At 72.4% G+C, this 57,671-nt stretch carries 49 protein-coding genes and 2 pseudogenes; 25 read left to right on the top strand and 26 right to left on the bottom strand.

From position 1 onward, the window contains the following. Positions 1–200 (bottom strand): hypothetical protein (locus O145_RS07020; RefSeq protein ID WP_043561672.1); only part of this gene is annotated, 200 nt, incomplete at its 3' end. Positions 201–420: 220 nt separating this feature from the next. Between O145_RS07020 and O145_RS07025 the strand changes: the two are divergent. From O145_RS07025 to O145_RS07035, 3 genes and pseudogenes are all read left to right on the top strand, one after another. Further along, positions 421–930 (top strand): annotated as a pseudogene (locus tag O145_RS07025) (nitroreductase family protein); the annotation flags it as partial. A gap of 311 nt (positions 931–1,241) precedes the next feature. Next, on the top strand, positions 1,242–2,624 hold the full coding sequence (locus O145_RS07030) for an exonuclease SbcCD subunit D (RefSeq protein WP_043561674.1): 1,383 nt from the start codon (positions 1,242–1,244) through the stop codon (positions 2,622–2,624). Beyond that, on the top strand, positions 2,624–5,830 hold the full coding sequence (locus O145_RS07035; protein WP_043561677.1) for an AAA family ATPase: 3,207 nt from the start codon (positions 2,624–2,626) through the stop codon (positions 5,828–5,830). The genes O145_RS07030 and O145_RS07035 overlap by 1 nt, the downstream gene beginning before the upstream one ends. 413 nt (positions 5,831–6,243) lie before the next feature. Here O145_RS07035 and O145_RS07040 read toward each other — a convergent pair whose 3' ends face one another. From O145_RS07040 to O145_RS07050, 3 genes are read right to left on the bottom strand one after another with little or no spacing between them, the layout of a single operon-like run. Next, positions 6,244–6,711: a DUF6912 family protein gene (locus tag O145_RS07040; protein ID WP_043561680.1), complete on the bottom strand. Its 468-nt coding sequence runs from the start codon at positions 6,709–6,711 to the stop codon at positions 6,244–6,246. Positions 6,712–6,751: 40 nt separating this feature from the next. After that, complete coding sequence (locus O145_RS07045) at positions 6,752–8,365, bottom strand: CpaE/TadZ family protein (protein WP_043561683.1); 1,614 nt, start codon at positions 8,363–8,365, stop codon at positions 6,752–6,754. Between the two features lies 1 nt (position 8,366). Continuing rightward, positions 8,367–9,032, bottom strand: a complete 666-nt coding sequence (locus O145_RS07050; RefSeq protein ID WP_156966639.1) for a CpaB family protein — start codon at positions 9,030–9,032, stop codon at positions 8,367–8,369. A gap of 111 nt (positions 9,033–9,143) precedes the next feature. Between O145_RS07050 and O145_RS07055 the strand changes: the two genes are divergently transcribed. Beyond that, on the top strand, positions 9,144–9,365 hold the full coding sequence (locus O145_RS07055; protein ID WP_043561689.1) for a helix-turn-helix domain-containing protein: 222 nt from the start codon (positions 9,144–9,146) through the stop codon (positions 9,363–9,365). A gap of 59 nt (positions 9,366–9,424) precedes the next feature. Here the strand turns inward: O145_RS07055 and O145_RS07060 are convergent, their stop codons facing one another. After that, positions 9,425–9,976 (bottom strand): hypothetical protein, encoded by a 552-nt coding sequence (locus tag O145_RS07060; RefSeq protein WP_043561695.1) that lies wholly within the window; start codon positions 9,974–9,976, stop codon positions 9,425–9,427. A 259-nt stretch (positions 9,977–10,235) separates the two neighbouring features. Here O145_RS07060 and O145_RS07065 point away from each other — a divergent pair, with 259 nt between their 5' ends. Together O145_RS07065 and O145_RS19000 are read left to right on the top strand one after the other, a co-directional pair. Then, positions 10,236–11,027, top strand: a complete 792-nt coding sequence (locus tag O145_RS07065) for a LysM peptidoglycan-binding domain-containing protein (RefSeq protein ID WP_043561699.1) — start codon at positions 10,236–10,238, stop codon at positions 11,025–11,027. Then, complete coding sequence (locus O145_RS19000; protein WP_229118413.1) at positions 11,024–11,686, top strand: Rv3235 family protein; 663 nt, start codon at positions 11,024–11,026, stop codon at positions 11,684–11,686. The genes O145_RS07065 and O145_RS19000 overlap by 4 nt, the downstream gene beginning before the upstream one ends. 53 nt (positions 11,687–11,739) lie before the next feature. On the opposite strand, the gene secA is transcribed toward O145_RS19000, so the two are convergent. Then, a complete protein-coding gene (gene secA, locus O145_RS07075) occupies positions 11,740–14,637 on the bottom strand; it encodes a preprotein translocase subunit SecA (RefSeq protein WP_043561702.1) in 2,898 nt (965 codons plus the stop codon). Between the two features lie 184 nt (positions 14,638–14,821). Between secA and O145_RS07080 the strand changes: the two genes are divergently transcribed. Both O145_RS07080 and hpf read left to right on the top strand, forming a co-directional pair. Further along, positions 14,822–15,685, top strand: coding sequence for a ComF family protein (locus O145_RS07080; RefSeq protein ID WP_052374799.1), 864 nt, complete (start codon positions 14,822–14,824; stop codon positions 15,683–15,685). Positions 15,686–15,904: 219 nt separating this feature from the next. Further along, the gene (gene hpf / locus O145_RS07085; protein ID WP_043561705.1) at positions 15,905–16,552 is read left to right on the top strand and encodes a ribosome hibernation-promoting factor, HPF/YfiA family; all 648 of its coding nucleotides are present in this window, start codon (positions 15,905–15,907) and stop codon (positions 16,550–16,552) included. Positions 16,553–16,675: 123 nt separating this feature from the next. Here the strand turns inward: hpf and O145_RS07090 are convergent, their stop codons facing one another. The 3 genes from O145_RS07090 to mtrA form a co-directional block, all read right to left on the bottom strand. Beyond that, a complete protein-coding gene (locus O145_RS07090; RefSeq protein ID WP_229118414.1) occupies positions 16,676–18,370 on the bottom strand; it encodes an LpqB family beta-propeller domain-containing protein in 1,695 nt (564 codons plus the stop codon). Between the two features lie 38 nt (positions 18,371–18,408). After that, positions 18,409–20,256 carry an MtrAB system histidine kinase MtrB gene (gene mtrB, locus O145_RS07095; protein ID WP_043561708.1) on the bottom strand — a complete coding sequence of 616 codons (1,848 nt, stop codon included), beginning with the start codon at positions 20,254–20,256 and terminating at the stop codon, positions 18,409–18,411. A gap of 100 nt (positions 20,257–20,356) precedes the next feature. Next, the gene (gene mtrA, locus O145_RS07100) at positions 20,357–21,040 is read right to left on the bottom strand and encodes an MtrAB system response regulator MtrA (protein ID WP_043561711.1); all 684 of its coding nucleotides are present in this window, start codon (positions 21,038–21,040) and stop codon (positions 20,357–20,359) included. Between the two features lie 244 nt (positions 21,041–21,284). On the opposite strand from mtrA, the gene O145_RS19560 reads away from it, so the two are divergent. From O145_RS19560 to O145_RS07125, 5 genes are read left to right on the top strand one after another with little or no spacing between them, the layout of a single operon-like run. Further along, positions 21,285–22,529, top strand: coding sequence for a glycerophosphoryl diester phosphodiesterase membrane domain-containing protein (locus tag O145_RS19560; RefSeq protein ID WP_043561714.1), 1,245 nt, complete (start codon positions 21,285–21,287; stop codon positions 22,527–22,529). A gap of 22 nt (positions 22,530–22,551) precedes the next feature. Further along, positions 22,552–23,289: a DUF4129 domain-containing protein gene (locus tag O145_RS07110; protein WP_229118415.1), complete on the top strand. Its 738-nt coding sequence runs from the start codon at positions 22,552–22,554 to the stop codon at positions 23,287–23,289. Next, positions 23,286–24,509, top strand: coding sequence for a DUF4350 domain-containing protein (locus tag O145_RS07115; protein WP_043561715.1), 1,224 nt, complete (start codon positions 23,286–23,288; stop codon positions 24,507–24,509). The genes O145_RS07110 and O145_RS07115 overlap by 4 nt, the downstream gene beginning before the upstream one ends. Then, a complete protein-coding gene (locus tag O145_RS07120; RefSeq protein ID WP_156966640.1) occupies positions 24,506–25,495 on the top strand; it encodes an AAA family ATPase in 990 nt (329 codons plus the stop codon). Before O145_RS07115 ends, O145_RS07120 begins: the two co-directional genes overlap by 4 nt. 56 nt (positions 25,496–25,551) lie before the next feature. Further along, positions 25,552–26,844 (top strand): DUF58 domain-containing protein, encoded by a 1,293-nt coding sequence (locus tag O145_RS07125; protein ID WP_043561718.1) that lies wholly within the window; start codon positions 25,552–25,554, stop codon positions 26,842–26,844. Positions 26,845–26,930: 86 nt separating this feature from the next. Here O145_RS07125 and O145_RS07130 read toward each other — a convergent pair whose 3' ends face one another. Further along, complete coding sequence (locus O145_RS07130; RefSeq protein ID WP_043561720.1) at positions 26,931–27,926, bottom strand: stage II sporulation protein M; 996 nt, start codon at positions 27,924–27,926, stop codon at positions 26,931–26,933. Positions 27,927–27,940: 14 nt separating this feature from the next. Here O145_RS07130 and O145_RS07135 point away from each other — a divergent pair, with 14 nt between their 5' ends. Next, positions 27,941–28,753, top strand: coding sequence for an RDD family protein (locus O145_RS07135; protein ID WP_043561722.1), 813 nt, complete (start codon positions 27,941–27,943; stop codon positions 28,751–28,753). A gap of 70 nt (positions 28,754–28,823) precedes the next feature. Here O145_RS07135 and O145_RS07140 read toward each other — a convergent pair whose 3' ends face one another. The 6 genes from O145_RS07140 to O145_RS07165 all read right to left on the bottom strand — a co-directional run bounded on the left by O145_RS07140 (position 28,824) and on the right by O145_RS07165 (position 35,899). Then, complete coding sequence (locus O145_RS07140; RefSeq protein WP_324252492.1) at positions 28,824–29,123, bottom strand: Trm112 family protein; 300 nt, start codon at positions 29,121–29,123, stop codon at positions 28,824–28,826. Between the two features lie 3 nt (positions 29,124–29,126). Then, a complete protein-coding gene (locus O145_RS07145) occupies positions 29,127–29,570 on the bottom strand; it encodes a DUF3499 domain-containing protein (protein WP_043561724.1) in 444 nt (147 codons plus the stop codon). A 71-nt stretch (positions 29,571–29,641) separates the two neighbouring features. Further along, positions 29,642–30,085 (bottom strand): metallopeptidase family protein, encoded by a 444-nt coding sequence (locus O145_RS07150; RefSeq protein ID WP_449701835.1) that lies wholly within the window; start codon positions 30,083–30,085, stop codon positions 29,642–29,644. An 80-nt stretch (positions 30,086–30,165) separates the two neighbouring features. After that, on the bottom strand, positions 30,166–31,728 hold the full coding sequence (locus O145_RS07155) for a DUF5719 family protein (protein ID WP_156966641.1): 1,563 nt from the start codon (positions 31,726–31,728) through the stop codon (positions 30,166–30,168). Next, positions 31,725–35,648, bottom strand: coding sequence for a glycosyltransferase (locus tag O145_RS07160; protein WP_043561728.1), 3,924 nt, complete (start codon positions 35,646–35,648; stop codon positions 31,725–31,727). The genes O145_RS07155 and O145_RS07160 overlap by 4 nt, the downstream gene beginning before the upstream one ends. Then, entirely contained in the window at positions 35,645–35,899 is a 255-nt protein-coding gene (locus O145_RS07165; RefSeq protein WP_229118420.1) for a WhiB family transcriptional regulator, read from the bottom strand. Before O145_RS07165 ends, O145_RS07160 begins: the two co-directional genes overlap by 4 nt. Before the next feature lie 447 nt (positions 35,900–36,346). Between O145_RS07165 and O145_RS07170 the strand changes: the two genes are divergently transcribed. Beyond that, positions 36,347–37,102, top strand: a complete 756-nt coding sequence (locus O145_RS07170) for a TIGR03089 family protein (RefSeq protein WP_043561731.1) — start codon at positions 36,347–36,349, stop codon at positions 37,100–37,102. An 85-nt stretch (positions 37,103–37,187) separates the two neighbouring features. Here the strand turns inward: O145_RS07170 and manA are convergent, their stop codons facing one another. Then, positions 37,188–38,381 (bottom strand): mannose-6-phosphate isomerase, class I, encoded by a 1,194-nt coding sequence (gene manA, locus O145_RS07175; protein WP_043561834.1) that lies wholly within the window; start codon positions 38,379–38,381, stop codon positions 37,188–37,190. A gap of 135 nt (positions 38,382–38,516) precedes the next feature. Here manA and rfbA point away from each other — a divergent pair, with 135 nt between their 5' ends. From rfbA to O145_RS17170, 3 genes are all read left to right on the top strand, one after another. Continuing rightward, the gene (gene rfbA, locus O145_RS07180) at positions 38,517–39,410 is read left to right on the top strand and encodes a glucose-1-phosphate thymidylyltransferase RfbA (protein WP_043561734.1); all 894 of its coding nucleotides are present in this window, start codon (positions 38,517–38,519) and stop codon (positions 39,408–39,410) included. A 200-nt stretch (positions 39,411–39,610) separates the two neighbouring features. Then, positions 39,611–40,360 carry a sensor histidine kinase gene (locus O145_RS07185; RefSeq protein ID WP_156966642.1) on the top strand — a complete coding sequence of 250 codons (750 nt, stop codon included), beginning with the start codon at positions 39,611–39,613 and terminating at the stop codon, positions 40,358–40,360. 10 nt (positions 40,361–40,370) lie between these two features. Further along, positions 40,371–41,063, top strand: coding sequence for a response regulator (locus O145_RS17170; protein ID WP_084682445.1), 693 nt, complete (start codon positions 40,371–40,373; stop codon positions 41,061–41,063). Positions 41,064–41,079: 16 nt separating this feature from the next. Here O145_RS17170 and O145_RS19870 read toward each other — a convergent pair whose 3' ends face one another. From O145_RS19870 to O145_RS19015, 7 genes are all read right to left on the bottom strand, one after another. Beyond that, entirely contained in the window at positions 41,080–41,796 is a 717-nt protein-coding gene (locus O145_RS19870) for a lasso peptide biosynthesis B2 protein (RefSeq protein WP_411265949.1), read from the bottom strand. 1 nt (position 41,797) lies between these two features. Beyond that, positions 41,798–43,480 carry an asparagine synthase-related protein gene (locus tag O145_RS17180; RefSeq protein WP_156966644.1) on the bottom strand — a complete coding sequence of 561 codons (1,683 nt, stop codon included), beginning with the start codon at positions 43,478–43,480 and terminating at the stop codon, positions 41,798–41,800. 192 nt (positions 43,481–43,672) lie between these two features. Continuing rightward, positions 43,673–43,810, bottom strand: a complete 138-nt coding sequence (locus tag O145_RS19875) for a lasso RiPP family leader peptide-containing protein (RefSeq protein ID WP_411265950.1) — start codon at positions 43,808–43,810, stop codon at positions 43,673–43,675. A gap of 95 nt (positions 43,811–43,905) precedes the next feature. After that, positions 43,906–44,589 (bottom strand): ABC transporter permease, encoded by a 684-nt coding sequence (locus tag O145_RS07195; RefSeq protein ID WP_043561738.1) that lies wholly within the window; start codon positions 44,587–44,589, stop codon positions 43,906–43,908. Further along, on the bottom strand, positions 44,586–45,365 hold the full coding sequence (locus O145_RS17185) for an ABC transporter permease (RefSeq protein WP_084682447.1): 780 nt from the start codon (positions 45,363–45,365) through the stop codon (positions 44,586–44,588). Before O145_RS17185 ends, O145_RS07195 begins: the two co-directional genes overlap by 4 nt. Next, complete coding sequence (locus tag O145_RS07200) at positions 45,362–46,105, bottom strand: ABC transporter ATP-binding protein (RefSeq protein WP_324252493.1); 744 nt, start codon at positions 46,103–46,105, stop codon at positions 45,362–45,364. Before O145_RS07200 ends, O145_RS17185 begins: the two co-directional genes overlap by 4 nt. A 180-nt stretch (positions 46,106–46,285) precedes the next feature. Next, complete coding sequence (locus O145_RS19015; RefSeq protein ID WP_229118417.1) at positions 46,286–46,708, bottom strand: type I phosphomannose isomerase catalytic subunit; 423 nt, start codon at positions 46,706–46,708, stop codon at positions 46,286–46,288. A 347-nt stretch (positions 46,709–47,055) separates the two neighbouring features. On the opposite strand from O145_RS19015, the pseudogene O145_RS18055 reads away from it, so the two are divergent. The 5 genes and pseudogenes from O145_RS18055 to O145_RS07225 all read left to right on the top strand — a co-directional run. Next, positions 47,056–47,175, top strand: a pseudogene (locus O145_RS18055) (glucose-1-phosphate thymidylyltransferase); the annotation flags it as partial. 156 nt (positions 47,176–47,331) lie between these two features. Next, positions 47,332–49,143 (top strand): phosphotransferase, encoded by a 1,812-nt coding sequence (locus O145_RS07210; RefSeq protein ID WP_043561742.1) that lies wholly within the window; start codon positions 47,332–47,334, stop codon positions 49,141–49,143. Between the two features lie 10 nt (positions 49,144–49,153). Then, the gene (locus O145_RS07215) at positions 49,154–50,170 is read left to right on the top strand and encodes a DMT family transporter (protein WP_052374801.1); all 1,017 of its coding nucleotides are present in this window, start codon (positions 49,154–49,156) and stop codon (positions 50,168–50,170) included. A 140-nt stretch (positions 50,171–50,310) separates the two neighbouring features. Further along, positions 50,311–51,183 (top strand): LicD family protein, encoded by an 873-nt coding sequence (locus tag O145_RS07220; RefSeq protein ID WP_043561744.1) that lies wholly within the window; start codon positions 50,311–50,313, stop codon positions 51,181–51,183. 112 nt (positions 51,184–51,295) lie between these two features. Further along, a complete protein-coding gene (locus O145_RS07225; RefSeq protein ID WP_043561745.1) occupies positions 51,296–52,543 on the top strand; it encodes a lipopolysaccharide biosynthesis protein in 1,248 nt (415 codons plus the stop codon). A 67-nt stretch (positions 52,544–52,610) separates the two neighbouring features. Here O145_RS07225 and O145_RS07230 read toward each other — a convergent pair whose 3' ends face one another. Both O145_RS07230 and O145_RS07235 read right to left on the bottom strand, forming a co-directional pair. Beyond that, positions 52,611–54,035, bottom strand: coding sequence for a sugar nucleotide-binding protein (locus O145_RS07230; protein ID WP_043561747.1), 1,425 nt, complete (start codon positions 54,033–54,035; stop codon positions 52,611–52,613). A 25-nt stretch (positions 54,036–54,060) separates the two neighbouring features. Beyond that, complete coding sequence (locus tag O145_RS07235; protein WP_043561749.1) at positions 54,061–54,939, bottom strand: glycosyltransferase family 2 protein; 879 nt, start codon at positions 54,937–54,939, stop codon at positions 54,061–54,063. 159 nt (positions 54,940–55,098) lie between these two features. Here O145_RS07235 and O145_RS07240 point away from each other — a divergent pair, with 159 nt between their 5' ends. Together O145_RS07240 and O145_RS07245 are read left to right on the top strand one after the other, a co-directional pair. Then, positions 55,099–56,445, top strand: a complete 1,347-nt coding sequence (locus O145_RS07240) for a hypothetical protein (RefSeq protein ID WP_052374803.1) — start codon at positions 55,099–55,101, stop codon at positions 56,443–56,445. A gap of 72 nt (positions 56,446–56,517) precedes the next feature. Then, on the top strand, positions 56,518–57,594 hold the full coding sequence (locus O145_RS07245; protein WP_084682448.1) for a glycosyltransferase family 2 protein: 1,077 nt from the start codon (positions 56,518–56,520) through the stop codon (positions 57,592–57,594). Positions 57,595–57,671 lie beyond the last annotated feature (77 nt).

The following is a 57,671-nucleotide window of genomic DNA, read 5'->3' on the forward strand; positions in this document are numbered from 1 at the left end:
GCCAGAGCCGCCTCCCGCGCCGCCGCCTGCTCCTCCGGCAGGTCCACCACCGGCGACGCCGAGACCTCAGAAGCCTCAGAGCCGGCCGACGCCGACACGCCCCCATCCCCCCGCCCGCAGGCCGACAGCACGCACGACACGCCCACCAGCGCCACCACCAGCACCCCACCACGACGAAGCGAGAACGACACAGTCACCATCACTCACCACCATCAGCACCGACAGCACAGACAGAACAGACAGAACGAGCCACAACCAGCCCCGCACACCGGTCACCATCGACCAGCACCACCAACTCTACCGCCACACCCACAACCACCACCACCCCCAAAAACCCCACCCACAGACAACACCCGGAATGCCCGGGGCCGACCGGATGTTGTCTCCGCCGGGCGCACCGGCGTCCGGAAGGAGAGCATGATGGAGTTCAAGCAGGTTGTCGCGAAGCGCCATTCCGTCCGCGACTTCACCGATCAGCCCGTGCCCAGCCAGGATCTGGTGGACATCGTTCGCATCGCCCAGCAGGCGCCGTCGTGGGTGAACTCCCAGCCCTGGCGCGTCTACGCCGCCACTGGTGCCGCGCTGCAGCGGATCAAGGAGCACTACATCGCGAGTGCGGCCGCCGGCGAGAAGGGGGACTCGGACTTCCCGGTCATGCCCCGCACCGAGTGGTCGCAGGCCGCTCAGGCCAATATGGCGGCCACCGGTGAGGAGATTGCGGCCCTGGGCGAGACCGCCCGGGAGTTCACCGCCTCCCAGGGCCGCCTGTTCAACGCCCAGGCGGTCCTCTACATCACCATCCCGAAGAACTCCCCCCTGTGGTCCGTTCACGACCTCGGCGCGTTCTCCGCCATGCTCGCCCTGGCGGCATTCGACAAGGGCCTGGGGGCCATCAACGCCTACGCGCTCGTCAACCGCCCCGGCGTGGTCCGCGAGATCATGGGGATCGGCGAGGACGAGACGCTCGCCATCGGCATCGCGCTGGGGCACGTCGGACACTCCTCTGGCCGCCTTCTCCCCCTCTCGCGCGGACGTGGAGGAGATCCTCACCATCAAGGACTGAGCGGCGACCGCCTGCCGCAGCCCTACAGGGTCATGGGCTCGACGACGGCGATCCGGCTCGCGCCGATCGACGGCGCCGCCCAAGGCCGAACCGATCTCGACGAGGGGGCGGGCCGCGGACAAGGTCTGCTCATCCGTGCCTGCTCATTCGCGTCGCGCCCCTGTGAGAGGGTGCACCCATGCGGATCCTGCACACCTCCGACTGGCACCTGGGGCGCACCTTCCACGGGCGCGTCCTGGACGACGCCCAGGCGGCCTTCGCCGACCACCTCGTCGAGCTCGCCCGCTGCGAGGCGGTCGACGCCATCGTCGTGTCCGGGGACGTCTACGACCGCGCCATCCCGCCCACCGACTCGGTCCGCCTCCTGGACGAGACCCTGCGCCGCCTGTCGGAGCTGACCCGGGTGGTCCTCACCCCCGGCAACCACGACTCCGCCCAGCGCCTCGGCTTCGGGGCCGGTCTCCTGCGCGAGGGCCTGACCATCCGCGCCCGCACCGCTGAGGTCGACCGGCCGATCATCATCCCCGGTCCCGGGGGCGCGGACGGCCTGTACGTCTACGCCCTGCCCTACCTGGACCCGGACGCGGCCCGCGACTCCCTGCCTCCTCTCCTCGCCGAGCGGCTCGGGGAGACCGGCGGGGCCCCCGCCCAGGATCCCGACGCCGTCCGTGCCGCCGGGTCCGAGGACTCGCCCGGGCCCGACTCCCCCGCGGCCTCGCAGCCCCCGCGCAGACTGCCCCGCAGCCACGAGGCCGTCGTCTCGGGCGCCCTGCGACTGGTCGCCGCCGACCTCGCCGCCCGAAGGGCTACGGCAACCGCCCGCGTCCCGGCCCTGGTCATGTCCCACGCCTTCGTCGTCGGCGGGAGGCCGACTGCCGAGTCCGAACGGGATATCCGCGTCGGCGGCGTCGACTCCGTACCCGCGGGCGTCTACGCCGGCCTGGGCGGCTCGCCGCTGGCCGAGCGCTCCGGCGGCCTGGACTACGTGGCCCTCGGCCACCTCCACCGCCCCCAGGAGATCCGCGCCGCCGGCGCCGCCGGTGCCGGCAGTGCCGACAGTGCCGGCACTGCCGACGGTGCCGGCGCACCCGGCCCCCGCCTCGTCTACAGCGGCAGCCCTCTGCCCTTCTCCTTCCCCGAGGCGGGTTCCCCCAAGTCCACCGCGCTGCTCGACATCGGCGCCGACGGCGTGACCCGCCTCGAGCGCGTTCCCGCTCCGGCGCCCTACCGGGCGACGACGCTCACCGGCACCCTCGCCGAGGTCCTGGCCCTGGCCCCCGAGCACCGCGAGGACTGGGTGCGGGTGGTCCTCACCGGCGCCATGGAGCCGGACGCCATGGCGCGCCTCAAGGCCGAGCTGCCGAATCTCCTGGCCTTCTCCCACACGCCTCCCCCGCGAGCCGAGGGCGGCTGCGCTCCCGTCACGCGCGGAAGCGACCCGTTGGAGGTCACCGGCCGGTTTCTGGCCGAGATGCTCGGCCGTCCCGCCCGGCCCGACGAGCAGGCCGTCATGGCCGCCGCCTACGACGCCGTGCGCGCCGGCGAGCGGAGGAGGAACTGATGCGGCTGCACACGCTGACCATGACCGGTATCGGCCCCTACGCGGGCACCGAGACCATCGACTTCGACCGCTTCACCGCCTCCGGCCGCTTCCTGCTCACCGGCCCCACCGGTGCGGGCAAGACGACCATTATCGACGCCATCGTCTTCGCCCTGTACGGGCAGGTCGCCGACTCGGCCGGCTCGTCCAAGCAGCGCCTGCGCTCCACCCTCGTGGACGGCGCCGCCGCCTCCGAGGTCGACCTGACCTTCTCCACCTCGGCCGGCGTCTACAGGGTCCTGCGCAGCCCCGAGTACCGGCGGCCCAAGAAGCGCGGCACCGGCACCACCCGGCAGAACGCCTCCGCCAGGCTGTGGCGCCTGGCCGCCCCCGGCGGGCGGCCCCTGGACGATCCCCTCACCCGCCTGGACGACGTCGGCGCCGAGGTCGCCCGCGTCGTGGGGCTCAGCCGCGACCAGTTCACCCAGACGGTGGTGCTGCCCCAGGGGCGCTTCGCACGCTTCCTGCGGGCGACGTCCGCGGATCGCCACGCCCTGCTGCGCGACGTCTTCGGCACCGCGATCTTCGACGCCATCCAGGCCGAGATCGCCGAGCGCGGCCGCCTGACCGACCGGAAGACCCAGGCCGCCCGCCAGGCGCTCCGGGCCCGCGTCGAGCTCGCGGCCCCGCTGCTGGCGGCCCTGCCCGTCCCGGGGGCCGGCGACGACGCTCCCCCGGAGGGCGCCGACGCTGCCGGCAGCGGCGCCGCCGGGCCCGCTGCGTCCGCCGAGCCCGCCGGGGCTGCCGCGCCCTCCCTGGACGAGCGGCTGGCCGCGCTGGCGGAGCAGGCCGGCGCCGCCGTCCCGGATGCCGACGCCATCGCCGTCGTCGGCGAGGAGGCCCTTGCCCGCAGCCGCGCCGCCCTGGCCCCGCTGGCCGATGCCGTGGAGCGCGCCCGGGCCGAGGCGGCCGAGGCGCGCACGGCCGCGGAGGCCGCCGTCGACCTGCGCCAGCGGCTCGAGCGGCGCGAGGCGCTCCTGGCCGAGCAGAACGAGCTCGACGCCCACCGCCCCGACCACGACGCCGATGTCGCCCGCCTCGACGCCGCCCGGCGCGCCTCCCGGGTCGCCACCGCCCTGCACCGTCGCGCACGCGCCCTGCGGGACCTCGTCTCCGCTCGGGACCTGGCGACGCGGTCCCTGGGCGTGGACGCCCACCTGGCCGCCGAAGACCGTGAAACCGCCACCGCAGCGACCCTCGCGCACCAGGCGCCCGACGGCGCCCCCGACCTGGAGGACCCCCGCCGCCTTCGACGCGCCGAGGAGCACCTGGCCGCCGCCGCGGCCCGCACCCGCACCCTCGCCGGAACCCTCGAACCGCTGGTCGCCCTCGAGACGGACCTGGCGGACCGCCAGGAGGCACTGGCGCACCAGCAGGCCGACCTGGATGCGCTCCGCGCGGATGTGGACGAGCGCGCCCGGGTGCTGGCGGCCCGGCCCGCCCGTCACGCCGAGCTCGAGACCTCCCTGGAGGCCGCGCGCCGAGCCGAGGCCCGCCTCCCCCAGGCCCGCGTGGACCGCGAGACCGCCGCCGCGCGGCGCGACGCCGCCGCCCGTGCCGAGGACCTCAGCGCCGGGCTGGACGCGAGCCGGCGGGCCGTCGCCGAGGCGACCGCCGCCGTGCAGGAGGCCAAGGCGCACGCCGCCGCCCAGCACCGCGCCTGGCTGGAGGCGACCGCCGGCTCCATTGTCGCCGAGCTCGTCGACGGCGAGCCCTGCCCCGTGTGCGGCTCCCCGGAGCACCCAGCCCCCGCCGCCCCGGAGTCCGGCTCGGTCAGCCGCTCCCAGGTCGAGCGGGCCGACGCCGACCGCGCCCGCGCCGACGAGATCCTGACCGAAAGGGCGCGCGAGCACGGTGACCTGGACCGCGAGCACCGCGCGGCCCTCGACGCCTCGGGCGCCCGTCCCCTCGCCGAGCTCGAGGCCGCGCTGGCGGAGGCGGCCGAGCGCCTCCGCTCGCTCGCTGATGCCGCACGCCCCGCCGCGGAGCTGGCCGAGCAGCTGGCCGGCTTCGCAGAGGAGACCGCCGCCATGCGAGACGCCCTGGAGGCGGACCGCACCGCGCTGGCCGAGGACCGGGCGCGCCTGGCAGCAGCGCAGACCGCTCTTGAGCAGGACCGGGCGCGCTGCGCCGGTGCCGCCGGCGAGCACGCCACGGTCGCCGGCCGGCACCGTTCGCTCCTGAGGACCGCCCGGGCCGCCGAGTCGGCCCGCACGCACCTGGCCGCTGTCCGCGCCGCCGCCCAGGAGGCCGCCGGCGCCTCGGCCGACCTGGCCGAGGCCCTGTCCGGGGCCGGTTTCGCCGAGGCGGCGGAGGCCGAGCGGGCCGCCCTGCCGCCCGCCGAGCTGGAGGCCCTCGCCGAGGCCGTCGACCGCGAGCGCGCCGACCGCGAACGCGTCCGCCACGCGCTGACCCAGGACCCGCGGATCGCCGCCCTCACCGGCCAGGAGACCGCCGACATCGCGGGCGCCCGCCGTCTCCTGGAGTCCGCCGAGAAGGCGCGCGACGCCGCGCTGGCGGTCCACGCAACCGCCCTGGAGTCCCACCGGCACCTGGAGGAGGCGCTGGCGGCCGTGGACGGGGCCGCCACCCGGCTCGTCGAGGCCCTTGAGAGCTCCCGGGCGCCGGCTCTGGTGGCCGCACTGGTCGCCGGCCGCAATGACGCCGCCGCGCCCCTGGCGACGTGGGTCCTTCTCGACCGCTTCGCCGAGGTCCTCGTCTTCGCCAACAGCCGTCTGGCCCAGATGTCCTCGGGACGCTACGAGCTCGTGCGCGTCGACGACGAGGCCGGCTCGGCAGGGCGCCGCGACCGCGGGCTGGGGCTGGGCGTCGTCGACCGCTTCTCCTCCGGCAGGGTGCGCGACCCCAAGACGCTCTCGGGCGGGGAGACCTTCTACGTGTCCCTGGCGCTGGCCCTCGCCCTGGCCGACGTCGTCACCGCCGAGTCGGGGGGCGTCGCCATGGAGACCCTCTTCGTCGACGAGGGCTTCGGCTCCCTCGACCCCGAGACCCTTCAGGCCGTCCTGGCCGAGCTCGGGCGCCTGCAGGCGGGCGGGCGCACCGTCGGCATCGTCTCCCACGTCGAGGAGCTGCGCCGCCAGATACCCGACCGCATCGAGGTGGTCAGGGCGCCGTCGGGCTCAACGCTGCGCATCACCGCCTCCTAGCATCCCGCCTCATCAGCCGGTCTCGAGTATCTGGTGGTAGCGTCCACAGCGCACCGCCGGCCCCTGAGCGGACTCGTTCCTCCCGCCCCACCGCCCCAGCTGCTCGCGCCCCACCGCCCCAGCTGCTCGCGCCCCTCGACAGCCTCAGCCAGACCAGGTGCCGGCCCCGTATCGCCATGCCCAGAGCTCAACAGAAGCTAGAAGCTGAAGACGCGGGACACCAGACAACTGGTTCCGGGGCGGGCCTGCGGCTTCTTTCTCGGCGAGATCAGCTCGAGGCGCCCGCCTGACGCCCTGCCTGACCCCCGGAGAGCTTGGAGACCCGGCGGCGGGCCCCGAGCCCTCCTTGAACCGATCTCGAGCCGGAGAGCAACCACCTCGGCAAAGCGGGCGGCCCGGGCCGACCGGGGCCCCTACGCGAGCTCGGCGGACAGGGGCCCGCGCTCGGTGACGTCGTACCACAGCAGGTCGGCCTCGGCGGTCCGCTCGAAGGCCTCCTCGTCGCCGGCGCGCGCCGCCCGCACGTCCGCCTCCGCCGCCCGCTCGTCCACCAGCAGCGCGGCCACGGCCTCCCAGCCCACCGGCGCCTCCACCCGGACCGTGCCCGGCAGCACGTCCCCGCCCGCCGCCGGCTCGGCGACCCGGGCGTCCTCGACGTCCGCCGCAATGACGACGCGGCGATCCGCCAGGCCCTCGGCGCCGGGGGCCGCCAGGAGCACCAGGGAGGCGTCGGCAGCGCACAGGCTCGCCGAGGCCTCCAGACCCTCCTCGTCCTGATCGGGCAGGGCCCGGGCCAGGGCGGGCGTGACCGCATGAGCCGTCCGGGGGCTGATCTGCGGGGCGGACAGGTCGGCGGCCGTCGCAGGCAGGTAAACGCGCATGCCCCCAGTGTGCCCCGCCCGCCCGATGCGGAGCGCGCCCCTACCGGGCGCGTCGGCTCCGGCGCCGCCTCACGCGCGCGCCGGGCGCGGCCGGGCTCCCGCCCCCGTCCCCGGCCTGAGGCGGGGGCGGGGCCGCGAGCGGCGGGGGCTGCGGCCCCCGCCGCGGGGCTGCGCCCCTGTCCGGTGGAGGAGCGGGAGCCGGCGCGCCGGCGGAGGGCGCGGGCGCCGCCGGCCGCTGCGTCGGGGCCGGCGCCGACCGGAGCGCCCGCGCAGCGCCCCGCTTCTCGCGGCGGCGTCGCAGCCCGGGCCTGCGCCGTCGCCCGCGTCCGCCCTCGCGCCCGGAGGCGGCCGCCTGCGGGTCGACCCGGTCGGCGAGCCCGGCCAGGGCCCGCCCGAGCTCACTGTCCGGCGCCGCCTCGGTCACGGCGCGCCCCTCCATCAGGCACCGATCGGCCGTGGCCGGGTCGTCGGGCACGAGCACCGCCTCGCTGACCCTCCCGTAGCGCTCCAGGGCGTCCCTGACGGCGCGCTGCGGCGAGGGCCCCGCCACGCTGGAGCGCACCCGCGTGACGACCACCTCCATCCGCCCGGCGGGGCGCGCCTCCCCGTCGAGGTCGCCCAGCAGCTGCAGGAGCCTGCGCACCCCGACCGGATCCGCCCCGCCCACCACCAGGACGACATCGGCGCCGCCCACGAGGTCGGCCGCCACGGCTCCCCTGCCGGGCTCCAGGGTGTACTCGTCGACCGAGTCATCGACCAGTCCGCCGCTGATGTCGACAACGGTCCACGCCGCCAGGCCCCGGCAGCGCGCCCACACCTGGGACATGGCCGAGGGCGGCAGCTCGCGCCAGCGCCCGGGCCGTCCCAGACCGGACAGCAGGCGCTCCGAGGGGCCGACGGGGACCAGGAGCGCCTCGAGGGCTTCGTCATCCAGCCTGCCGTGCCCGGCCAGGCGCGCGGCGGTGGCCAGGCCTGAGGAGTCCTCCGGCAGCCCGAGGACCTGGGTCAGGCACGGCCCCTCCAGGTCGGCATCGACCAGGATCGTGCCGCCGGCCGGAGCCAGGCTGTGGGCCAGCGCCGCGGCGATCGTCGTCCTGCCCGAGGAGCCGCGCGGCCCCCAGACCACCGCGATCCTGCCGCCCGGTCCGTGGCGCCCCGGTTCCTCGGGCCTGTCCGGAGCGGTCGGGGTGGGCGGCCCCGAGGCGGTCAGCTCGGCCCACAGCCGGTCGTCGGCCCCGGGTCGGGCGGGCGAGGCGGAGGAGCCCGCCCGCGGGGGCGTGCGCGGACTCGTAGCGGGCTCGACGGCGCGGGCGAGCGCCTGCACGCGCGCTCGCACGGCCTCGGGATCCGCCTCCCGGTCCTCAACGGGCCACCCGAGTGCGGCCCAGCGCTCCGCCCGGTCCGCGGGCGCCAGGACGACGCCGCTCGCACCGACGTGCCTCAGCCGGTCCACGACCGAGGGGTCGAGGTCGTCGAAGTCCGCGTCGATGACGACGAGCGCGGCCAGGCCCGCCATGGCGGCGCTGAGCAGCTCGGCCACGTCCGCGCAGCGGCGCACCACGCGCAGCCCGGATCCGCGCGCGTCGATGGCGCGCAGCAGGTCGGCGTCGTCCCCGGAGACGGCCAGGAGGACCCCGTGCAGTCGTTCGTCCATCTCAGCTCCCGGCGCCGCCGGGGACCAGGACGAGGGCGCCGTCGCCGCCGACGGCGGTGAGCACCGCGGCCACCGAGCCGGCGGGGACGAGGACCTCGACCTCGGTGGTGTCCCCGCCCATGAGGCCCTCATCGGTCTGCCCGACCGCCGAGACGGTCAGGTGCTCGGCGACGACCTCGGCCTGGGTCCGCGGGCTCTCGGCGGCGGTCCGGGCTGCGGGCAGGACCCACAGATCGACGACGTCGCCGGTGGCGGTGCCGGCGGGGAGGCTGGAGGAGACCCTCAGGACGATCGCGCGCAGGTCCTCCGGCGTCTGGGACCCCACGGCGCCGGCGGGCAGGAGCTCGCCGGCGCTCAGGGACCGCTGGGCGACGGCGCGCTCGGGCAGCTCGCCGGCCGGGATGTAGGCGTCCGTGCCCGGGTGGGCGTCCACCAGGGACAGGACCCCGTCGGCCGTCAGGTCCTGGCCCGGGGCGACGTCGCGGGCCAGGACGTAGACCTGCTGGGTGTCCGCTGCGGTGCTCACCGCCCAGGCGCCCAGGGCGACGGCGGCCCCGATGAGGACGAGCCCGCCGGCCATGCGCGGGTCGCGCCAGGTGGACCGGCGTCTGCGAGCCGGAGGTGCAGCATCGGCGGCCGGTGCGGGGCCGCGGCGGGAAGGGGCCACGAGACTCTCCTGATCACTCATGGGGCCCTGGCACAGCCTGGAAGCATCTTTGATTATCCACAAGGCTGTTCAGGGATGGCGCGCTGTGCGCCGGAGTGTCATTATCGTGCCATGAAAGACAAGTTCCTGACCATTGCCGAGGTCGCCGAGAACCTGCAGCTGTCCGCCCAGGGCGTGCGCGCCCTCATCCAGTCCGGCGACCTGCCGGCCCTCCAGGTCGGCGCCCGCCGCCTGTGGCGGGTCCCGGAGAGCGCCTTCGACGCCTACATCGAGCGCCAGCTGGAGGCCACACGCGAGATGGTCGCCGCGGGGCGCTCCCTCGACAAGGAGTGACCCGCCCGGTGAGCGCGCCCGGTGAGCGCGCCCGGTGAGCGCGCCCCGAACGGGTGCGCTCACCGGCTGCGCAGCACATCGAGGGCGCCCAGGGCCACGGTGACGACGCCTCTGCGCGGCGCCCCTGCCGCCCGGTGCCGCTCGTCGCTGCGCGGACCGTCCACGACGACGTCCAGGTAGTCGGCCCCCACCCGTGCGATCCGGCCGATGACGTCCCCGGCGGGGGTCATCGCCCGCACCCGCGCACCGCTACGGGCCAGCTCGCGCGCGGCGGCCCGAAGGGTCGGGCGCCGGCGCCCGTCCGGCTCGGGCGCGGGCCCGGGCAGCGGAGCGAGGAACGCGAGCGAGCCGGTGGGGACGAGAGCCTGCAGGCCGTCCCCCTCGTCGATGAGCACGAAGCCGTCCTCCGCCCGCACCAGCACGCCATCGACCGGCGTGCCGCCGCGCGTGCGCAGGCGGATCGCGCGCCCCACGGCCCCGCGCAGCCGATCGGCCATCCGCACGACGGCGATCTCGGCCTCCGCCAGGTCCGCCGCCTGGGCGGCGATGTCGGCGCGGCGCTCCGCCTCGAAGCGGCTCTCCAGGTCTGCCAGCAGCGCGTCCCAGTCCATGGAGGCAGCCCACCACGGCGACCGGCGGGGCGGCAAGAGCGCACTTCCACGCGTTGCGCGCCGCTGAGCGCACCCCTGCGCGTCTTCCAGCGCCCCTGACCGGCTGCCCCTGCGCGCCCTGCGCACCTCCCCGCCCGGGCGCGCAGCGGCCGCGCCGGCCCGCTCGCGCCACGCCCCGCCGCAGAACAACTTGACTTTTCTCACATGAACGTGCAATATCAAATCACCTCAAACAGCATCTCCAATGGTGGAGGATCTTATGCGCTCTCTCATGCATCTTGTTGCGGTGGCGCTGGCCGCGGCTGTCGGCACGGCGGTCCTGGCGGCGAACGCCTGGTCGGCGGCCGCCGGCCTCGCCTCGGTGCCGGTGGCGTGGTGGAGCACGGCCCAGATCGCCCAGAGCGCCATCGCGCTCGCGTGCGGGCTCGGGGCCGCGGGCTGCCTGTGGCACCTGGCGTCCGCGGGACTCGCCCTGACCGTCCTGCTCCAGGACGCCCTCGCCGCGGCGGGTGCGCCCAGTGCGCCGGTGGGCGCCGCAGCGGGCGGCCGCGCCAACACAGCACTCCAGCGGTGGGGCGCCCCGCTCGTGCGGCGGATCACCGCAGGCGCCGTGGTCGCGGGGCTCGCAGTCACCCCCGTGGCGGCGGCCGCCCCCTCCGTCCCCGACGACCTGGGGTGGCGGGCGGGCGCCGGCGGGCCCTCCGCCCCGCAGGCCGAGCCCGCCCAGCCCGCACCCGGCGTCGAGAACGGCGACCCCGGCGTCGAGCCTCCCGCTCCCGGCGAGGCCGCCGGCGACCGGGCCGGCGCCCCGTCCGGATCCTCGTCCGCGCACGTCGTCGGGCCCGGGGAGTCCCTGTGGTCGATCACCGCCGCCGCCCTGGGGCCCGGCGCCGCCGACGAGCAGATCGTGCGGGCCTGGCCCCTGATCTATGAGACGAACGCCGAGCGCATCGGCGCCGACCCCTCCCTCATCCACCCGGGCGACGCCCTGGACCTGCCCGACTCACTTACCCGCGCCCAGGGACCCGCCGACGACGGGAGCCGGCCGTGACAGCCGTGACAGCCGTGACAGCCGCCGCGCCGCCCGCCCCGGGGGTGACGCAGCCGCTCCCCGCCGGGAAGAGCTCCGCCCCCACGCGCCCCGCGCCGGGCCGCCCGGAGCCGACCGGGCCGCAGCCGCGCGTCCCCAGGACCGCTGTCGGCGTGCCGGCGGGCGAGGTCGTCCCCCGCACGCCCATGGCGGGCGCCGAGCGCCGGCAGTGGGACCGCCTGCGCTTCCAGACCGAGCTCAGCCTCCGGCAGCAGCGCAAGCGGCGGCGCAAGAAGACCCTGTCCAGGTCCGAACCCGCGACCGCCGAGGCCCTGCCGGACTCGCGGGACCTGCCCGACCCGCGGCGCCATGCCGCCGGCATCGTCACGGCGGCCGCGGAGGCCCTCAGCGGGCACAGGCCCGTGGACCACCTGGCGCGATGGACCACCCCCGAGATGTTCCAGGCGCTGGCCCGCCGCGCGGGCCTGGCACTGCGGCTGCTGGGGACCGAGCCCGGTCGCCCCAGGCCCAGGGTGTGCTCCATCCACACCCAGATCACCCTGTCGGGCAACTGCGAGGCCGCCATCCTGCTCGACGACGGCTCGCAGGTCCGCGCCGCAGCGGCTCTCCTGGTCCCTCATCGCGGCCGGTGGGTCATGTCAACGCTCGAGATCGGCTGAGTCCGCCGTCGCGCCCGACCGGCCCCGCGTCCGAGCCGTCGTCGCGCCCGGCCTCAGCGCCGCCGCTTCCTCTTGGCGGCGCGCCGCCGCTGGGCCCGGTTGGCGGCGCGCGGGGCCCCGCCGGAGGGCGCCCCCGCCCGCTCTGCCGACCGCGGGCCCGCCGACCCCGACGCCCCTGCGCCGCCCGTCCCGCTCGGCCGCGGGCCCGGCGTCGTCGAGGTGGCCGCCCCTGTGCCGTCCTCGGCGGGGGCCGAGTAGGTCATCCGCCTGCTCATGGCCTCCCTGCCGGTCGAGCCCAGCACGCTGCCGGTCCTGGCCCCCGACCCGAGCTTGAGCCGGGCCGCGGCGGTGCCGTCGGCGGCGGCCACGGCGGCGGCCGCCTCGGCCGTGCCGTCCTCGGCCGCGCGCGCGGCGGCGGCGTCGAAGCGGCCGACATTGGCGAAGATCTGCTCGACGGTCTCCTCCCGGATGCCCTCCATCATCGCCTTGAACATGTGGGCCCCCTCGTTGGCGTACTCCACCAGCGGGTCGCGCTGGGCCATGGCTCGCAGGCCGATGCCCTCCTTGAGGTAGTCCATCTCGTAGAGGTGCTCGCGCCAGCGCTTGTCCACCACCGCGAGCAGCACGCGGCGCTCCAGGGTGCGCATGGGCTCGGCGCCGAGCTGGGCGTGGGCGAGCGCGTTGTCGTCCATGCGCTTCTCGGCGTCCTCATAGGCCACCGCCACGTCCTCGGACAGCTCGGCCGACAGCCGCTCGGAGGTCAGCAGGTCCAGCCCGCCCACGGCGTCGACGAGCTCGTCGCGGGTGAGCCCCACCGGGTAGAGGTGGGCCAGGTCGTCCCACAGGGCGTCCAGGTCCCACTCGTCGGCGCGGCCCTCGGAGGTGCGGCTGGCGACGATCGTCTCGACGGCCTGGGAGCGGAAGGCCGCGACCTGCGGCTCGAGGTCCTCGCCCTCGAGCACGCGGTGCCGCTCGTCGTAGACCTTCTCGCGCTGCTCGGTCATGACGTCGTCGTACTTCAGGACGTTCTTGCGGATCTCGTAGTTGCGCGACTCGACCTGCCGCTGGGCGCTGGCGATGGCGCGCGTGACCACCTTGGACTCCAGGGGCACGTCGTCGGGGTAGGCGCCCGAGGCCATGATCCGCTGGGCGGCGTTGGAGGCGAACATGCGCATGAGGTCGTCCTCCATGGACAGGTAGAAGCGGGACTCGCCCGGGTCGCCCTGGCGCCCGGAGCGTCCGCGCAGCTGGTTGTCGATGCGGCGCGACTCGTGGCGCTCGGTGCCCAGCACGTACAGGCCGCCGAGGGAGACGACCTCGTCGTGCTCCGCCCTGCAGGCGTCCTGGGCGGCCTTGAGCGCGGCGGGCCAGGCCCTGTCGTACTCCTCGGCGTTCTCCTCCGGGTCCAGGCCCGCCTCCTTCAGCCCGGCGACGGCGATGTGCTCGGCGTTACCGCCCAGCATAATGTCGGTGCCGCGGCCGGCCATGTTGGTGGCCACGGTGACGGCGCCCTTGCGCCCCGCCATGGCGACGATGGCGGCCTCGCGCGCGTGCTGCTTGGCGTTGAGGACCTCGTGGGGGACCCCCCGCTCGCTGAGCATCTTGGAGAGCCGCTCGGACTTCTCCACGCTCGTGGTGCCCACCAGGACCGGCTGGCCCGCCTCGTGGCGCTCGACGATGTCATCGACGACGGCGGTCAGCTTGGCCGCCTCGGTGGTGTAGACCAGGTCGGGCTGGTCGGTGCGGATCATCTTCTTGTTGGTGGGGATCGGGACGACGCCGATCTTGTAGGTCCCGTTGAACTCGGCGGCCTCGGTCTCGGCGGTGCCGGTCATGCCCGAGCGCGAGCCCTCGGGGTAGAGGCGGAAGTAGTTCTGGAGGGTGATGGTGGCCAGGGTCTGGTTCTCGGCCTTGATCTCCACGCGCTCCTTGGCCTCGATGGCCTGGTGCATGCCCTCGTTGTAGCGGCGGCCCGGCAGGACGCGGCCGGTGTGCTCGTCGACGATGAGGACCTCGCCGTCGCGCACGATGTAGTCCTTGTCGAGGTGGAAGAGCTCCTTGGCCTTGATCGCGTTGTTGAGGAAGCCGATCAGCGGCGTGTTCTCCGACTCGTACAGGTTGTCGATGCCCAGGTAGTCCTCGACGCGCTCGATGCCGGGCGCCAGCACGCCCACGGTGCGCTTCTTCTCATCGACCTCGTAGTCCTTGCCCGCGCGCAGGCGCCCGGCCATCTTGGCGAACTCCTTGTACCACTTGTTGACATCCCCGGTGGCGGGGCCGGAGATGATCAGCGGGGTGCGGGCCTCGTCGATGAGGATGGAGTCGACCTCGTCGACGATGACGAAGGCGTGGCCCCTCTGCACCAGGTCCTCGGGGCGCTGGGCCATGTTGTCGCGCAGGTAGTCGAAGCCGAACTCGTTGTTCGTGCCGTAGGTGATGTCCATCGCGTACTGCTTGCGGCGCTCGGCGGGGGTCTGGCCGGTCAGGATGCAGCCGGTGGTCAGCCCCAGGAAGCGGTGGACGCGGCCCATGAGGTCGGACTGGTACTCGGCCAGGTAGTCGTTGACGGTCACCACGTGCACGCCCTTGCCGGTCAGCGCCCGCAGGTAGGAGGGCATGGTGGCCACCAGCGTCTTGCCCTCACCGGTCTTCATCTCGGCGATGTTGCCCAGGTGGAGGGCCGCCCCGCCCATGATCTGGACGTGGAAGGGCCGCATCCCCAAGACCCGGTCGGCGGCCTCGACCACCGTGGCGAAGGCCTCGGGCAGCAGCGAGTCCAGGGTCTCCCCGTCGATGTAGCGCTCCTTGAGGTCCGCGGTGACCTCCTTGAGGTCATCGTCGGTGAAGTCCGCATAGGTGTCGGCGAGCGCCTCGACCTGGTCGGCGATGGCGCCGAGCTTCTTGAGGGTACGGCCCTCACCGATGCGAAGGATCCGGTCGACGATCGACACGCTGGCTTCTCCCTTGTTGGTGGTGGGGTGCGCGCTGCGCACGGCTGAGTCCCCGGGCACGGGCGCCCTCAACGCCCGGTCACCGGGCACAGACGCCCCCCATCGTAGTGGACGCCCCGTGGGCGGCCATCACGCTGCCGCATGATCTGCCTCATTGCGCCGCACGGTCGTGAGACCGTGGGGCATGGCCCCGTCCCCGCCCGGCGGCGCGCCCCGCGCGGCCCCGACGCCGGCCGCCTCCCGCCGCCTGGAGCGCCTGCGCGAGGCGGCTCGCCTCGTGCTGCCGGTCTCCTGCGCCGGCTGCGGGCGCTGGGACACCGCGCTGTGCCCGGACTGCCGGGACCTGCTGGCCGGGGAGCCCGCCGCCGTCGAGCACGCCGACGCCGCCGGCGCGCTGGACGTGCGGGCCGTGGCCGTCTATGCCGGACCGGTGCGCCACATGGTGCTGGGCTGGAAGAACGGCGCCCGCGAGGACCTGGCGTCCTTCATGGCCGAGACGGGCAGGCGCGCCGGCCGGCTGTGGGCGCGCTCCCTGGACGACGAGGCGCGCGCCGTCGTCGGCGCCGGCCCGCTGCTCGTCGTCCCGGCCCCCTCCGGCTGGGTCCGCCGCGCCCGGGGCCGCCTGGTGGCCGCCGCGCTCGCCGACGCCGTCGCCCAGGGCGTGGCCGCCGGGTGGCCGCAGGCCGACCCGACGCGAAGAGGCCGCCGGGCCCTGAGCGTCCTCAGCACGGACCTGCTGCGCCGCCGGCTCACCGGCGGCGCGCGCCAGGCCGGCCGCTCGGCGCGGCAGCGGCGGGCCAACCGCGCGAGCCCGCCGCGGGTCCTGGTGCCGGTGGCGGGGCTGGCGGTCCTGCTGGTCGACGACGTCGTCACCACCGGCGCGACCCTGGGGGCGTGCACCCGCGCGCTGCACGCGGAGGGGGCCCGCGTCGTCGGCGCGCTCGCCGTGGCGGCCGCCCCGCCGCCATCGCGCAGGGCGAACCCGGTCGTGCCGGGCGGACCGGTACCGGCGCCGGACGATCGGCCCGGGATCGCTCCCTGTCGGTGACATCAAAGCCCCACTGAGAGGCGCCATTATGGTGTAGTTTATGTATCACAGCGCACGGACGCGCGAGCCGCACGCAGGTGGCTGCACGGCACTCCGCCCGGACGGCGGACAGGCACTCGGGGAGGTGGTGAGCGACCATCCAGAACCCGCCGCACGGTGCGACGGGTGCTCCCCCAGCCCGATCCCCCGCAGGATCACCAGGACCCAGAAAGGTTCACCATGGACATCACCGTCGTCGGCCGCAACGCTGAGATCAGCTCTCGCCTGCGGGACTACGTCGAGGAGAAGGCCGCCAAGGTCGAGCAGCTCGACCCGCGCGTCCAGCGTGTCGAGGTCGAGGTCACCCACGAGCGCAATCCGCGCCAGGCCGACACCGCCGAGCGCGCCGAGATCACCGTGATCTCGAAGGGCCCGATCATCCGGGCCGAGGCCAGCTCCTCCGACCGCTTCGCCGCCTTCGACATCGCCATGGGCAAGCTGACCGAGCGTCTGCGCCGCGCGCGCGACCGCAAGAAGAACCACCGCCGCTACGTGGTCGAGGCCGCCAAGGACCAGGAGGCCCCCGCCGCCGCGGAGGAGGCCGTCGTCGTCCCCGACACCGGGGACGCGCCGATCGAGGACTCGCCCCAGGCCCCGACCGAGCCGGGGGTCGCCGTCGAGTCGCAGCTGGGGGACTCCCCCATCATCGTCCGTCAGAAGCTGCACCAGGCCGTGCCGATGACGGTCGACGAGGCGCTCTACCAGATGGAGCTCGTCGGGCACCCCTTCTACCTCTTCATCGAGAAGTCGTCCAAGCAGCCGTGCGCGGTCTACCACCGCCACGGGTGGACCTACGGGGTTATCCGCCTGGACGCCCAGGTCCTGTAGCCGGGGGCCCTGTCGTCCCCGCCCGCCAGTCATGACGCGACCGGGACCGGCTCACGGGCCGGCCCCGTCTTCCGCTCCCCCACCGCGCCGACTGGTCTGAAGCCGCACTCGACCGGGCGCGGCTCAGGGCAGCGGGTAGGACAGGTCCGCGACCTCCGTGGTCAGCACCCGCCAGGTGGCGCCCTTGCGCTGCCAGACCTGGCCGCGCTCATCCGTCAGCAGCGCCGCGCCGGTAACGCGGTCGGCGACGAGCGCCTTGGCGCCCTGGGTGCCGGCCACGCTCGTCTTCATCCCCCCGACCTGCACGTAGCGGATGTCGAGAGTCCCCTGACCGGCCTCACCGGGCGCCAGCACCGCCACATTGACCGGATCGCACCACGCCAGCCCGGTGACGCCCGAGCCCGCGGCCAGCGGCAGCGGCAGCGGCTCGCCGAGCCCGGTGGGCGCCCCGTCGTCCGCGCGCACGACAACCGCCACGCTCACGCGCTCGTCGCCCCCGTCGCCCCTGCTGCGGTGGCGCAGCACGAGTCTGGCGGACTCGGCCGACAGGTCCATCGCTGTCACCTCGCGCCCCTCGAGCCAGTGCGCGCCCAGCTGGGCGCGCTGCCCCAGGCTCCCCACCGAGGTCAGCGCGCCGTCGGCGGCCGTCCACACCCAGCCGTAGCGGTCCGCCACCGGAGGCAGCAGGCCGCCCGCACCCGCATCGGCTTCCCCCACCGAGGCGATGACGCTGGCGGCGCTCTCTCCCGGCCGCAGCCGCAGCAGGCTCGAGGCGCTGAGGGCGTAGACCGTCCCGTCCGGGCCGAGGGCCGGGTAGCGGGCCTGGGCGGTGCCCAGGGCCTGGACGGTGGCGAGGGTCTTGCGGGTCGAGCTGGTGCCCTGGACGACGGCGCCGGCACTCAGGCCGACGACCGCGCCGCCGTCGGCATCCGGCTCCTGAATCGAGGCCGGCTCGCCCATCGGCTCGTCCCCGGCCATGACGACGACCGACGAGACGCCTTCGATGCGGCTCAGCGTCGCACTCAGCTGCGCCACCGCCAGGGAGCGGTCCTGCTCCCCCAGGCCGGCTGTGGCCGCATCGAGAGTCACGGTCACGGTCTCGTCCTCGAGCACGACGCCGCCGTCCGCCGGCATCATGCCGTCGGACAGCGCCGAGAACGTCCCCGTGGCGAGCCAGTCCCCAGGTCCGTCCAGCAGCGCCTCGACGGCGGCGGCGGCCAGGTCCCGCCGCGGCAGCCACCGCAGCTCGGGGACGAAGCGCTTCCGGTCGGGGGCCAGGAAGTACAGGCTCGTGGCGACGAAGTTGGTTGACAGGCTCCCCGCCGGGAGCAGCACACCGGAGGGCAGATCGACGATCCGCCACTGGCCCAGCCCGTCGGTGGCCAGCGAGTAGGAGGCCGTGTAGCCGCTCGTGCCCCCGGCCGACGGGCCGGCGGCCAGGACCCCGTCCGTGTCGATCGAGCCGACGAGCTCGACCGCGACCCTCACGGCCCCCGACTCATCGCGCCCCACCACAGGCGCCGTGGTTCCGGTGTAGGCGCGGACGATGGCCGAGGGGTCCCAGGCCTCGGAGGCGACCCGGTGCAGGAAGATGCGGGCGGTGGCGAAGTCGTCGGAGAACCCGGCGATGCAGGCCCGCAGGAACCCGGAGACGACCTCCTCCGGCCCGGCGCCGTCCCGCGGCCGGGCGGCCGTCTGCACGAGCTGCCCGCTGCGGGCCGAGACCGCGTCGGAGGAGGTGACCTGGCCCGAGGTGGGCAGGTCGGCGCAGGCGGCCAGCGCGGCCAGGCCGCCCCCCGACGTCAGTGCCGCGAGCACGGCGCGCCGCGACGCGCGCGCTCTCTGTCCCCGTCCCATCACGGCCCGCCCGGATCCGTCCGCCTGCCGGCGACATCCTCCGGCGTGCGCGCCCCGGGCTCGACGTCGGCGTCTGCGGCGAGCGGCGGCACCACCTGCGTCTCGACCACGACCGGCGGGCCGCCCTCCTGGGCCCGGTCGGCGGCGCGACGGGAGGCGGGGGCGGGCACGACCACGGGCGCCGGGGCCGTCGCGGCCTTGGGCTCCGGCTCGTAGCGCGGGGCCACGCGGGCGACGGCGGGGGCGTCGTCGGGGACGACGTCGAGGGGCCCGGGCGGGGTGAAGGTGCCGGGCCCGGCGTCCGGCCCCAGGTGGCGCGGCAGGGTCAGCAGGAAGGACGCGCCCTCCTGGGGCCACCCCCAGGCGACGATCGTGCCGCCGTGCAGGGCGGCGTCCTCCAGGGCGATCGACAGGCCCAGCCCTGTCCCGCCCAGGGTCCGCGTGCGGGAGGGGTCAGCCCGGTAGAACCGGTCGAAGACCTGCCTGACGACGTCGGGGCTCATGCCGATGCCGTGGTCGCGCACGCGCACGGCCACCGCGTCGTGCGACCCGGCGATGGTGATGTCGATGCGGGAGCCGTCCGCGTGCTCGATGGCGTTGACAATGAGGTTGCGCAGGATGCGCTCCACGCGGGTGGAGTCGACCTCGGCGACCACCGGCGTCGACGGGGCGTCGAGCTCGACCTGGGAGCCCTTGGCCTCGACGTGCACGGACACCAGGTCCAGCACGCCCAGGGTCAGGGCGACCATGTCGGCGTCCTCGGCGCGCAGCTGCACGCGCCCGGAGTCGATGCGCGAGATCTCCAGCAGGTCGGTGAGCATGGACTCGAAGCGGTCGATCTCGCGCATGAGGATCTCCAGGCTGCGCGCCGCGAAGGGATCCTCGATCTCGTCGCGGGCCTCCCAGATCTGCTCACTGGCCAGGCGGATCGAGGCCAGGGGGGTGCGCAGCTCGTGCGAGACGTCGGAGACGAACAGCCTCTCGATCTTGGACAGCTTCTCCCAGGCCTCGATCTGCGCCTCCAGGGAGGCCGCCATCTCGTTGAAGGACCGCGACAGCGTGGCGATCTCGTCCTCTCCGTGGACGGGCAGGCGCTCGCTCAGGCGGCCGCCGGCCAGGCGCTGGGAGGCCAGGGACGTGCGCCGGATGGGGATCAGGACGCGCCAGGTCAGACCCCAGACCCCCAGGATGAGCATGAGGAGGAAGCCCGAGCCGGCGATGACCACGGCCCGGGAGGCCAGGTCGATGACGTTCTGCTCCGGAGCCAGGGTGTAGACCAGGAAGAGGTCGTAGTCGCCGGCCAGCGGCAGGGAGACCCGCTGCCCGACGATGAGGCCCGGACTGGAGCCGCTGCCGGAGTCCACGCTGATCGACTTCCAGTACTGCCGGTGCTCGCCGGTGCTCTCGGCGATGGCGGTGGTCAGGTCCTCGGAGACCAGCGGCATGAGCTTGACGTCGGTGGTCAGGTCGTTGATGACGTTGGCCGTGGTCTCGGTGCCGCTCCGCTTCAGGACGACGCCGACGCCGCCGGCCCCGGCGAAGGACTGGCCGACGGAGGAGATCTGCGTCTGGGCGACGGCTGCCACCTGGTCCGCCGTCGTCGCGCCGGAGGTGTCGAAGGCCGCCTGGACGGTGGCGACCCGCAGGCGGGCGTCGGTGAGGATGACGTCGCGCCGGTCGGCGAAGATGTCGTCGCGGATCCGGGCCGTGACGACCACCAGGAGGATGACGATCAGGACGATGCCGCCGACCATGGCGAACATCGCCATCCGGGTGGCCAGGCTGCGCCGGATGGCCGACAGCGACGGCATGAAGCCGTCGCGTCGGCGCAGGCCGGGGCTGCTCACCGGCGTCGGCGCGCCCCCGGGCGCCCTGCGGGGCGCCTCGGAAGAGCTCGCACGAGCGGGCCGGTGGGCGAAGGTCACGATCCGGGTGCCGGCGACCGGGTCAGGCGCTGTCGCCGGCGCGGTAGCCCACGCCGCGGACGGTCACCACGATCGCCGGGTGCTCGGGATCGTGCTCGATCTTGGCGCGCAGCCGCTGGACGTGCACGTTGACGAGCCGGGTGTCGGCCGCGTGCTGGTAGCCCCACACCTGCTCGAGGAGCTCCTCGCGGGTGAAGACCTTCCAGGGGGCGCGGGCCAGCGTGACCAGCAGGTCGAACTCGAGGGGAGTCAGGCCGATCTCGATCTCGCCGCGGCGGACCTGGTGCCCGGCGACGTCGATGTCGAGGTCGCCGGCGCGCACGTGCTCGGCGTTGACATTGTCGGAGGTGCGGCGCAGCCGGGTGCGCACGCGGGCCAGAAGCTCCTTGGACTTGAACGGCTTGGTGACGTAGTCGTCGGCCCCGGCCTCCAGCCCCGCGACGACGTCCTGGGTGTCGGTGCGCGCGGTGAGCATGATGACGGGGACATCCGACTCCTCGCGGATGTGTCGGCAGATCTCCACGCCGTCGAGGCCGGGAAGCATGAGGTCGAGGAGGACAAGGTCGGGATCGGATTTGTGGAAAACGTCGATAGTGGCGGCCCCGTCTGCGCAGTACGAAGGCTCATAGCCTTCGGCTGTGAGCATGATGCCGATCATCTCTGACAGGGCCGTGTCGTCATCGACGACCAGGATGCGGGTGCTCATAGGACGTATCTTGACATGAGGAAGCGCCGGACGAGGCATTGTTGGCGCGCCGCTCGGCACGTGTCGTCCGTGTACTGGCCCATGCACCTCTTTTGTAACACCTCCGTGACGCCTTCGTGCCATCTTCGTGATGCCGTCGTGTCGCCCCCGTTATGTCTTCCACAACGGCGCCGCCCCCCCCGGGCCCGCCCATCTCCTCCTCAGGTCGGAGGAGAACGTCCCCGCGGCGTGCCACAGTGAGGCCATGACCAGCGAGACCGACGGGCCCCCGAACCAGCCGTGGCAGCCGCCATCCGACTACCCCCGGTCCCCGGAGCAGGCTCCCGAGGCCCCGGAGCAGGCCCCGGAGCAGGCCCCGGGCAGCGGTCCGGCGTGGCAGGCGCCGAGCACACCGCCGCCGGGCGGCGGGCAGGGCGGGGCGGGCCGCTACGGGGCCGGCCAGTACGCGCGTCAGGCGGCCGCCTACGGGGCGGCGGGCCCGGACTTCATGCAGAGCCCCTTCGTCCTCGCGCCCAAGCCGGGAATCGTCCCCCTGCGGCCGCTGGGCGTCACCGAGATCATCAGCGGAGCGTTCGAGGCGCTGCGCGCCAACCCGCGCGCCATGTTCCTGCCCGCCCTGATCGTCATGAGCATCGTCGGGCTGCTGTCGGCGGCCGTGACGTTCCTGGCCACGCGCGCCCAGCTCGACGCCCTGGCGGCGCTGCCGGCCACCTCCGGGACGTCCGCCGACGACACGGAACTCGCCCTGGAGACCTTCCGGATCACCGGCGTCACGAGCCTAGTGCAGCTGGGCCCCTCCCTGCTCCTGTCGCTGGTCTCCACCATCCTGACCGGCCTGCTCATCATGACGGTCTCCCGCTCCGTGCTCGGGCGCATCGCCACGCCGGGCGAGGTCTGGGCGCGGGTCCGCCCCCGCATCTGGCCGCTCATCGGCCAGTCCATGGTCATCGGCGTGATCAGCCTCGTGGCGGCCCTGTTCTCGCTGGGCCTGTTCGTGACCATCGTCGCCGCCATCATCAGCGCCCTCGACGGGGACCCGAACCTGACGGCCATCATGGTCGGCGTCCTGGTCCTGTTCATCCTGACCCTCGTCTTCATCATCGTCGCCGTCTACCTCACGATCCGCCTGAGCTTCTCCAGCGCCGCCCTCATCCTGGAGAACGTGGGGGTGTGGGAGGGCATGCGCCGGTCGTGGCACCTGACCAAGGGCAGCTTCTGGAGAGTGCTCGGCATCCTGCTGCTCGCCCTGCTGATCACCGGCACCCTCGTCGGGATCGTCTCGGGCGCCCTGGGCCTGGTCAGCGGGCTCACGGCCGTGGGAAGACCGGGCCCCTACGCCACCGCCATGGCCGCGTCGTCCTTCCTCTCCTCCTTCCTCCAGGCGGCGGTCCTGCCCTTCACCTCGGCGGTCGTCGCGCTGACCTACATCGACCTGCGCATGCGCAAGGAGGGCCTGGACGTCGAGCTGCGCCGGGCCGCCGGCGTGTGACCCGACCGGATCCCGCAGCACCATGCTCCGCACCGCTTCGCCGATCCTGCCCGCCCTCCCGTGCGCGGGCGCTCCTTGCGCGCTGGGCGCGCCGCGCACCGGCATGAGGCCGGGCGCCGACGTCCCCGCCACGCCCGACGCCTCCCAGGCCCGCGAGGCCGCCGAGCGCGAGCTCGCGCGCCCGGAGTACCACGCGCAGGAGACCCTGTGGGAGCGGCTGTGGCGGTGGATCGTGGAGCACCTCGACCCCGGCAACGTCATGCCCGGGGCGCCGCGCTGGGTGTCCATCCTCATCGTCGTCGTCGTAGTCCTCGCCCTGGTGGCGCTCCTGCTGGCTCTGCTCAGCCGCATCACCCGGGTGCGCCGCACCCGTGCGGAGCGCGCGCTGTTCGACGACGACCGCAGCTCGACCGCGCTGACCAGGGCCGCGGACGACGCCGCCGGGCAGGGCGACTGGGCCACCGCCGTCGTCGAGCGCTTCCGGGCGATCATCCGCTCCCTCGACGAGCGCGGCGCCCTCGAGGACTACCCGGGGATGACCGCCCACGAGGCGGCGACCATCGCCGCCGCCGTGGTGGTCGACCTCGCCGACGACCTCCACCGCGCCGGGGCGCTGTTCGACGCCGTGCGCTACGGCGAGGTCGTCTCCACCCCGGAGCAGGACGCCTGGATGCGCGAGCTCGCCGAGGCCGTCCGCAGGACCCGGCCGGCCCCCCGGCCCGCGCCGGCCCCGGCGCCGGCGATCGGGGGCCCGCAGTGACGGCCGCAGCCCCCTCCCGCGGGACCCGACCGGTCGGCCCGCCGCCCGAGGACGACCAGGTCGCCGGCGAGCCCCTGACCGCCAGGCTCCGCCGGTGGCGCCCCTTCATGCTGGCGGTGGGGGCGCTGCTCCTGGTCGCCATCATCAGCTCGCTGACCCAGCCCCGGCACTCCAAGACCCCCTACGCGATCGACAACCCCCGGCCCGACGGGGCGCAGGCGCTCGCCCGGCTCCTGGACCACGAGGGCGTGTCGACCGAGACCGTCCGCTCGCCCCAGGCGGCCATCCGCGCGGCCCAGCCGGGCACGACCGTGGCGCTGCTCAACGCCGGGACCCTGACCGAGACGGAGCGGGACGCGCTGGCGCGCACCGGGGCCGACGTCGTCGTGGTCGGCGCCCTGTACCAGGAGCTGTCCGGGCTGACCCGCTCGAGCGAGCTGACCACCTCGGGCCAGTCGGCCCCCGCCGACACCGTCCTGACGGCCCAGTGCCCCGACGAGGACGCCACCGCCGCGGCGTCCGTGGCCGGTTCGCGCGGCTCCGTGCAGGTCGGCGCCGGCGCCGAGGCCACCGCCTGCTTCCCCCTCGCGCAGCCCGACCCGGACGGCTCCGTCCACGCGGCCTACGCGACCGCCACCACCCGCGGCGGCGGCGCGCTGCGGATCATCGCCGACGCCACGACCGCGACCAACTCGCACCTGACCGAGGAGGGGCACGCCTCCCTGGCCGTGCGCGCCCTGGGCCACAACCGGCGCATGGTGTGGTTCGACGCCTCCCAGCAGGAGGCCCCCACGGTGTGGGACGACGCGTCCCTGCCGCGCTGGATGCCGGTGCTCATGGCGCACGGCGCCGTCATCGTCCTCGCCCTGGCCGTGGTGAGGGGGCGGCGCTTCGGGCGGCTCGTGATCGAGGACCTGCCCGTGGTCGTGCGCGCCACCGAGACGACGCGGGGGCGCGGCCGCCTGTACCGGCGCGCGGGGGCGCGCGACCGCGCCGGCGAGGCGCTGCGCGCCGCGACCGCGCTGCGCCTGACCCGCAGGCTCGGCCTCCCGCCCGGCACCGAGCGCGCCGCCGTCGCCCGCACCGCGGCCGAGGTCGCCGGCCGGCCGCCCGGGCTCGTCCACGAGATCCTGTGCGGTCCCGCCCCATCCAACGACCGGGCCCTGGCGGACCTGGCCGTCCAGCTCGACCGACTCGAGAGCGAGGTCCTTCCACGATGAGCACCCCCACCACCTCAGACCCGGCGCCCGCCGCCCAGGACGATCCGCGCGGACGGCTCACGACCATCCGCTCCGAGGTCGCCAAGGCCATCGTCGGCCAGGACGCCGCGGTCACGGGCCTGGTCATCGCCCTCCTCGCCGAGGGGCACGTCCTCCTCGAGGGCGTGCCCGGCGTGGCCAAGACACTGCTCGTGCGCTCCCTGGCCCAGGCCCTGGACGTGGGCACCAAGCGCATCCAGTTCACCCCCGACCTCATGCCGGGCGACGTGACGGGCTCCCTGGTCTACGACGCCCGCTCCGCCGCCTTCTCCTTCCGGCAGGGACCGGTGTTCACCAACCTGCTCCTGGCCGACGAGATCAACCGCACGCCGCCCAAGACGCAGTCCGCCCTGCTGGAGGCCATGGAGGAGCGTCAGGTCTCCATCGACGGTCAGCCGCGCCCGCTGCCCGACCCCTTCATGGTCGTCGCCACGCAGAACCCCGTGGAGTACGAGGGCACCTACCCCCTGCCCGAGGCGCAGCTCGACCGCTTCCTGCTCAAGCTCGTCCTGCCCCTGCCCGAGCGCGCCCAGGAGGTCGAGGTGCTCGCGCGGCACGCCTCCGGCTTCGACCCGCGCAACCTGGCGGGCGCGGGCATGCGCTCCGTGGCCGGCCCCGGCGACCTGTCCGTCGCGCGCACCCAGGTGCGCACGGTCGGGGTCTCCGCGGAGGTCCTGGGCTACATCGTGGACCTGGTGCGGGCCACGCGCGTGTCGCCGTCGGTGTCGCTGGGCGTCTCGCCGCGCGGGGCCACCGCGCTGCTGGCCACCGCGCGGGCGTGGGCCTGGCTGTCGGGGCGCGGCTTCGTGACGCCCGACGACGTCAAGGCGCTCGCCCTGCCCACCCTGCGCCACCGCATCCAGCTGCGCGCCGAGGCAGAGATGGAGGGCGTGACGACCGAGTCCGTGATCAACGGGGTGCTGCGCACCGTCCCCGTGCCCCGCTGAGCGTCTTGAGCCGCCGCCCGGCCCACCGGCCGGGATGACCTGAGGGAGGAGGAAGCGTGTACCTCACCATGCGCACCGTCTGGCTGCTGACCGCCTGCTGCCTGCTCGTGCTCGCCGTGCCCCGACCGCTGACCGTGGTCGTGTGCGCCGCGGGCGCAACGCTCCTCGTGGCGGTCGATGTGATCGCGGCGCCCTCGCCGCGCAGCCTGCGCGCGCAGCGCCTCGTCGAGCGCTCCGTGCGCCTGGGGGGCTCGACGACCTCGACCCTGACCGTGACGAACACCGGGCGCCGGCGGGTCAGCGCCCGGGTGCGCGACGCGTGGCCCCCCTCGGCGGGGGCCACCCGCGAGCGGGCGTCGCTGTCGGTCCCCGCGGGCGAGCGCCGCCGCACCCGCACGGTGCTCACGCCGACGCGCCGCGGAGACCGTCAGGCCGACCTGGTGACGGTGCGACTGGTGGGCCCCCTGGGGCTGGCCGGCCGCCAGGCCTCGCTGCTGGCGCCGGCACGGCTGCGGGTCCTGCCCGAGTTCGCCTCGCGCCGGCACCTGCCCTCCCGGTTCGCGCGCCTGCGGGAGATGGACGGCCGCAGCGCCGTCATGACCCGCGGGGCTGGCACCGAGTTCGACTCCCTGAGGGAGTACGTCGTCGGCGACGACGTGCGCTCCATCGACTGGAGGTCCACGGCGCGACGCGGCGAGGTCGTCGTGCGCACCTGGCGGCCCGAGCGCGACCGGCGCGTGCTCATCGTGGTCGACACCGGCCGCATGGCCGCGGCCCGCCTGGGCGACGCGCCGCGGCTGGACGCCCACATCGAGGCCTGCCTGCTCATGGCGGCCCTCGCGTCACGGGCCGGGGACCGGGTCGACGTCGTCGCCCTCGACGTCGTCGTGCGCGCCCAGGTGCAGGGCCGGTCGGGACCCGCGCTCATGAGCGCCCTGGCGGACGCCCTGGCGCCGCTGGACGCCGAGCTGGTGGAGACCGACTGGACGCTGCTGGCCTCCACGGTGCGCAAGGTCCTGTCGCAGCGCGCGCTCGTCGTCGTGCTCACCGCCCTGGACGGGTCGGGCGGCGAGGCGCCGATGGTGCGCGCCCTGGGCAGCGTGGCGCACGACCATGCGGTGGTGCTCGCCTCCCCCACCGATCCCGGGCTCGCCGCGCTGCGCGCCGACCGCGCCAACAGCGAGGCCGTCTACGCGGCGGCGGCCGCCGAGCGCGACGTCGTCGAGCTGGACCGGGTGCGCGGCCGGCTGCGCCGCCGCGGGGTCGAGGTGGTCGAGGCCGAGCCCGGCGCCCTCCCCCCGGCGCTGGCGGACACCTACCTGGCCCTCAAGGCCGCGGGGCGCCTGTGATGGGCGCGCATGCCCCGAACCCGCCCTGCGGCCCGCCCCGCCCGCGGCCCGCCCGACCGCTCCCCCTCCGCCCGGGCGGGGCAGGGTCAGCCCGCCTCGGCCAGGGCGGCGCCCGCCTCCTCCTCGGCCAGATCGCCGGTGTGCCCGGCGGCCGCGGCCCGGCGCCCCAGCACGAGGGTGTAGGCCCACAGCACGGCCACGGCGAGGACCCCCACCACGAGCTTGACCGCCCACGGGATCTGGGCCGGAGTCACGAAGGCCTCGATGAGGCCTGCGACGGCGAGGGCCGCCGTCAGCGTCACCGCCACCGTGATCAGGGCCCGGCCCTCGGCGGCCAGCGCGGCGACGCGGGACCTGGGGCCGGGGGCGAGCAGCGTCCAGAACAGGCGCAGCCCCGCGCCGCCGGCGACGAAGATGCAGGTCAGCTCCAGCAGGCCGTGGGGCGTGATGAGTGCGAAGAACACGCCCAGCGCGTCGTGATCGGCCATGACGGCGGCGGCCCGGCCGAGGTTGAGGGCGTTGGCGAGCAACATGTAGGCGGGCAGCAGCCCGGTGATGCCGCCGGCCACGCAGACGGCGGCGATGCGCGCGTTGTTGGTCCACACCTGGGCGGCGAACTCGCTGGGGGCGTACCGGGTGTAGTAGGACTCGAACGCGGAGTGGGCGTAGGTGTCCCGCTCCTGGGGCGTGCCTACGGTGCTCATCGCCTCGGGGCTGCGCAGGGTCCATACGGCCACGACGACGGCGATGGCGATCTCGGCGACCATGACGCCCACCGTCCACCAGCGCACCCTGTACAGCGCGGCCGGGGCCGACTCGGCCCAGAAGCGGCTCAGGTCGCTCAGACGGGCCTCCCTGGTGCCGGTGAGCCGGCCGCGGGCGGCGGCCACGCGGGCGGAGACCTCGGCGACAAGTTCTGGGTCCGGGGCGCCGGTGCGAATGCGCGACAGGTGCCCGGCGGTGGCGCGGTAGAGGCTCACCAGCTCATCGGCCTCCGCGCCGTTGAGCCGACGTCGTCGCGTGAGCTCGTCCAACCGGTCCCACTGGTCGCGGTGCGCGGCCGCGTACGCATCAATGTCCACGGAAGGAGTCTGGCATGACCAATGAGGCCGTGGCCTCGTCCGAGCGGATGATGACGCCCGATGTGGTGATCACCGGCGAGGCCGTCGCCCTGGAGGTGCGCGCCGCCTCGGCCGGGCTGCGCATCCTGTCCGGCCTGATCGACTACACCCTGTACAGCGGCGGTCTGCTCATGACCGTGATCACCCTGTCCACGATCCCCACCACTGCGCTCCCATCGGAGGCGGTGCAGATCGTCGTGGTCTCACTCGTCCTGCTGCTGTGGATGCTGGTGGTGCCCCTGGCCGTCGAGGTCCTCTCCCGCGGGCGGTCGGCGGGCAGGCTCGTGACCGGAACGCGGGTGGTGCGCGACGACGGCGGCGCGATACGGCTGCGTCACGGCCTCGTGCGCGTCCTGGTGGCGGTGCTCGAGATCTGGCTGACCTATGGCGTGGTGGCCGCCCTGGTGTGCGTGGTGACGCGCCGGGGCAAGCGGCTGGGGGACCTGCTGGCCGGGACCTATGCGGTCCGCGAGCGCTCGGCGGCCCAGGCCGCTCCCCCGGTGCTCATGCCGCCGGAGCTGGCCGCGTGGGCCGCGCAGGCGGATCTGCGCGCCCTGCCCGGCAACCTCGCGCTGATCGGGCGGACCTTCCTCCAGCGCGGCTCGTCCATGCAGCCCGCGCCGCGAGCGCGCCTGGCGGCGCAGCTGGCGGCCGCCGTCGAGCCCTACGTGTTCCCGCCGGCACCGGTGGGCACGCACCCGGAGCGGTTCCTGGCCGCGGTGCTCGCCGAGCGCAGGGACCGCGAGTTCATGCTCGAGCTGCGCGACAGGCGGATGGACCAGGGATAGACAATCGGTTCCGACGGGGGCTCGGGCCGGGCCAGCGGGCGCCGCCCCTCTTCGTCGAGATCGGATCGGTTCACTTCCGCGTCGAGATCGGTTCAAAGAGCCCTGCGGGCGCCTGCCGGCCGCCCTCACCCGGCCGCCGGCCTGCGGCTGGGTGGGCGGGGCGCCGGAGAGGCGCCGCCTCGTGGGCCAGGAGGATGGGCACGCCGTCGTGCACGGGGTAGCTCAGGGCGCCTGCGGGGGACTCCAGGCACGCGGCGCCGTCGGGGCCGACGCCGTCGACGAGCCCGCCCCCGGTGGCGGGGCAGCGCAGGATCTGGCGGACCCAGGGCGCGATACCGGTGGGGACGGGCGAGTCGGGCACGACACTCATGTGTCAGTCCTCCTTCTCCCCGCGCAGGACGCGGAGGTGACCGCGGCGCATGATCTCGCCGTCGCCCAGGCCGACCAGGTGGTCGGGCAGGGTGTCGGGCTCGCGCGTCAGGGAATCGGGCAGGATGCCGCCCGGCCGTCCGGCGCGCTCGGCCGGCTGGGGCCTGGGGCGCGGGGCGCGCGAGGCCTCGCGCACGGCGTCGGCCAGGGCGGTGAGGTCGTCGTCCGACGGCGGGGCGGGCTCGAAGTCGGTGGCCAGGCGGATCACCTGCCAGCCGCGCGGAGCGGTGAAGGACTCCACGTGCTTGGCGCACAGGTCGTATGCCTCGGGCTGCGCCTCGGTGGCCAGTGGGCCCAGCACGATGGTGGAGTCGGCGTAGACGCTCGTCAGGGTGGCGACAGCGGGATTCTCGCAGCCGGACCTGCGGCAGCGTCGGACTCTTCTCACACGCGCAGGTTATCGCGCGCAGCCCCTCGGCCGGGTACCTGACGCACGCAATCGTGTCCCGCCGGCGGGCCCTACGCCTCCGGGTCGATCTCCTCGGGGCCGCGCCCCAGCATGAGCGCCACCTGCTCGACGACGACACGGCGCACGAGGTCGGCGAGCTCGGCGTCGCCCTGGGCGCGGGAGGCGACGGGCCGGCGGTAGATGACGATGCGGGAGGGCAGGTCGGCGCGCGGCCGGGCGGCGAAGCCCCTGCCCAGGACGACTCCGTGCTCCCAGGGGGCTGGGTCGGAGGGCGGCACGTCCTCCACGGCGAACTGGATGGAGCCGACCTGCGGCCAGCGACGGGTCAGGTCCTCGGCGGCGGAGACGACGAGCTCGTCGAAGCGCTCGGCGCGCGTGCGCCACGCCGGCAGGTGCGGGGGCAGGAGCGGGCCCCGCAGCCCGCGCCCGTGACGGTCCCGCCGGCGGGTGGACGCGGGTACGAGGGCCGGGACACGGCGGAACGAGACGGGCATGGCCCCAGGCTAGCGACCGGCCGGGCCGGACCGCCGTCCCTCGCCGAGATCGGTTCACCTCCGTGCCGAGATCGGCGGGCCTAGCGCAGTAGCAGCTCGCTCTCCGCCAGGGCCGTGGAGTCGGCCACCGCCGGCACGGAGGCGATGAGGGTCCCGGCCGCGTCCCCGCCGACCTTCGCAGTCACCACCGCGGCCGCCGTGACCTGCTGGGCCGCCGGACCCGAGATGGTCAGCGCCGTGACCTGGCCGGGCACCTCCGGTGTCACGGTGGTTCCGGCCGGCACCTCAGTCTCCTGGCTCCAGGAGCCGTCGGCCGAGGCCAGGGTCACGGTGGTCGCGCTCGACCCGGAGTTCGTCAGCACCAGCTGGGAGGCCAGGCCCTCGGCGCGGGGCAGCGCGATGGAGCCGGCCTCACCGGCGTCAGGCGTCGCCGCCTGCGACCAGGCGACGTCGTGCAGCAGCGCGCCCGAGCGCGCGGGGTACTCCCCCGCGCTGCGCACGAGCCGGACCCCGGCGGCCACCGGGGCGTCGGAGCTGACGTGCACGCCGTAGGCTCCCGCCGGCACGCCGCTGAGGGACACGTCGAAGACCGCACCCGGGTCCACGGTCACCGAGTCCGCCCCCTGGAGGACCCGAGTGCCGTCCGGGCCGATCACCGAGATCGCCGCGGTCGCGGGCGCGCTGCCCGGGTTGACCAGGCGCACCGCCGGGGCGTCCGAGGACTCCGGCGCCCCGGCGGCCGCGCCGGGGGCCTTCTCGCCCTGCTCGGCCGCCTCGACCAGGACGACGCCGGGGACGGTCAGCTCGGTGTCGGGGGCCGCGCCGCCCGTGAGCACCTCGGTGCCCGCAGCGGTCTCGCCGTCGAGGGACTCGGTGACCAGCGCGGGGACGACGGTCCCCCCGACGGCCTCCACGCTCAGCGCCAGGCGGGGATCGTTGCCGGCCGCCTCCAGCATGACCCCCATGGTCCTGCCCGGGGGCACGACCACCTGGCCGCCCGCGGGCGGCGCGATCTCCCCGACTGAGCCGTAGAGGCGGACTGTGGCCGTCACGGTCGTGGTGCCGGGGTTGGTCAGGCGCAGCTCGGCGGACGAGCCGAGCGCGGTCGACCCGCCCACGATCCAGGAGATCGCCTTCGGGGGCGTGCAGGGGGCCGCGGTGAGCCCGCGCAGGTCGCCGTCGGCGGTCAGCGTGGTCGACACGCCCGCGGCTCCGGTGGGCCTGGTCCCGTCCGGGTTGACGCTCAGCACACCCCCGGCGGCCTCGTTGAGAGTGGTGGCGGGCCCGGTCAGCGCCTCCCCCCTGTAGGTCAGGGAGGCTGCCGCGTCGAGGCTGGTCAGAGTCGTCGTGGCGGTCGTCCTGCCGACGGAGACGGCGCCCAGGGTGTTGCTGGGGGCGGCGTGGCAGGCGTAGACGGCCTCTCCGGCGGGTGCGGGGACCTGCGCGGCGGTCACGACCGCGCTCCGGTCAGCCGGGACGCGGCCGCCCGCCCAGGTCAGACCTGCCATGGCGAGGCCCAGGGCGGCGGAGGCGGCCAGGGCGACGGCTCGCCCGAGCACCCTGCGCCAGCGCGGGCGCCGGCGGGCGGAGGAGGCCGCCCCTGTCCCGTCCGCCTTGCGTGTCCTGCCTGCCTTGCCCGTCATGCGATGGCCCCCTTGCGCCGCAGGGGCAGGGCGGCCAGAGCGGTGACGGCCCAGACCGCCCAGATGAGGCGGGTGGCGATGGCGCCCGCCGTGGACCGGTGGGCCACGACCAGCTCTCCGCCTCCCGGCGGCACCGAGAAGGCCTGCCGCCAGGTCCCGGCGGCGCCCTGGACGCCGGTCGGCTCGAGCGGCTCGCCGTCCAGCTCGGCGTACCAGCCCGCGTCGGCGCGCTCGGCCAGGACGAGGGTGCGGGCCTGCCCCTCGGCGGACTCGGGGACGTGCGCGCTCACCTCGGTGGGCGCGCCCGCGGGGGTGGGCAGAATCGCGGTCGTGCCGTCGGCCGCGACCAGGGTGGCGCGGGCGGACTCGGCGGCGCCGGTCGGCCCGACGCGCCAGGAGTTGCCGGCAGCGGTCTGCGCGAGCTGGTCGAGCCCCGGCGTGGACTCCAGGCCCGCGCGGGCCAGGGCGGTGGTCTCGTCCCCGGGGGCGTCGGCCAGCAGGACGACGGCGATGCCGTGGGCGGCCAGGTCGTCGGCAACGGTCTCGTCCTGCCCGGCGGTGGCCCGGGCGACGATGTCGGCCAGCTCGGCGTCGGCGGGATCGGCGGGCGCCATGCTCAGAGCCCCCTCGGCCGGGGCGAGACCGGCCGCCGGGTCCGCGCCGCCCGGAGCCTCCAGGCGGCTACGCATCTGAGCGGCCAGGACGTCGGGCACGACGTCGGTCAGCTGGGTGCCCGGCCCGCGCCAGATTCGCACGACCAGGCCCTCGGAGGTCGAGGCCAGGGCCAGGACGCGGCCCGCGCCGGCCGAGCGCTGGGTCTCCCTAGCGATGACGGGCACCTGCTGGGTGCCCGGCTGCAGGGCCCTGACGACGGCGTCGGCGCCCCGGCCCGTGGATGTGCGGGCGGCCCAGGCCCAGCAGGCCCCCACGGCCAGCGGGACGACGAGCCCGACGACGGTGACCGCGGCGAGCACCAGGTGGGGCCACCCGGCGCCGCGGCGCACGAGGCCCGCGCGGGCGGCGTCGGCGCCGGCCAGGCCCGCCGCGAGCAGTCCCGCCGTCATCAGGGTGACGCCGGTTCCCGCCCAGCCGGTGACGGTGACCGAGCCGGTCCCGTCGGGCAGGGTGCCGATCCCCGTGGTCACGCGCACGGCCGCGAGCGCCAGGCCCATGCCTCCAACGGCGCCCAGCAGGCCGGCCCGGGCGCGGTGCCCGCGCCGGCCCGCGACGGCCAGGCCGCCGAGCGCGACCAGGGGCAGGATCGCCAGCATCCCCCTGACGACCAGCACGAGGGTGGGGCCGGGCACGAGCGCGGTCAGGTCGACGGGCACCCCCAGGAGGGTGTCGAGGGCCGAGGGCGCCGGGGCGGCCACGGGGCCGCCGGTGTCGGTGAGCAGGTAGCGCAGCCCGGCGGCGGGGCCCTCGGCCGAGGCCAGGCGCGCGGCGCGCCACCACGCGGGCGCCGCGGTGACGGCCACCGGGAGGAGGGTCAGGACCAGTCGCAGGGCCGCCCGGCGCACCGTGGTCATGAGAACCACCAGGCAGCCGACCACGACCGCCGCCGCCGCCGGGGCGGCGGCGACGACGAGCGTCAGGAAGAGCCCGGCGACGGCGGCGGCCGTCGGCGAGCCGGGGCCGTAGCGCTCGACGGCCCCGCCGCGAGCCGCACCGGCGGGCGCGGGCGCGCCGCCGGAGCCCGAGCCCTCGGAGCCGCCGTCGGGGCCGCCGGAGCCGTCAGCGGCCCCTCGGGGCTCCTCCTCGCCGTCGGCGGCGTCGCCGGAGCGCCGCGCCGGGGCCGGGGCGCCGAGCTCGGCGTCGTTCTCCTCCACGATCCGGGCCAGCGCGACGGCCCGCTTGCGCGGGGCCGCCGCGTCGCGCCCGCCCGGCTCGTCCGTGCCGGGCGCGGCGGACTCCTCGGCGCCGGCGCCCGGGTCCTCCCCGGGACCGTTCCCGCTACCGCTGCCGCCGTCGCCGTCCGGGTCGTCGGCCAGGGCCGCGAGGTCCTCGATGCGCTCCGAGGCGAAGCGGTCGAGGTCCGCCTTCTCCAGCGCGGTGGCGTGGTGGGCGTCGACCATGCCCGAGAGCACCGCGTCGCGCCGGTCGGCGCCGACCGCCCGCGCCAGCGCCAGCAGCGCCCAGGGCAGGGCGAGGTGGACCAGCACGGCCGTCAGCCGCCCCTGCCCCACGGCCAGCAGGAGGGCGGGGGCCAGCGCCCAGGTCAGCGCGCCCCAGGCCCGCAGGCTCGTGCGCCGGGTCACGGTGCCCGCGGCGAACCAGGCGCCCAGGGCGGCCAGCGGCACGGCCGCCAGGAGCAGCAGGCGGACCAGGCCGTCGCCGTCGAGCCCGACGCGGCCCGCCAGGCCGACGGGCAGCGCGAGCAGCGCCAGCAGCGGGTTGACGACGGCGGGGTAGCCGTCGCCGGAGGCGGCCCAGGTGGCCCAGGCGGCGCTCCACAGGGCGCGCCCGCCGGCGGCCAGGCCCGCCCCGGCGCCGCCCGTGACGGCGCCGGCGGCCGTCACCGCGCCCAGGCCGACCCCCGTCGCGAGAAGGGCCACCGCCAGCACGCCGGCCAGCACGAGTCGGCGACGCCGCGCCAGCGCCGCGAGCTCGCCCAGCTCCAGCTCGCTGGGGGCCTCGGCGCGCGCGATGCGCTCGCGCTCCTGACGGACCCGGTCGCGGCGCACCGAGCGGATGTCGGCGGCGTTGACGTAGAGCCGGGCCAGCACCGAGCGGCGCACGGTGGCATGGGCGGCCAGGCGTCTGCGGCCCCGCCTGATGCCGCGGCCGCGGCGGGAGACGGCCAGAGCGGCCCCGAGCTCGGCGCGGGCCAGGGACGGGGACTTGGTCAGCAGGCGCCCGGCGGCGCGAACGGCCCCCAGGATGAGGAACCAGATCAGCAGCAGGCCGACGGGCCGGGCCGAGAAGGTCGCCCAGGCGAGGAGCTGGGCGGTGCGGCGCGCGCGGAAGGAGCGGTCCGGGTCGGGATCGGCCGCGTGCGGCTGCGGGACCGCGGGCCGCCCGTCCGCGTCGGCGCGCCCGGCGGCCCCGCCCTGGGCGGGGCGCAGACCCAGGTAGGCGGCCCGCCGGTGCCGGATGACGGCCTGGGGGACGACGACGACGCGGTGCCCGGCCAGCCGGACCGCCCGCGACAGCTCGAGCCCGTCGTTGAAGACGGGGAACTCGGGCGAGGTGCCGCCCAGGTCCTCCCACACGGCGCGGTCGATGAGGGCGCCGGCGGTGCCGACCGCCAGGACGTCGGAGCGGTCGTCGTGCTGACCCTGGTCGATCTCGCCCGCCACGACGTCGTTGGCCCTGCGCGCCGACGCGGTCGTGCGCAGCCCGACCTCGAGGAGCTGCTCGGGATCGTCCCAGTCGACCTGCTTGGGCCCGACCAGCGCGGCGGAGCGCGTCTCCGCCACCGCGGTCAGGAGAGCCTCCAGGCAGTCCGCGGCCGGCGCCGAGTCGTCGTGGAGCAGCCACAGCCAGCCCTGCTCGCCCCTGTCGCCCCGGTCCTCGGAGCGCTTCCCGGCGTTCTTGCCGCGTGAGCGCCCGGATCGCGTCCCGCTGCGCCGACGGCGCGGGGAGGGCGCGTGCGGATCGGCCCCGGCGAGCTCGTCGTACAGCGCCAGGCCGCGGCTCACCGCGCCGCCGAAGCCCTTGGCGTCGGGGGCGCGCACGACGCGCACCCGGGTGCAGGCGCCGATCCCGGAGGCGGCGACGGCCTCCTCGACCGGGGTCCCGTCGCCCAGGCCGTTGTGGCGCGAGGCGACATCGACGACGATCGCGGTCCTGGGCGCCACGGTCTGCCGGGCGAGGGCTCGCAGGGTCCGGCGGAGGTAGGGCGTGACCCCGGCGGTGACGACGACGGCGAGCGCCTCGGTCCCGCCGGCGGACCAGGCGCCGGGACCCTCTGGGCTCATACGGCGCGACGCTTGAGCTTGCGACGCTCCCGCTCGGACAGGCCGCCCCAGATGCCGAACCGCTCGTCGTTGGCCAGAGCGTACTCGAGGCACTCCTCGCGAACCTCGCAGGTGGCGCACACGCGCTTGGCCTCACGCGTCGAGCCGCCCTTCTCGGGGAAGAAGGCCTCCGGGTCAGTCTGCGCGCACAGGGCGCGCTCCTGCCATGCGAGCGGCCCCTCGTCGACCTCGTCACCGCCGAAGAGGAACAGGAGGGTCTGGTCGTCAGCTTCGTCGGTACGCGCGAGCGGACCCTCGCCGAGAATGTTCCACACGTTGGCTTCCCTTCAGGTCAGGGGCAGATTAACTACCCATGAATTACACGGGTGTCAGCAAAGAGAGTCAAGCCGGCGAGGGATATGTCACCCAATCGTGACCATCGGCGTCATTCCAACAAAAAGTCCATGTAACGGAACGATAACAGGAGCCGCGGAGCCAGGATTTTGAGGGTTCCTCTACACGCCCCTCCGGCCACCCCCCGGATTGGGACCCGGCGCACGCGCCCCGGTGGGCGGGCACCGGCGGCGCCCCGTCCCGCGCCCCTCCGGCCGCCCGTCCCCGAGGCCGCCGCGCCGCCCGGGGCCGGGCCGCCGCGAGCCGGTGGCGCCCCAGAGGGCGCGCCCGCTTGAACCGCGCTCCCTTTTTGCTTGAATCGGCCCATGACCGACGCGCTGATCCGGGTCCTGCCCTCCACTTCGGACTCCTCGCGCCCCTGGCTGGTGTGGTACGCCCCCGGCGAGCGCATCGAGCTGACCGGACACGTCCTGAGCATGTGGCACGCCAAGTGCGCAGGTTTCGTCACCACCGAGGCCGGCCCCGGCGCCGACGTGCACCTGGGAATGAGCCCGCACTGGCGGGCGGTGACCTGGTGCGCAGGCGCATGGGTGGCCGGCGCCACACCTGTGCTGCTCGAAAGCAACGACATTTTTGTAGAAAACCTACTAAGTGAAGCCCCCGTCATGTCGGTCGCATTCAGGATTCGTTGGTTGTTTCCCTCAGCGGACGTTCAGGTACTTGTGACAATGGGGTCGCTCGCGACGCGCTGGCCAGGAGCCCTCCCGCCGCTGGTGCTCGACGGGATCGCCGACGTCATGCCCTTCGCGGACCGCTTCCCGGCCGCCCCGACGGGCGGCTCCGAACCCGCCCTCAGGGTCGTCGGCGACGGCGGGGCGCGCACGGTGAGCCGGGACGCGCTGGCCGAGGGCCGCCCGGACGCCGGCGCCGAGGCGGCGCTCGCGGCCGGCGCCCGGGCGCTCCTGATCAGGCAGGAGACGACCGAGCGGGCGGTGCTCGGCGTCCTGGCCGCCTGGCGGGCCGGTCTCACGGCGGTGCTCGTCTCCCCCGACGCCGACGCCGCCCTGCTCGCCGCCGCCGCGCGCCAGGAGGGGGCCGTCGGAGCCGGACCGGGGGCCTGATGGGCGGCACGGGCGGCTCCGGGGCCGGTTCCGTCCGGTCCTCGCGGCCGGACGGGGACGAGCACCCGGACCCAGTCATCGGGCCTCAGGGAACGTCGGCCTGGACGACGACGCCGTCCCCCTCGACGGCGAGCACGCGCTCGTCGGCGCCGACGAACAGGGCCTGGCCGCGCCCGAGGGCCGCCTGGCCGGCGGGAGTGGTCACCGTCGTCGTCCCCTCGACGGCCAGCACGATCCGGGGCCCGCGCCCGGGCACCTGCATCCGGCCGTCGGCGGGGACGACCGTGGTCACGAGCAGCTCGAAGTCGTCCACAGGGGCGTAGTAGGCGCGGGTGGCGCGGGAGAGGTACTCCGGCGCCGGGCGCACCGGCGGGGCGGCCACGTAGTCCACGCAGGCGAGCATCTCGGGCACGTCCACGTGCTTGGTCGTCAGCCCCGCCCGCAGCACGTTGTCGGAGGATGCCATGATCTCCACGCCGAGACCGCTGATGTAGGCGTGCACGCTGCCCGCGGGCACGAAGAGGGCCTCGCCCGGGTGGAGGGTGACGGGGTTGAGCAGCAGCGCCGCCGCCACCCCCGGGTCGCCCGGGAAGGCCCGGGCCATGGTCACGGCGTTGGTGTCCGCGCGCCGGGAGGGGGAGGACCCCCGTTCGAGGCGCGCGTCGATCTCCGCCACCAGCGCATTGATCTCCACGGCCGTGGGACGGGTCCCGGTGGAGACGAGGTCGGAGAAGACCTGGCGGATGCCGAAGCGGGTCGGGTTCAGCCGCAGGGTGCGGCGCATGCGGTGGGCCAGGGCCGAGTCGAGTCCCGAGAGGACCTCGGCGGCCCGGCGAGGGGCGCGGAAGCCCGCGACGGCCTCGTAGCGCGTCAGGGCCAGCACCATCTCGGGCTTGTGGTTGGCGTCCTTGTAGGAGCGGTCGGGGTCGTCCAGCGCCAGGCCCGCCTCGTTCTCGCGCCGGAACCCCTCGATCGCCTGGTCCAGGGAGGGGTGGACCTGCAGCGAGAGCGCCCGCTCGGGGGCGATGAGCTTGAGCAGGAAGGGCAGGTGCTCGCCGAAGCGCCGCACGACGTCCTCGCCCAGCAGCCGCTGAGGATCGGCGTCGATGAGATCGGCCAGGGTGCCGGGGCGGCCGACCAGGGCGGTGGGCCCGGAGGGGTGGGCCCCGTACCACTGCTCGGCCCAGGGACGGTCGTCGGAGAGCTCGCCGAGCAGCTCGGGGATGGCCGCCGCCGAGCCCCAGCCATAGGTCTGGCGTGCGCCAATGAGTCGTTCCACGACAGGCACGCTAGCCCATCACCCGCCGCGGGCCGAAGACGCGCCGGGGACGCGCCGCAGCCGGCCCGCGCGCCGCGGCGGCCGTCTCGACGGCGGCGGCGGCAATCGCGGCGCGCATGGGCCATACTTGGGGCCATGCGAGGCATCATTCTGGCCGGAGGCTCCGGCACGCGACTCAACCCGATCACCCTGGGCGCCTCCAAGCAGCTCATGCCGGTCTACGACAAGCCGATGATCTACTACCCGCTGAGCACCCTCATGCTCGCGGGCATCCAGGACGTCCTGGTCATCACCACCCCGCACGACGCCCCCAGCTTCCACCGCCTGCTCGGCGACGGCTCCCAGCTGGGGGTCAACCTGTCCTACACGGTCCAGGAGGTCCCCAACGGCCTGGCCCAGGCCTTCGTCCTGGGGGCCGACTTCATCGGCTCCGACAGCGCCGCCCTGGTCCTGGGCGACAACATCTTCTACGGCCCCGGCATGGGCACCCGGCTGCGCCGCCACACCAGCCCCGACGGCGGCGTCGTCTACGCCTACCAGGTCGCCGACCCCACCGCCTACGGCGTGGTGGAGTTCGACGCCGACCTCAAGGCGATCTCGATCGAGGAGAAGCCCGCCCGGCCCAAGAGCGACTACGCCGTGCCCGGGCTGTACTTCTACGACAACGACGTCGTCGGCATCGCCAGGGCCCTCAAGCCCTCGGCCCGCGGGGAGTACGAGATCACCGACGTCAACCGCGCCTACCTGGACGCCGGGCGCCTGAAGGTGGAGGTCCTCCCCCGCGGCACCGCCTGGCTGGACACCGGCACCTTCGACTCCCTGGCCGACGCCACCGGCTTCGTGCGCACCATCCAGCACCGCCAGGGTCTGACCATCGGCTGCCCGGAGGAGGCCGCCTGGCGCATGGGCTTCATCGACGACGACGGCCTGCGCGCCCGGGCCGAGCCACTGGCCAAGTCCGGCTACGGCCAGTACCTCCTGGACATCCTGGCCCGCTCCCAGCGCGGCCACGGCGCCGGCCGGTCCTGAAACACTCACCGCGCTGACCGGCATGGACGGCGACATGGTGAACGATAACCGTGCAGGGGGGGAGCAGCCACCGCCAACCTGATCCGCACGTCTGCCGAGAGGTTGCTCTACCCCGATCGAGCAGGTGTGTACGCGCAATGACCGGGACGAGAGCCAGGATCAACAGCGCAGTGACGTTAACGGCTATATTTGTCGGCGTCATGGTGGTTGTCGCCTGCGGACCCGAGTCCGCCCATTATGGCATAACGCCGTACGTACTGATCGCATCGCTAGCCGTCGTCTCATTGGCGCTGCTGATCAGAAGCAGGACCCGGAAGGCCATGGAACGACGCCGTCGGGATCAGGTGATCGCGGATGCTGTCCATCAGGAAAGACTCAGTCTCACTGAGCACCTACATCACATCATCTCGAACCGGATCGCCTCTATCGCAGTTCAGGCGAGCGCATGCCTGCTCGCGGACGAATCCGATCCGCGCGTTGCACTCAGAACGATAGAGTCGGAAAGCCGCGCCGCTGCCCGGGAGATGCGCCGGCTCCTGGCCCTGCTGCAATCCAGCACCCACGTCCCGGTACCTACCGCGCCATTGCAGCAGATCTATGCGCAGGCTAGCGCCTCCGGTGTCAGCCTGGCGGTCAAACACACAACAGCCTTTCACAGCAGGAAGGCGGAAGAAGCTGCATCGTTGGTGATACACGAGTCTCTCATGAACGTCCTGCGGCACGCCGGCGGCGCACCCACCGAGGTAAGAATTAGCAGAGAAAACGAGAACATCCGCATCATCGTACGCAACGAAGCCCCCGAGCCCGCGCCGCCCGCCTCACCCGGCGCCGGGATCGGGCTGCTCCTGCTGCAAAAGAAGTGCAACTCACTCGGGGGGAGCATCACTTCAGGCGAGACGTCGAACGGGTATATTGTCGATGCAGTTATCCCTGACCCCCAGGACGACTGATGGGAAACTGATGGGAAAAAGAATCAGAGTTCTCATCGTTGACGACCAGCTGCTGCTGCGTCGCTCGCTCACCACCATACTGGAGAGCAGCGGAGGCATCGAGGTAGTTGGCGAGTCCGGTTGCGGAGCGGATGCGATCAAGGATGCCCTCCGGCTCAAGCCCGATGTCATACTGATGGATATCCGCATGCCGGGTGAGATCGATGGGGTGGAGGCCACTAGAAGAATCCACTTGCACCCCTCTGTCACAGGGACGAAGGTGTGCATGCTCACGGTCTTCAGCGAAGACCAAAAGGTTGTCCAGGCTCTACGCAATGGTGCGGTGGGGTACATAACTAAAGATGCACCACCGGAAGAGGTCATCAATGCAGTGCGCTCCTTACACCTGGGACACTCGGTCCTCCCTTCAGAGGCACTATCCCTGGCGTTAGCACAGTCTCCCTCCATCCATGCCCCGACAAGCATCGAAGAAGAACTGACCCCTCGCCAGGCCGAGGTCCTGGCGCTCATCGCCACCGGAATGTCCAACGCGGAGATCGAAGCCACCCTGCATATCACGCACTCCACACTGAAATCTCATGTCGCAGCACTACTGAAGAACCTTGAAGCCCGCGACAGGGCGCAACTGGTAGTGGCCGCCTACGAAGGCGGCCTGGTCCAACCACGACGTTCTCAAACGAACATCAGGAAGAACCGACCATAACCCCATGGCAGAAGACCTAGGCTCCCGTCCCCTTACCCATCCCGTATCTCTCCGCATCATGGCGATGTGGCCTCACGGAGAGTACAGTGACAAACGAGGACAATGATCCAGGCTCCCCAACCGGACAGCCATCGACCTCAATCCATGCATGAGCGGCGAATGGCGAGGTGCGGAACCCGCTGCACCAGTCAGGGGACGTTCCCTGACACCGACAATAGATGAAGGCCGACACGGAGCGGAGCAGACACCCCATCCCCGAACATCTCGCACTGACAGCACAAACTGCGTACCTGGCCCTTCCAGCCTGCACCGCGTCCGCTGGGTCACTCTTTCTCCCGACCCATTCAAGAAAGTTACAGATCCTTCGCGGGCTCATACGAGCAACCAACGACCCCGCGCCTACAGCGAATAGCGCCCTCGCTCTCTCCGAAAGAGTAATTCTCACCGACGCCTCAGGCCCGACCGGGATGGCCACATCAATCACCCTCGACAAAAAACTCGCCTCTGACATCTGTGCGACTACAGAGTCGATATCATTAAGAACCTCCCCCTCGTCAACCTCCATGCTGACAGATATTCTCTTAGCTGTCTCCTCCTTCGACAGTCCAGACAACAACCTCTCCAGGACAGAGGACGCAGTGCGGTTCAAGCGGAAATAAACCCCTCTATTCGAATCCAAAACGATTGCCCCATCGTCCACGTGACTGAGAATAATACCTTCACCAAGTCGCACCTCACACCCCCAGATGCCGAGAACCCATGTTACGTAACCATCTTTCTACCTCAAGTGTGGATTGAATAGCATGGAGCTCAGCAGTATCGTTGACACCCGACAGCACCGCGCGCCTCAGCTTATCCGCATCAACAATACCGAGGTCCATCAGGTAACACTCGTCAAAATAACTGCGCAAACTCTCTCGATTCGCCTCCATCGCCCTATACAGCTCCATGCTGTAGTCGCCTTTGCTCCTTCGCGCAAACGCGGATGAAGGTACCATCCCCCTCATGGAGTCCTTGAGCAAAGACTTACCTCTGCCGGCCTCGGTCCGGTCGCCCACATCGAGCATCAGGGACGCCAGCACCACTTCACAGTCCAGAAATGGCGACTGCCATTCGACCACATCGCGTCCAAATCTGCTTGATATTTGATCTAACAACTCAGCCTCGTATGAGAGTGAAGCGAGAGCCTGATGCCGAGCCTGATCAGGCGAAAGCGGCTGTATCTCCTGATCGTAAAGAAGATGGACTGCCTCCCCAACGGCCTGGAGAGCATCACGGTGAACCCAGTCAGGAATTTCCATCGCGTTCCCCCAGGAAAGATCAACGGCAGATCTCCCTCCGCTAAACGTCCAGGACTCAAGAAGGTCTGAATGAAATGGCGTGGCGCTCCGGGCCTCAGAATACAGGTCGACAAGCTTTACTCTATTTCTCTTAGCAGCACGCCTTAAAGTCAACAGGGAACTGAAACCATATCTCTGATAGTGCGACCACAGCTGGGCCGGCATAGAGGTGAACAGCTCATCTCCACCAAAACCGGTGAAGTGACTCGTCACACCGTTATCTGTACTGGATTTCGCAACGGCCCGCAGATACATGCGTCCCGCACCCCAGAGGAAGGGGCCCCCAGTCTCTGGCTCCTCAACCTCTACATCTGAGCGAAAGAAAATATTCGCGATCTCATTGCCGATGAGACGAGGCTTAATGGCGATGTCGCTTAGAACCCGGGAGGCCCACACATGGTCCTCGTTGCTCGGATCAGATGCAACATAATGATAGGCATCGATATTACACGCGCAGTGATGCAGCATATATACAACCGCTGTTGAATCGAGACCCCCGGAACAATCGACTCCCACGCGATCATCGCTCCCTACCAAGGTGGAAACGACGGCCGGAAGCAGGCTCGACAAGTCGTGCACCACCTGATCGCGATCGGCGTACGCCTCAGGGAGGCGCCAAACCCGCGTTACTTTAACACCGCTACCCCGAATTTCCAGCCTCTCTCCGACCGATACTCTATTCACTCCGTTCCCGATGGTGGTTCTATTGAATGGCCAGGGAGCGCCCAGAGGCGTCACACTAAGTGCCAGTGAAACAGTATTCAGATCCGAGGTGCCACACCCCTGAACGAGACGACCAAGATCAGTTGACGCGATCCTCCCCCGCCCACGCACACTCCAGAACATGGGATCCCTGGTCAAGAAAGGCTGATGGCAGTAGATCACTTTTTCATGATGTGTAACAGCGACCCAACGACCACCGATCTCACAGACCTCTCGACTGAAGACCTCGATATCGGCCGCGGAGCGGAACAACGTCTTGATGCGCTCCCGCACACCATAATCCCCGAAAACGACTAGCATCCCAATCCGCTCATCTGCAACTGAGTAGTCGCTCGCTTGACTAAAAGCAGTCACGCACGGGCGTCCCGAGCTGTAACGAGACAACGCGATGAATCCATCAGGAATACATGGGTCACTGCTATCGCCATCCTCCAGGATCAGGATACCGTACCGTGCCACCAATCTCTCCTAGCCTCCGCTCGGTGGGGGTGCGCATATGACTACATCATACGCACCCCCACCGAACACTATCAGGTTCTCCTCATGTCAGATGCAGATGGGAACGAGTCCGCAGCCGAGAAAATCCCGACAATCCCCCCACCACAGGCACCGAGTGACGTCGGAGAAGTCTCCGAGCACCACCATCCTAGGCGCCGTGTATGAAATGTGTGACAACGCTCTCACCTCCTTCCCAGGACAGGAACACCGCTGATCATCTGCTCAGATCAGCAGAAGAATGACCGACGAGGTCCTCTCCCCCTTTCTTGAACCCCGCCCGCTCATGAATCACCATAGACGAAACGCCCGACGCCGGCACACCCGATACCCATGATCCAGGATGTAAGCACAGCGACAGAAGAAGCCTCATAGGAGAGATCACTCTTCAGGAACAGATCCGCACTAACCTGCGACGGCAGCCACTCGACCCAGTCCGTCAACGGCATTAACACCGGGGGAGCCACCACCAGCAACACCAGACTTACACTGAGTGTCGGCACAACGGCTCTTACCAGGAACGCCAGCAGCGCCGGAAGCATGCCCATAACTGCAAGATGGATGCTGCTATAGCACACAATACGTACAGCCTCCCCGCTGACCTTTTCCAGGATTACGGCAGAGGCAGCCGACATTGAGGCCAGCCCCAGCAGAAAAAGCACCACCGAGAATAGCGCAATTTTGGCCGTCACCAGGATCGATCGTTGCGGTACCGCAGAAATAGTGGTATATATCTGCCCTCCTTGGTACTCCTGACCACTGAGAACAGTCCCGAGCACAACAAAGCCGATCGCGATATAGTCAGGAATCGTTTTCAGAATATCCAGGTCTACCATCCGCCCCTGATCTCCAAACCGAGACTCGAACACCAGCGAGACTGTTACAGAAAATACGACAGTACACACGAAGACCGCCCATGTCACCGGCACGGAGACGATCTTCTTGAACTCGGAAGCTACAGTACTCATGACTGCGCATCCCTCGTCACCCAACTCACGACAATAATCACTACCGCCAGTAGAGCCCATGCCGCACATAAATAGAAACCGGTTGCCGCGTCCACGGCGTTCGTTACAGGAGACTCCACCAAGAACGTACTGAGCGCCGCCGTGTCCGGTAGATACCTAGCCGAATCGGTAACCAGCGAGAGAAGACGACTGAATGAGAGGACCGTGCTGTTCGCGAGAAGAACAGCTAACGGCAGCACACCACTCCGGGTCACCGCCGTGAAGGCGCAGGAAATCAATGCCATCATCACCCAGAACACTGACACTCCAGCGACGCGCCGCCAGCATGTCCCATCCAGTGGGCTAGCGTACTCTCCGAGTATGCGCCGTGACGTAATAATCGTTACTGCCGTCGCCACAACGGAAGTCACAATCACCCACATGCACAGCACGACGATCTTCGAAGTCACTGCTCGAAATCGCCGAGGCACTGCAACCATGGTAGTCGTCAATTGCCTCGATCGCCCGACTTTCTGAGCATTTCTTGCGTACTCGCTCGACATGATAATCACGCCGATCACCACCACACCGATAGTGCCAAAAATCAGATGCCCGAATCCTGCATCGACGGTAGACGTGCTCAGCAGCCCTCTTTGCCCCCCGGTACTGAGAGCACGATGCGCCGCGCGCGCACTGAGCGCGGCCAGACCAACAGGAACCAGAATGCAGCTCACGGTTGCCACCCAGATCGACGTCAGAGTGCACAACTTCTTTAGCTCAGCCCCTACCAGCATCATACTGAAGCACCGCTCTTCGTGTAGGCGAAGAAGGCGGACTCCAGATCGGAGTACCCCCTGGTGATATCTGCAAGTGCTCCAGCCGCGGTGATGCGGCCCTGCGATATGACCACGATATCATCTGCAATCTCAGCCAGCTCAGACATCAGGTGACTCGAGAGCAAAACTGTTCCACCCATATCGACATGCTCTCTCAGCAAACCCCTCATCCAGCGCACCCCCTCGGGATCCAACCCATTCACGGGCTCATCCAGGACGAGGTACTCAGGACTGCCCAACAAGGCAGTGGCAAGTCCTAGGCGCTGCCCCATTCCCAACGAGTATGTTCCGATGCGCTGATTCTCCGCGCCGCTCAGCCCCACCTGCTCAAGAACCTCAGGCACTCGCCTAACGGGTATCTTATTGCTGGTCGCGACCCAACTAAGATGAGCTCGAGCCGAGCGCATCGGGTGGGCACCAGGACCGTCCAGCATCGAACCCACGATGCGCAACGGGTACCGATACGCCCGATAATTCATCCCACCGATGCTCGTTGTCCCGGAGCTAGGCCTATCCAGCCCCAGTAGGATACGCAACGTCGAGGACTTCCCTGAGCCGTTGGGACCCACGAAGCCCGTCACCCTGCCCGACGCCGCCGTGAAGGACACGTGATGAAGGACAGTCCGCCTCCCATGTCTTTTCACGACGTCATTGATCACAACCATGATCACAGTCTCGCAAACAACATGGCAGGTGTACATCGGACGTCAGGATGATTCACTTCGACGCATGGGCCTACGGGCCCACGGGTGGAGCCCGTCAATGTGCCTTGTCAGCAGACTATTGGCGAGCCCAAGACGGAGATGCCCGGGTCGGTGGGGAAGGTGCGGGCGCCAGCCACGGCGTTGGCGTCCGCCCGCCGTGAGGGCGAGGCCCCGGCCTCATGGCGGGCGGCGATCTGCGCCACCAGCTCCCTGGTCTCCTGGCCGCTGGGGCGGGCCTGGGCGTCGACCGGGTCGGTGAAGAAAGACCTGTCGGATGCCGAATCGGGTGGGGTTCAGCCGCAGGGTGCGGCGCATGCGGTGGGCCGGCGCCGAGTCGAGGCCCGACAGGACCTCCACGGCGCGGCGCGGAGCCCGGAATCCGGCCACCGCCTCGAAGCGGGTGAGGGCCAGGACCGTCTCGGGCTTGTGGCTGGCGTCCCTGTGGCTGCGCTCGGGGTCCTCCAGGGCCGGGCCGGCCTCGTTCTCGCGGGCGTATCCGTCGGCGGCCTGATCCAGGCCGGGGTGTACCTGGGGGGACAGCGTCCGCTGGGGGGCGATGATCGTGAGCAGGTAGGGCAGCCGGGCGCCGAAGCGCCGCACGACGTCCTCGCCCAGGAGGCGCTGGGGGGGGACCGGAGTCGATGAGTGCGGCCGGGCTTGCGCCGTCGGCCAGGCGGGTGCGCCCCGCCGGGTGGGTGCTGTACCGGGCCTCGGCCCAGGGATCGTCGTCGGGCTGGCTCCTCAGCAGCTCGGGGGTCGCCGTGCTCGACCCCCAGTCATGGCGCTGGCGGGCGGGCCCAGGGGATTCCAAGGGATTCCATAGGCGCACACCGCACAGCCCGCAGCCCCTCCAGGAGCGCAGGAAGGGGTCACAGCTGGGTACAGGTGGGCATGGCCGAGGCGGCGAGAAGGTGCCCGCATGGGTATTCATAGGACCATAGGACACAGAGGCCGCCTGGCGCATGGGCTTCATCGCCGACGACGGCCTGTGTGCCCGGGCCGAGCCGCTGGCCAAGTCCGGCTACGGGACCTACCTGCTGGGGCTGCTGGACCGCGGACGGGGGTGACCGGGCCGCCCGAGCAGGCCGTCCCGGCCGGGGCGCCGACGGGCCGTGTACGGCCGCGGGTGACACCCCCCACTTTCTGTTCACTTTCCTCGATTCATTATCTACATTTGAACGCACCCGAATCGGAACGAAAGATGAACGGACACGGTGACGCCCATGACAGGCACGCTCTCGCAGCCCCAGTTCGACGTCCTCAACGCCCTCCTGCGCGCGGACGCCCCGCTGACGCAGCGGCAGATCCACGAGTCGACCCGGACGTCGCTGGGCACGGTCAACAGCGCCGTGCGCGCGTGCGAGGCCGCCGGGTACATCGCCGAGCGGCGGATCACGCCGGCCGGCAGGCAGGCGCTGGAGCCCTACCGGGTCGACAACGCGGTCATTATGGCCGCGGGCCTGGCCCAGCGCTTCGCCCCGATCTCCTACGAGCGCCCCAAGGGCATGCTGCGCGTGCGCGGCGAGGTCCTCATCGAGCGGCAGATCGAGCAGCTGCACGCCGCCGGCATCACCGACATCACCGTGGTGGTGGGCTACAAGAAGGAGTACTTCTTCCACCTGGCGGACCGGTTCGGGGTCACGATCGTCGTCAACGACGACTACGTGAACCGCAACAACAACGGCTCGCTGTGGGTGGTGCGCGAGCGCCTGGGCAACACCTACGTGTGCTCCTCGGACGACTACTTCACCTCCAACCCCTTCGAGTCCCACGTCTACCAGGCGTACTACGCGGCCCAGTACGTCGAGGGCCCCACCCGGGAGTGGTGCATCTCCACCGGCCCCGGCGGGCGGATCACCGCGGTGACGGTCGGCGGCCGTGACGCCTGGACGATGATGGGCCACGTCTACTTCGACCGCGCCTTCTCAACCGGCTTCCGACGCATCCTGGAGGAGGTCTACGAGCTGCCGGAGACGGCGCCCAAGCTGTGGGAGCAGATCTACATCGAGCACATCAAGGACCTCGACATGGTCCTCCGGCGCTACCCGGCCGGGGTGGTCAACGAGTTCGACTCGCTCGACGAGGTCCGCGGCTTCGACCCCATGTTCATGAACAACCTCGACTCCGAGATCTTCGAGAACATCGCCCAGACCCTGGGATGCGGCAAGAACGACGTGCACGACTTCTACCCGCTCAAGCAGGGCATCACGAACCTGTCGTGCCACTTCGCCGTGGGCGAGGAGCAGTACGTCTACCGGCACCCGGGCATCGGCACGGACAAGATCGTCGACCGCAGCGCCGAGTTCGAGGCGCTGAACCTGGCCCGGGACCTGGGCATCGACCGCACCTTCATCACCGGGGACCCCGACAAGGGCTGGAAGATCTCCCGGTTCATCCCCGACTCGCGCAACCTGGACGCCTCCCGCCCCGCCGAGCTGGAGCAGGCCATGCGCATGGACCGGGACCTGCACGACTCCGGCAGGACCCTGGCCCGGAGCTTCGACTTCGTCAGCGAGGGCGTGAGGTACGAGCAGATCCTCAAGGGCTACGGCCCCATCGACGTCCCCAGGTACTTCGAGCTGCGCGGCAAGGTCATGCGGCTCAAGGAGCTCGCCGACGCCGACGCCTTCCCCCAGGCCCCCAGCCACAACGACTTCTTCCCCCTGAACTTCCTGGTCGACCCCACCGGCCGCCTCGACCTCATCGACTGGGAGTACGCCGGCATGTCCGACGTCGCCAGCGACTTCGGCACCATGGTGGTGTGCGCCCAGCTGTCGATCGACCAGGGCGACCGGGCCCTGGAGTTCTACTTCGGCCGCACGCCCACCGAGCGCGAGCGGCGCCACTTCTGGTCCTACGTGGTCTTCGCCGGCTGGTGCTGGTACGTGTGGGCGCTCGCCAAGGAGGCTGAGGGCGACGACGTCGGCGAGTGGCTCCTCATCTACTACCGTCACGCCGTCGACCACGTCGACCGGCTCCTGGCCGACTACGAGACGGCCTGTCCCACCACCCCGTCGCACTCCCCCTCGAAGTGAGGTTCCCGTTATGAAGTACGGAGTTCTCAGTGGCATGCTCTGGGGCCTGGACACCGTGGTCCTGGCCATGGCCCTCGCGCTCATCCCGTTCGCCGGCTCGCCCGACGCCCCCCTGACCGGAGCGTTCCTCCACGACGCGGCCAGCGCCATCATCCTGCTGGTCTACATGGCGGTGCGCGGGCGCCTGCGGGACACGCTGGCGGCCGTCCGCACGCGCAGCGGCAAGGCCGTCATGCTGGCGGCCCTGCTGGGCGGGCCGGTCGGTATGAGCGGCTACCTCATCGCCATCAACAACATCGGGCCGGGCTACACGGCGATCATCTCCACCTTCTACCCCGCCTTCGGCACGCTGCTCGCCTTCCTCCTGCTCAAGGAGCGCATGCGGCCCGGCCAGATCATCGCCCTCCTGGTCGCCCTGGCGGCCGTGGCGGTCAGCGGCTGGTCCAGCGACGCGCCCACCGGCTCGGCCCTGCTCGGGGTGCTCGGGGCGCTCGGGTGCGTGATCGGCTGGGGCTCCGAGGCCGTCCTGCTGGCCTGGGGCATGCGGGACGACGCCGTCGACAACGAGACGGCGCTCCACATCCGCCAGACCACCTCGGGCCTGACCTACCTGCTCGTCGTCATCCCCGTCTCGGGCTCGTTCCACTTCGCCGTCCGCCAGGCCGCCGTCTCGACGGCGACCGGAGTCGTCGCCCTGGCGGCCCTGACGGGGGCGGCCTCCTACCTCTTCTACTACAAGGCCATCGACACCATCGGCGCCTCGCGCGGCATGGCGCTGAACATCTCCTACTCCGCGTGGGCCGTCGTCTTCGCGCTGGTCCTGCAGAGAACCATGCCGTCCGCCCTGCAGATCGTCTGCTGCGTCGTCACCCTCGTGGGCACCGTGCTCGCGGCGACCCCCGACTGGCGCGAGCTGCGACTCACCCGGCGCTCGGTGCGCGCGCCCGCGGAAGAGCCCGACACGGGCCGGGAGGACCCCGAGCCCGGTCGGCGGCAGGACGCCGTGCTGGAGGCCCCGCGCCCGTGACGCGGCGGCGCCCGCCGCGCCGGCCCCGCGCCCGTGACACCGGCCACCCGCATCCTCCCTAGGACTCTGTGAGGGCCCTGTGAGAGGATTCGGGCCGGCGCCCCGGAGCCGGGGCCGGTCGATCGTGATGGGAGCCGTGGATGACGACGGATGAGTGGGCCGACCCGCAGATGCTGCACAGGGTCCACCTGCTGCTGACCAGGATGCTCGCGGAGCTCGACCGCGTGTGCAGACAGCTGGACGTCTCCTACGCCGTCTACGGCGGGACGGCCATCGGCGCCGTGCGCCACAAGGGCTTCATCCCCTGGGACGACGACGTCGACGTCATGATGACGCGCAGCGACTACGAGCGCTTCCTGGCTGAGGCGCCGGACCTGCTCGGCGAGGAGTTCCGGGTGGACAACACCCGCACCGTGCGCGACTACCCGTTCATGTTCTCCAAGCTGGTCCTCAAGGGCACCCTGCTCATCCCCGAGTTCGCCAAGGACTCGGCCTACCGCATGCCGATCTCCCTGGACATCCTCCCGGTGGACAATGTGCCCGACTCCCCGCGCGCCTTCCGCGCCATGAGCAGGCGCACCTGGCTGTGGGGGCGCCTGCTGTTCCTGCGGGGGACGCCCCGGCCCTACCTCATCGGGATCACCGGGGCGCGGCGGGCCGCGATCTACTCGGTGACCACGGCCGTCCACTGGGCCATGCGCTGCCTGGGCCTGACCCCGCGCCTCCTCCAGTCCCGCTGGGAGAAGGCGGCCCGGCGCTACGAGCACGCCCGCACCAGACGCATGGCGGACTTCTCCATGCGCGACCCGGAGAACTGGGCGCTGACGCGCGAGGAACTCTTCCCCCTCCGCGAGGTGCCCTTCGAGGACATCACGGTCATGCTGCCCCACGAGTACGACACGCTGCTGCGGCGCGGCTACGGCGACTACATGGAGCTGCCGCCGCAGGACCAGCGGCGCAACCACAAGCCGCACGTTGTCGACTTCGGTCCTTATGAGAGTACCCTCCCCTGAGGGTCCTGGGAGCACCCGCCGCGATGGGGTCCCGTGGCGGCCCCGGGCTTGCAGGATGCCCGGGGCCGCGCGCACAGATTCCCACGGCCCATCCGCCTCAGGAGGCACGAGCATGTCCGCACCGGAGACGTCGCAGACCCGCGACTACTTCTGGAACACCGCCGCGTCCCTCATGCTGTCCCTGACGACGGCGGTCCTGCTCCTCGTCGTCCAGCGCAGCGCCGGCCTGTGGGCGGCGGGCGTGTTCTCGCTGGCCAACTCCGTCGGGCAGCAGTTCCAGTCCCTGGGCATGTACGAGGTGCGCACCTACCACGTCACCGACGCGCGCCACCGCTTCTCCTTCGGCACCTACCTGGCCACCCGCCTGGTGACCGTGGGGGCCATGATCGCCGGCATCATCGGGTACGCGGTGGTCTCCGGAGCCGACCTGGCCGGCGCGCTCCTGATCGCCATGATCGCCTGCCTAAGGGTCTTCGACGCCTTCGAGGACGTCTTCTACTGCGAGTTCCAGCGGGAGGGGCGGCTGGATGTCGCGGGGCGGGCCTGCTTCTTCCGCACCCTGGCCACCATCGTGGTCTTCTCCGGGGTGCTCGTGGTCAGCGGGAGCATGCTCGTGGCCGCCGCCGCCACCCTGATCGTCTCAACGGTCGTGCTGCTGGGCGCCTACCTGCCGCCCGCCAGGGGCATGTTCGACCTGCGGCCGCGCTGGGAGCTGCGGCCCATCGGGCAGGTCCTGGTCGAGTGCCTGCCGCTGTTCCTCGCCTCGTTCATCGCCCTGTACCTCGCCAACGCGCCCAGGTTCGCCATCGACCGCTACCTCGATCCCGAGCGGCAGGGCTACTTCGCGATCATCTTCATGCCGGCCTTCACCATCAACCTGCTCTCCTTCGTCATCTTCCGCCCCCTGCTCACCCAGATGGCCAACCGCTGGGTGGGCGCGGACCGGGCCGGGTTCGCGGCGATCGTCAGGAAGGGCCTGCTGGGGACCCTGGCCGCCTTCGCGGCAGTCGCCCTGGCCACCTACACGATCGGCGCCCCCGCCCTCCGCCTCGTCTACGGCACGGACGTCTCCGGCTCCATGCTCGAGCTCATGGTGCTGGTGACCGGAGGCGCGCTGAACGCGGCGGGGGTGGTCCTCTACTACGCGCTGACGACCATGCGGCTGCAGCGGCTCGTCTTCGCGGGGTACGCCGCCGCGGCGGTGGCGATCACCCTCCTGTGCGCCGCGCTCGTCCCCGCCCACGCCCTCCTGGGCGCCTCCGCGGCCTACGCCGGGGCGATGGCGGTCCTCGTGGCCTTCTTCCTGGCGAGCCTGCTCCTGGCGCTGCGCAGGACCGCCTCCAGGGCCCCCGCGGCCTGAGCGGCCGACGTCGTCGGACTGCCGGGGCCCCGGCGGGCCCAGCCCGGCGGCCTCGGCCCGGGCCCGCTCACAGGGTCGGCACGTAGGCCGCCAGGCGCTCCATGGAGTCGCCCGGGGTGAAGCCGGCGGCCTCGATCTTGGACAGGTCCAGGACGGAGCTGAGGGGGCGCGGGGCGATGCCCTCCCGGCCGGCGTAGTACTCGGCCGTCGTCACCGGCGTGACCTCGGCGGGATCGTGGCCGACGAGCTCGTAGACGCGCCTGGCGACGTCGCACCAGGAGACGACCGGGCCCTCCCCCGACAGGTTGTAGGTGCCGGGATCGGCGCCGGTGGACAGCAGGTGGATGATGCCCGCGGCGAGGTCGGCGGTGAAGGTCAGGCGGCCGGTCTGGTCCGCCACGACCCTCGGGGCGATGCCGCGCCCGGCCAGGGCGGCCATGGTGCGCGCGAAGTTCCTGCCGTCACCGACCACCCAGGAGGTGCGCACGAGGTAGTGGCGGGGGACGGTCTGGACGGCGGCGTCGCCCCCGGCCTTGGACTGGCCGTAGACGCCGAGCGGGCTGGGCGGCTCGTCCTCGGTGTGGATCCCGGCGGTGCCGTCGAAGGTGTACTCGCTCGAGATGTGCACGAGGGTCAGGCCGCGCGCGGCGCACTCGCGGGCAAGGTTGGCCGGGCCGGTGGCGTTGGCCCTCCATGACAGGCGGCGCCCGTCGGGGGTCTCGGCGCCGTCGACGTCGGTCCAGGCGGCGGCATTGACGACGACGTCGTAGGCGGCCCAGTCCCACGCGGCCACCTGGGCGGCGTCGGAGATGTCCGCCTCGGGCAGGTCGACGCCGGTGGCGGCGTAGCCGGCCGCGGGGAGCCGGGCCATGAGCTCGCGGCCCAGCTGGCCGCGGGCGCCGGTGACCAGCACGCGTCGGCCGCGCCCGGCCCCCGCCGCGAAGGGGACGACGTCCGCCAGGCGCGGGTGGGCCCGGTCCTTGTCGGACAGGATCGCCCGCTCCAGGGGGATGGGCCAGGGCACCGCGGCGGTCTCGTCGGCGAGGTTGAGAAAGGTGTAGGCCGCCTCGGGCGACCAGTGGTCGTTGACCAGGTAGGTGTAGGCGGTGCCCGGCTCCAGGGTCTGGTAGGCGTTGCCGACGCCCCGCGGCACGAGCACGGCCACCGACGGGTCGATCTCGCAGGTGTAGACCGCCCCGAAGCTCGGCCCCTCGCGCAGGTCCACCCAGGCCCCGAAGACGCGCCCGGTGGCCACCGAGACGAACTTGTCCCACGGCTCGGCGTGGATGCCGCGGGTGACGCCGGCCTCCTGGTTGTAGGAGATGTTGTTCTGCACCGGGGAGAGGTCCGGCATCCCGAGGCCGAGCATCTTCTCGCGCTGCCAGTTCTCCTTGAACCATCCGCGGTTGTCCCCGTGGACGGTCAGGTCGAGGCGCAGAAGGCCGGGGATCGGCGTGCGGTCGATGGCCAGGGGCTTGCCCGTTTCCGTCATGTCAGCTCTTCCCGACTCGTGCGGCTCATGCCACGACGTGGCGGCCCAGGTTCCTCACCCCGGCCCAGTTCCTGGCGAGCGCGGCCCTGGGGAGGAGGGAGCCGGCGTGCAGGCGCGAGGAGATGTGGAGCCGGGCCACGCGCGCGGCGCGGTTCCAGCCGAGCCGCCCCATCTCGTCGGCCATCTGGAGGAAGAAGCGGCGCTCCTCGCCGAACCTGGTGCCCTCCAGGGCGCGCCAGGAGGAGTCGGATCCCGAGTGGCGGCGGTAGAGGAAGGCCGCGGTCGGGTCGTAGAGCAGGCCGCCGCCCTGCATGGCGACGTCGCACACCAGGGCCACGTCCTGGACGACGTCGTAGCCCTCGCGGAAGCCGATGCCGAGGATCGTCTCCGCCCGCCAGGCCAGCGACGGGAAGTAGAGCCAGTCGCCGCGCAGGATCGAGACCGCCAGGGCCTCGCCGCGCAGGACCTGGGGGATCCTCGGGGGCATGTAGAAGCCCTTGACCCTCTCGACCATGGTGCGGGAGGGCGCGCCGTGCTCGTCGATCACGAAGACGCCCGGCTGGAAGATGCTCGCCTCCGGGCAGCGCCGGGCCGCCCGCACGAGCCACTGGACGTAGTTGGGGAGCATGACGTCGTCGGCCCCCATGACCTGCACGAGCGGGTTCTCGACGAAGGTCAGGCACTTGCGGTAGTTGCCGTTGGCCCCGAGGTTGGTCTCATTGCGCATATAGGTGACCCTGGAGTCCCCCAGGGAGCCGAACCAGCCGGGGATCGAGTCGTCCGGGTAGCCGTCGTCGACGACGATCAGCCGCCAGTCGGGATCCGTCTGGCGCAGGACCGACCTGACAGCCTCCTTCATCATGGCCACATCGCCGTAGAAGGGGAAGAGGATGTCAACAGTCATGTAGGGGCCTTCCACGAAGCAAACGGTGCTGCGGCAAGGTTAGCATCGCGTGCCGCCGCGCCTCGCGGCCCGCCGGCAGGCGCCGTTCGCACAGTACTTTCATAGAGCATCACAGCACGCGTTCACCCGTCCCGCCCCACCGGCACCTACTCTGAGGTCGTGACGGTTCACCACGGCTCCTCGGGCACGGCCGAGGACACGGAGTCCCGGACCAGGGTCACCGCGGGGCGCGCCACGGGAATCATGGCGGCATCGATCACCGCCGCAGCGTCGAGCCTGCTCATCACGGTGGTCTCCGCCCGGACGCTCACGGTCGCGCAGAACAAGGAGTTCCTGGTCTTCTGGGGGTTCATGTTCGGCATCTTCGGGGTGATCTCGGGCATCCAGACCGAGTCCACCCGGGCCGCCCTGGCCGGCTCGAAGGCGGCGGTCGGCTCCCCCGAGCCCTCCGGGCCCGCAGGCCGCCCGGGGCCCGCCGCGGCTCCCGGGCCCGCAGAGCCGGCTCGCCGTCGTGCCCGCATCCTGGTGACCGCCCTGCTGCTCGGCCTGGTCATCGCCGCCCTCGCGCTCGCCACGGCCCCGGCGTGGGTGCCGAGGCTGACCCCGTCGACCGGCCCGCTGACGGCGGCGCTCATTGCCGCGGGCGTGTGGGGGTACGCCGGTCAGGCCTCGCTGTCCGGGGTGCTGGCCGGGACCCGGCGCTGGAACCTCTACTCGGCCCTCATGGCGGCCGAGGCGCTGCTGCGTCTGCTGCTCGTGCTGCTTGTCGCCGTCGTCGTCTCGAGCCTCATCGGCCTGGAGGCCGCCGCCGCGGCGCCCGCCCTGGTGTGGCTCCTCTTCCTCCTCATCCCGGCCGCCCGGGCGACGGCGGGCTCGCGCGCCGACGTCGGGGCGGCCCGCCTGACGTCCTTCAGCCTCCAGGCCATGCTCAGCTCGGCCTCCTGGGCGGTGCTGGTCACCGGGTTCCCCACGCTGCTGGAGATCACCTCCCCCGGGGCGGACGCCGCCGAGGTGGCGATCGTCATCCTGGCCGTCAGCCTGACGCGCTCGCCGATCATGATCCCCCTGCAGGCCTTCCAGGGCGTGCTCATCACCACCATCGCCGACGCCGATCCGTCCCGGCGCCTGGCCGGCGTGACCAGGATCCTCGGCATCCTCCTGGCCGGCGGCACCGCGCTGGCCGCGGCCGCGGCTCTGGCCGGCCCATGGCTCGTCCGGTCCGTCTACGGGCCCCAGTACGACCCCTCGCCCTGGCTGCTCGGGCTCCTCACGCTGGCCGCCGTGAGTATGGCCTCCCTCGTGCTCACGGGCGCCTCGACCATCGCGCTCAACAACCACCGCGCCTACACGCTCGGGTGGGTCCTGGCGGCGCTCACGGCCATCCTCCTCCTGCGGCTCCTGCCGCTGAGCGTGAGCCCCCGCGCGGTGCTCGCCCTGGGGCTGGCGCCCCTGAGCGGGGCCTGCGTCCACCTGCGCGCGATCGCGGGCTCCAGCGGCAGGCGGTGACATCCGGCGCCCTCGGCGGACCTCGACCAGCAACAGACAGCCTCATGTTCGACATCGCTCCTGGGAGGGCTCATGGCGCACACGCCTCGAACACCTAGAACCTCGGTCATTATGCCCGTCTACAACACCGGCGAACGGGTCGTCGACTCGATCCGCTCCGTCCTGGCCCAGACCGACGGGGACTTCGAGCTCCTCGTCATGATCGACGGCTCCCCCGATGACGCCTCCGACCGCGTCGCCCGGTTCCTGGCGCGCAGCCCGGACGCCCGCGTGCGGGTCTTCGACAACGCCGTCAACCGCGGGGTCTCGGCGGTGCGCAACCAGGGGCTCGAGGCCGCCCGCGGCAGGTGGATCGCCTTCATCGACTCCGACGACGCCTACCGGCCGGAGTTCCTCGCCTCCATGCACCGGGCCGCGGCGGGCACCGGCTCAGACGCCCCGGAGGCGGACGTGGCGCTGTGCGCCCACCGGATCAGGGCCGTCGGCGAGGAGACGCACCGCACACGAGCCCGCGTCGCCCCGGGGCGCATGACGGGTCGCGAGGCGGCGCTACGGCTGCTCGCCGACACCCTGACCCCCTACGTGTGGGACAAGCTGTTCAGGGCCACGCTGTTCGACGACGTCCGCTTCGCCACGGACATCAGGCGGGCGGAGGATGCCCTGGTCGTCCTGGAGGCGCTGACCCGCGCACGGTCCGTCGTCGTCATCAAGGACCCGCTGTACGACTACACGGTGGACAGCGGCGGCCTGACCTGGGGGCACCTCACGCCCATCGAGGAGAGCGACCGGCTGGTCTCGGCGATGACGCGGGCCTCGCGGAAGATGCCGGGGGATGCCCGGGCGCGCCGCGCTCTGGCCAGCTCGACGACCCTGACCTACCTCAACAATGCGCAGCAGGCCATGATGATCGACGGAGCGCGGGCGCCCCGCGACCTCGAGGAGTACAGGAGCCGGATCGGGTGGGGGGACATCGTGCGCACCCTGCGGATCAGACCGGCTCTCGGCGCCGCGGCGCTCGCGTTCAAGGCGAGCCCCGGAGCCTACCGGGGCGTGTACCGCAGATACGTCAGGCGGGTGTACGGGATCGCCGGGCCCTCGCAGCCCGCAGCCTCCCCGCAGCCCGCGCCCCCACTTCGCCGAGATCGGTAGATCTCCGGCTCGAGATCGGTCTGGTTCCGCGCCGAGATCGGTGCGGAACCGGAGCGATCTCGGCGAAGGGGCGGGCG

Source organism: Actinomyces israelii DSM 43320, assembly GCF_000711965.1.
Lineage (GTDB): Bacteria > Actinomycetota > Actinomycetes > Actinomycetales > Actinomycetaceae > Actinomyces > Actinomyces israelii.

Coding starts and splice junctions, on each gene's coding strand:
- O145_RS07195 (WP_043561738.1), bottom strand. CDS start 44,589: ATGAGTACTGTAGCTTCCGAGTTCAAGAAGATCGTCTCCGTGCCGGTG.
- O145_RS07225 (WP_043561745.1), top strand. CDS start 51,296: ATGTCCGCACCGGAGACGTCGCAGACCCGCGACTACTTCTGGAACACC.
- O145_RS07220 (WP_043561744.1), top strand. CDS start 50,311: ATGACGACGGATGAGTGGGCCGACCCGCAGATGCTGCACAGGGTCCAC.
- O145_RS07160 (WP_043561728.1), bottom strand. CDS start 35,648: ATGAGCCCAGAGGGTCCCGGCGCCTGGTCCGCCGGCGGGACCGAGGCG.
- O145_RS07155 (WP_156966641.1), bottom strand. CDS start 31,728: ATGACGGGCAAGGCAGGCAGGACACGCAAGGCGGACGGGACAGGGGCG.
- O145_RS07055 (WP_043561689.1), top strand. CDS start 9,144: ATGAAAGACAAGTTCCTGACCATTGCCGAGGTCGCCGAGAACCTGCAG.
- O145_RS07200 (WP_324252493.1), bottom strand. CDS start 46,105: ATGTACACCTGCCATGTTGTTTGCGAGACTGTGATCATGGTTGTGATC.
- O145_RS07065 (WP_043561699.1), top strand. CDS start 10,236: ATGCGCTCTCTCATGCATCTTGTTGCGGTGGCGCTGGCCGCGGCTGTC.
- O145_RS07040 (WP_043561680.1), bottom strand. CDS start 6,711: ATGCGCGTTTACCTGCCTGCGACGGCCGCCGACCTGTCCGCCCCGCAG.
- hpf (WP_043561705.1), top strand. CDS start 15,905: ATGGACATCACCGTCGTCGGCCGCAACGCTGAGATCAGCTCTCGCCTG.
- O145_RS07235 (WP_043561749.1), bottom strand. CDS start 54,939: ATGACTGTTGACATCCTCTTCCCCTTCTACGGCGATGTGGCCATGATG.
- rfbA (WP_043561734.1), top strand. CDS start 38,517: ATGCGAGGCATCATTCTGGCCGGAGGCTCCGGCACGCGACTCAACCCG.
- O145_RS07030 (WP_043561674.1), top strand. CDS start 1,242: ATGCGGATCCTGCACACCTCCGACTGGCACCTGGGGCGCACCTTCCAC.
- O145_RS07230 (WP_043561747.1), bottom strand. CDS start 54,035: ATGACGGAAACGGGCAAGCCCCTGGCCATCGACCGCACGCCGATCCCC.
- mtrA (WP_043561711.1), bottom strand. CDS start 21,040: ATGAGCACCCGCATCCTGGTCGTCGATGACGACACGGCCCTGTCAGAG.
- O145_RS07045 (WP_043561683.1), bottom strand. CDS start 8,365: ATGGACGAACGACTGCACGGGGTCCTCCTGGCCGTCTCCGGGGACGAC.
- O145_RS07035 (WP_043561677.1), top strand. CDS start 2,624: ATGCGGCTGCACACGCTGACCATGACCGGTATCGGCCCCTACGCGGGC.
- O145_RS07080 (WP_052374799.1), top strand. CDS start 14,822: ATGGCCCCGTCCCCGCCCGGCGGCGCGCCCCGCGCGGCCCCGACGCCG.
- O145_RS07150 (WP_449701835.1), bottom strand. CDS start 30,085: ATGCCCGTCTCGTTCCGCCGTGTCCCGGCCCTCGTACCCGCGTCCACC.
- O145_RS19560 (WP_043561714.1), top strand. CDS start 21,285: ATGACCAGCGAGACCGACGGGCCCCCGAACCAGCCGTGGCAGCCGCCA.
- O145_RS07215 (WP_052374801.1), top strand. CDS start 49,154: ATGAAGTACGGAGTTCTCAGTGGCATGCTCTGGGGCCTGGACACCGTG.
- O145_RS07170 (WP_043561731.1), top strand. CDS start 36,347: ATGACCGACGCGCTGATCCGGGTCCTGCCCTCCACTTCGGACTCCTCG.
- O145_RS07135 (WP_043561722.1), top strand. CDS start 27,941: ATGACCAATGAGGCCGTGGCCTCGTCCGAGCGGATGATGACGCCCGAT.
- O145_RS07110 (WP_229118415.1), top strand. CDS start 22,552: ATGCTCCGCACCGCTTCGCCGATCCTGCCCGCCCTCCCGTGCGCGGGC.
- O145_RS07245 (WP_084682448.1), top strand. CDS start 56,518: ATGGCGCACACGCCTCGAACACCTAGAACCTCGGTCATTATGCCCGTC.
- O145_RS07210 (WP_043561742.1), top strand. CDS start 47,332: ATGACAGGCACGCTCTCGCAGCCCCAGTTCGACGTCCTCAACGCCCTC.
- O145_RS07140 (WP_324252492.1), bottom strand. CDS start 29,123: ATGAGTGTCGTGCCCGACTCGCCCGTCCCCACCGGTATCGCGCCCTGG.
- O145_RS07185 (WP_156966642.1), top strand. CDS start 39,611: ATGGTGGTTGTCGCCTGCGGACCCGAGTCCGCCCATTATGGCATAACG.
- O145_RS07120 (WP_156966640.1), top strand. CDS start 24,506: ATGAGCACCCCCACCACCTCAGACCCGGCGCCCGCCGCCCAGGACGAT.
- O145_RS17185 (WP_084682447.1), bottom strand. CDS start 45,365: ATGATGCTGGTAGGGGCTGAGCTAAAGAAGTTGTGCACTCTGACGTCG.
- O145_RS17170 (WP_084682445.1), top strand. CDS start 40,371: ATGGGAAAAAGAATCAGAGTTCTCATCGTTGACGACCAGCTGCTGCTG.
- O145_RS07060 (WP_043561695.1), bottom strand. CDS start 9,976: ATGGACTGGGACGCGCTGCTGGCAGACCTGGAGAGCCGCTTCGAGGCG.